The following is a 54,670-nucleotide window of genomic DNA, read 5'->3' as shown; positions in this document are numbered from 1 at the left end:
ATCCACACATGCAGCATCTGGCCTTGCGGTGCGATGCGCTGGATGGTCCAGTCCGTGCGGCTTTCGATGTCGGCCGCGGTGGCGGCCCAGCCCGGCGAGGCGGCCGGCGGGTCCGGCGAGAAGCTCGGCGCCGGCGGGTCTGCCGCCTTGGGCATCTGCAGGGTGGCCAGGTTGGTCTGCAGCGTGAGGCCCAGCATCACCTTGTTGCCGCGTTCGAAGCCGGCCGAGAAAATCACGCCGGGGGAGTAGCGGTACTCCAGGCCGATGTTGAACGGGGAGCGCTGCCGCTGGGGGTTGTTGAGCGGCTCGTTCTTGTAGTCGTTGCCGTCGTATTCGAGCTTGAGCGTCAGCGGGTCCCAGGGCGTGCGCCATTGCACGCCGCCAAAGAGCGCGGCAGGTCCGCGAAAGAGCCGGCCGAAGTTGGCGCCGCCCCAGGTCGTCTCGCTCACGCGGGTCTTGAAGCGGCTGCTCAGCAAGCCGAAGGGGTTGCTGATGTTTCCGCTGCTCCCCAGGTAGCCCCAGCCGATGCCGAGGCTGAAATCCAGGTCGCCGTGGCGCTTGCTGGCCACCAGGTACTCGGAGGAGAAGAGGCCGGTGCCGCCGATGTCGCGAAAGCCCAGCGCCACCTCGGGCAGGTAGGCCGACTCCTTCCACAGCCGCGCCTTCAGGTCGATGCTCTTGTCCTTGTAGCCCTGGTTGCTGAGGCCGACGCCGTAGATCCGGTTGCTGATGGAGGTGTAGCGAAAGCCCGCTTCCAGCCAATCCAGCGGCTGGAACATGACGTTCAGCCGCGTGTAGGGCGAGACGTGCGTGAGCGAGGTCCGCATGTCGCCCGCCTGGCCCATGCGCGCGGTGGGCGTCTGCAGCAGGCCGGTCTCGCCCCAGTCGTTGCCGCTCGTCTGGAGCGCGCGGTATTGCGGTGCTGCTTCGGGACGCACGGAAATGGCCGTCGATGGCGCCGGCGCGGCAGGTGCCGGCGGCACGTCGGGCAAGGCAGGCAGGGCGGGCGGTGCAGCGGGTGCGGCGATGGCGGCGGCCGGTACGGCCGCACCCGCCGAAGGCTGCAGGACCGCGCCGCCTTGCGGCGACGGCCCTTGCGTGGCCAGAAACTTGATGATGCCCTCGGAGATCGCCTCCAGGTCGTCCATGCCGCGCGGCGCGGCCCAGACCCATGCGCCCGGCGCCGGCTCGTTCGAGGGATGCGCATTCCAGGGCGCTACGCCCACGCGGGCGGTGCGCCCGTCGGGCTGGGCGACCCAGGCCCAGTCGTGCTTGCCCTCGGGGCTGCAGGCGGCGACATAGTCCCACGCCGTGCGGCCGGGTTCATGGGCCACCTGGCAAAGCTGCCCATCGGGCTGCAGGACCGAGATGGTCTTCAGCGCTGGCGGCGGCGCCACCAGCTGCTGGCCGGCCGTCAGCACCGGATCTTCTTCCGGGTGCGCCTGCAGCCAGCGCGGATCGACGATGCCGAGCGCGACGCGGCCGGTCACCGGCAGGCCCTGCAGCCAAGCCATCAACTGCTTGCGCCGGCCCTGCTCTTCCGGCGGCACGCGCCGGCTGGCGGCATCGAGCCGCAGCAGCAGGGTGTTCTTCAGGAACTGCTGCGCCAAGCGCTCTTGCGGGATGCGCCATGACAGTCCCGGGGAGGCCGTTTCGGCCGGCTGGCGCAGCAGCCAGGCGCTCAGCCGCTCGCCGGGACGGATATCGGCGTCGTCGGCGGGTGTTTTGTTGTCGACGGGGCTGTTGCCCAGGGGCTGCGCGCCGGCGGCGCAACTCGCCGCCAATGCGCAGGCCACCGCCGCGCGAAGAGGCCAGGGATGTCTGCCGAAGCCACGCAGGAGCGAACTGCTCATGTACCAGCGCTCGCCGCTGCGACGGGTGCTGGGGGGGAAGGCGTCCACTGCTCGAAGCTCATACACAGGTCATTGGAAATACATTGCTCGGAATAGACGACCCGAGGCGTGCCGCCCGCTTGCGAAACGCCAAAGCGCGCCGGAGGCAGCGAGGCGCTCGCCGGATGCGAAACGCTGCGCTCCTCGTACCAGCGCAGCGACGCGCCAGCCGTGCCGGCCAGCGCGGTCTGCTGCGGTGCAGCAATGGGCGTGCGCACGACCTCGTCGCGAATGCCGAACCGGTAGCCCGGCATCATGTCGCGCTCGCGCTGGTAGGTCTTTGGCGCCGCGCCGTTCGCATCGCCAGTCCACGCGGGCAGGCTGGAAAAGCGCACCTCGCGCCAATCGGTGCGAAGGCCGGTGGTTCCCACGAGGCGCCCGTCGAGCAGCCTCACGACCTCGCCGTTGCCGCTGTACCAGACCTCGACGGCGCCTTCGGGGCGCTGGTCGATGTAGCCGAGCACCATGAAGACCGTCTGCTTGCCGACGGCGACCCGCAAATAGCGGTAATTCGGGTTGAAAGTGGGCTGGGGCGTCGCGGCGCTGCCGCTATAGATATGCCGCGCCGTGGCCAGCATGGCCGAGGATCCGGAAGAACAGCCGCCAACGCCCAAAAGAAATGCCGACAAAAGGCAGCATTCAATAAGTCGCGTGGCCAGACCAACGCGCGGAGCCTTCGGCGAATGCCCTCCCGCGAAGAGGGCCCGCACGTTTAATTCGTGCCGGTCGTGCCTGTACCCGTGCCCGTGCCGCCGGTGCCGCCCGTGCCGCTGCCGCCGCCGCTGTTGCCGCCATTGCCGCTGCCAACGGCAGCCGCCAGGCCAACGGCGGCCGCGACGCCACCGGCTTGCTGCGCGGTGATGCGTCCGAATGCGGAATTGGTTGCGCCGGTCGCGCTGGCCGGCTGGGGACCAGGCGTCTGGACCGGCGGGGGCGTTTGTGTTTGTGCCAAGGCCGAGGAAATGCCCAGCGCAGCAATGAAAGTGGCGGAAATCAGGGGGGCGATTCGCATGGCAAATATCCTCTCAATTAGCAGTTAACAGTTGGGACAAGATTAGCAGTTGGCGAAGTGTGCCGCAACTAATTTAGCCCTTGAGACATCTTTTACGCGTGCAAATCCTTGTGTCGAAATGTCTTGTAAATCAGGATTAATTCATTGTTATTAATTGCCTCTTTCGCATGGCCGGGAATGCGCGTTCGCGCAGCGCCAGGCCGGCCCCATTGAATATGCGCGCAACAGCCCGCTACAATCGCCGGTTGACCCTGCTCCAGCGAAGAAGACTTAGAGGATCCCCATGAGTGACATGACCTCCGGCTCCCCCCGGATCGACACAAGCAAGCGGACGTGGTTAATCGCATCCAGCTGTGCCGGCGTAGCGGGAGGCGTGGCCACCGCGATTCCCTTTGTGAGTACGTTCCAGCCCTCCGAGAAGGCCAAGGCCGCGGGCGCTGCCGTCGAAGTCGACATCGGCGGCCTCAAGGTCGGCGAGAAGATCACCGTCGAGTGGCGCGGCAAGCCCGTCTGGATCCTCAAGCGCTCGCCCGAGCAAGTGGCCGAGCTCCCCAAGCTCGACGGCCAGCTGGCCGATCCGCTCTCCAAGCGGCACCCCGACGAATTCACCCCCAAGTACGCGCAGAACGAGCACCGCTCGATCAAGCCCGACGTGCTGGTGGTGGTGGGCATCTGCACCCACCTGGGCTGCTCGCCGACCGACCGCTTCCAGGCCGGCCCGCAGCCTTCGCTGCCGAGCGACTGGGAAGGCGGCTTCCTCTGCCCTTGCCACGGTTCCACGTTCGACCTGGCCGGCCGCGTCTTCAAGAACAAGCCCGCGCCCGACAACCTGCCTGTGCCGCCGCACATGTACCTGTCGGACACCAAGCTCCTGATCGGTGAAGACTCCAAGAAGGCCTGAGGCAGAAGAACAACATGGCTGAATTCCACGAAATTTCCCCCAACGCGCCCGCCGGCGAGAAGCTGCTCAACTGGGTCGACAACCGCTTCCCGCTGAGCAAGCTCTGGAACGACCAGTGGGGCAAGTACTACGCACCGAAGAACTTCAACTTCTGGTACATCTTCGGCTCGCTCGCGATGCTGGTCCTCGTGATCCAGATCGTGACCGGCATCTTCCTCGTGATGCACTACAAGCCCGACGCGAACCAGGCGTTCGCATCGGTCGAGTACATCATGCGCGACGTGCCCTGGGGCTGGCTCATCCGCTACATCCACTCGACGGGCGCCTCGGCGTTCTTCATCGTGGTGTACCTGCACATGTTCCGCGGCCTCATGTACGGCAGCTACCGCAAGCCGCGCGAGCTGATCTGGGTCTTCGGCTGCGCGATCTTCCTGTGCCTGATGGCCGAGGCCTTCATGGGCTACCTGCTGCCATGGGGCCAGATGAGCTACTGGGGCGCCCAGGTGATCGTGAACCTGTTCGCGGCCATCCCGTTCATCGGCCCTGACCTCGCGCTGCTGATCCGCGGCGACTACGTGGTGAGCGACGCCACGCTGAACCGCTTCTTCAGCTTCCATGTGATCGCCGTGCCGCTGGTGCTGCTCGGCCTGGTGGTGGCCCACCTGATCGCGCTGCACGAAGTGGGCTCCAACAACCCCGACGGCATCGAGATCAAGGCCAAGCGCGGCCCCGATGGCCATCCGCTGGACGGCATTCCGTCGCATCCGTACTACACGGTGCACGACATCTTCGGCGTGGTGGTGTTCCTCACGATCTTCTCGGCCGTGATCTTCTTCGCGCCGGAAGCGGGCGGGTACTTCCTCGAGTACAACAACTTCATTCCGGCCGATTCGCTCAAGACGCCGAACCACATTGCGCCGGTCTGGTACTTCACGCCGTTCTATTCGATGCTGCGTGCAACCACCGACGACATGGTCAACGTGTTCGCGCTGATCATCGCCGCGGCCGCCGTCCTGAACTTCATCAAGGGCAAGTCGAGCATGGCCCTGAAGATCGCGCTGGTCGTCGTGGCGGCCGTGGTCATCTTCCTGCTCAAGGCCTTCGACGCCAAGTTCTGGGGCGTGCTCGTGATGGGCGGCTCCGTCATCATCCTGTTCTTCCTGCCATGGCTCGACAAGAGCGAAGTCAAGTCGATCCGCTACCGTCCGGGCTGGCACAAGTATGTCTACGGCGTCTTCGTGTTCTTCTTCCTGATCCTGGGCTACCTGGGCATCCAGGCGCCCGGCGTCTGGGGCAGCCTGGTCATCGGTTCGTTCGCGCTGGACATCGCGCAGACCATTTCCCAGATCGGCACGCTTTTCTACTTCGGTTTCTTCCTGCTCATGCCCTGGTGGAGCAGCAAGGGCGAGTTCAAGCCCGTGCCTGAGCGCGTGACCTTCGCCGCCCATTGAGAAGCCCAAGAGAGCTCGAGAGAAACACGATGAAGAAAAGCATTTCTGGCTGGCTCGCGGTTGTTGGCCTGGCCTTGGGCCTGACCTTTTCCGCAGCCGCATCGGCCGAGTCCGGCGGCATGGCCTGGGACAAGGCGCCCAACAAGACCACCGACGTCGCCTCGCTGCAGAACGGCGCCAAGCTGTTCGTCAACTACTGCCTGAACTGCCACTCCGCGGCGTTCATGCGCTACAACCGGCTGCAGGACATCGGCATTACCGAGCAGCAGATCAAGGACAACCTCCTGTTCGCCACCGACAAGGTCGGCGAGACCATGAAGGCCAACATCGACGCGCGCCAGGCCAAGGAATGGTTCGGCACGACGCCGCCCGACCTGACCCTGGTGGCCCGCTCGCGCGCCGGCCATGGCGGCACGGGTGCGGACTACCTGTACACCTACCTGCGCACCTACTACCGCGACGACACCAAGGCCACCGGCTGGAACAACCTGCTGTTCCCGAGCGTTGCCATGCCCAACCCGCTGTGGGAGCTGCAGGGCGAACGCCGTCCCGTCTACACCAAGATCTCGCAGCATGGCCACGAGACCGAAGTGTTCAAGGGCTGGGAGCAGGTGACCCCCGGCACCATGACGCCGCTGCAGTTCGACACTGCGGTCGGCGACCTGGTGAGCTACCTGCAATGGATGGCCGAGCCGGCACAGAACACGCGCATCCGCATCGGTGTGTGGGTGCTGCTGTTCCTCGTCATGTCGTTGGTCTTCGTGTGGCGACTGAACGCCTCGTACTGGAAAGACGTCAAGTAGTTCCGTCCACGCCGACCGCGCGCCTGGTGCGTGCGGTTCCACAGAGTGGGTTGCCAACGCGACCCACTCTTTTTGATTTTTAGGAGTCTCTCGCCATGATGGTCTTGTATTCAGGAACGACCTGCCCCTTTTCCCACCGCTGCCGCTTCGTGTTGTTCGAAAAGGGCATGGACTTCGAGATCCGCGACGTCGATCTCTACAACAAGCCTGAAGACATCAGCGTGATGAACCCGTACGGCCAGGTGCCCATCCTGGTCGAGCGCGACCTCATCCTGTATGAGTCGAACATCATCAACGAGTACATCGACGAGCGCTTCCCGCATCCGCAGCTGATGCCCGGCGACCCGGTCGACCGCGCGCGCGTGCGCCTGTTCCTGCTCAACTTCGAGAAGGAGCTGTTCGTGCACGTGGCCGCTCTCGAGAACCGCACCGCCAAGGGCAACGAGAAGGCGCTCGAAAAGGCACGCTCGCACATCCGCGACCGCCTCACGCAGCTGGCCCCCGTGTTCCTCAAGAACAAGTACATGCTGGGCGACAATTTCTCGATGCTCGACGTGGCGATTGCGCCGCTGCTCTGGCGCCTGGACTACTACGGCATCGACCTCAGCAAGAACGCGGCGCCGCTCCTGAAGTACGCCGAGCGCATCTTCTCGCGCCCGGCCTACATCGAAGCACTGACCCCGTCCGAAAAGGTCATGCGAAAGTAAGTAAGCTGCGTGCCTGCTTCCATCGTTTTTCGCCGCCCTTCATGATCAACGCGCTCGAGTCGTCCTCCACCCGCCCGTACCTCATCCGGGCGCTGTACGAATGGTGCACCGACAACGGGTTCACGCCCTATGTCGCGGTGCAGGTCGACGACACCGTCCAGGTGCCGCGCGAGTACGTGAAGAACGGCGAGATCGTGCTGAACATCAGCTTCGACGCGACCAGTTCGCTCAAGCTCGGCAACGATTTCATCGAGTTCAAGGCCCGCTTCGCGGGCAGTGCGCGCGAGATCGTCGTGCCCGTGGGCCGCGTGATCGCGATCTATGCGCGCGAGAACGGGCAGGGCATGGCGTTTCCCGCACCGGTACCTGCCGGCAGCGGCGCCGAGGGCGGCGGGCCGTCCCAGGCGGCCGGCGCGCCTTCTTCGCCCCAGGGGCCTGCACGCATGCCGCTGCGCGATGCGTCGCGCGGCACCGAAGGCGATGCCGGCAAGATCGTCCACCTGGTGACGGGTGAAGACGCGGACGAAATGGTCGATGCCGGCGACGACGCCGGCTCGCCCACCGACCCCACCGATGAGCCGCCGCGCCCGCCGGCAGGCGGCGGCAGCCGCCCGTCGCTCAAGCGCGTGAAGTAGCGACAGCAGGCAGCCGACGCACACCGCACCGTTAAAATCCCGCAAGTCAATCCGTGCCGCTTTAGCTCAGTTGGTAGAGCACCCGCCTTGTAAGCGGAAGGTCGTCAGTTCGATTCCGACAAGCGGCACCATATCGAACATACCGGAAAGCCCCCGTGCTGACCGGCAAGAAGGAAGCGGCGACCTGCCCGCTTCTTTCATTCCCGCGGCTGAAGATCAGCAGCGCCCCTTCTTGGCCTGTCCCGGCGGGCAGTGGTATCCGCCACCGCCAGGATGCTCTTCGGCGTGGCGATGGTGCGGCTCCGCGCGGCGCCAGTCGCCTTCCATCCACCGCCATCCGCCATCGGCCTGCACCCAGCGGCCCGGCTCATACGCATAGTCGGGCCGCGCCGCCTGCCAGTAGCCCGAGCGCCAGACGTAGGCGCGCTCGTTCCACTGCCAGTGCCCGGGCACCCACACCTGGCCGGCCCTCGGCCCCGGCATGGGTTCGTAGCGCGGCGCGGGAGGCGCCACCTGGATCAGGCCGGGCACGTTGATCTGGACCGAAACCTGCGCCGCGGCGGGCAAGGCCGAAGCCACGAGTGCGGCCGCGGCCAGGAGAGTTGAGACTTTCATTGAAACCCTTGGATGTGTGTACAGGCCTGCACAACGCAAGCCGGCGGGAAAGTGTAATCAGCACATTCCCTTGGGGGCGGCGGCCGGCGGCGTAGAACGCGGTCGATGGGCGTTCGTCCGGGTGCTAGAGTCCAAGCGCAAGTTGCACGCCGATGCGCAGACTACGCTTCCTTACCCACCGCCACCGCGCACCCTCCACCAACCGGGTGCTCGGCCTGCTGCTGGCCTTCAATGCCGGCGCCGTGAATGCGGGCGGGTTCCTGGTGCTGCACATGTACACCTCGCACATGACGGGCTTCGCATCGCAGTTTGCGGACGGGCTGGTGCTGGGCAACACCAAGCTGCTGCTCAATGCGCTGGGCGCCATCCTCGCCTTCCTGGCGGGTGCGGCGGTCTGCGCCATCCTGGTGAACTGGGGCCGCCAGCACCGGCTGCGCAGCGTCTATGCGGTGCCGCTGCTGCTGGAAGCCGCGCTCATGTTCCCGTTCGGATTGATGGGCGCTATCACGCTGACCTGGCCGACCCCGTTTGCGGTTCCGCTCACGGTGCTGCTGCTGTCCTTCATCATGGGGCTGCAGAACGCCGTCGGCTCCAAGACCTCCGGCGGCAGCGTCCGCACCACCCACATGACGGGCAACATCACCGACGTGGGCATGGAGCTGGGCAAGCTGCTCTACTGGAACCGGCATGCCACGCCGGCGCATGCGATGGTGCGCCACAACCGCCGCCGGATGCAGATGGCGGGCGGGCTTGTCGGCATGTTCGTGCTGGGCGGCATCGTCGGCGCGCTGGGCTTCAACTACATCGGCTTCGTCTGCGTGGTGCCGCTGGCGGCGCTGCTGCTGGCCATCTCCATCCCGCCGCTCATGGAGGACGCGCCGCGCTCCAGGCCGCTGCAGAAGCTCTTGGCCGCCTTCAGACGGCGCCCACGCTGCCCGTGACCGGCAGCACGATGCCGGTGATGTAGCTGGCGCAGCTCGGCGCGGCCAGGAACACGTAGGCAGGCGAGAGCTCTTCCGGCTGCGCCGGCCGTTGCAGGTCGGTGTTCTTGCCGAAATCCTTGATCTTCCCGGACGGGCTGTCGGCGGGATTCAAAGGCGTCCACACCGGCCCGGGCGCCACCGCATTCACGCGGATACCCTTGGGCAGCAAGTTGCTGGCCAGCGACTTGGTGAACGCGTGGATCGCGCCCTTGGTGGTCGAATAGTCGAGCAGGTGCGCGCTGCCCTCCAGGCCCGTGACCGAGCCGGTATTGATGATCGAGGCGCCCTGGCCCAGGTGCGGAACCGCGGCGCGCGCCATCTGGAAATAGCCGAAGACGTTGGTCCGAAGCGTGAGTTCGAAGCGCTCGTCGGTGATGTCCTCGATGGACGCCGCATGCAGCTGGAAGGCCGCGTTGTTCACCAGGATGTCGAGCTTGCCGAAGGCCCCGATGGTCTGGTCGACCGCGTCGCGGCAGAACGCCGGATCGCAGACGTCGCCCTTGACGAGGATGCAGCGTGCGCCTTCCGCCTCCACGTGGCGCCGGGTTTCCTCGGCGTCCTCGTCTTCGTCGAGGTAGGCGATGGCGACGTCGGCGCCTTCACGGGCATAGAGCAGCGCCACGGCGCGCCCGATGCCGGAATCGCCGCCGGTCACCAGGGCCGCCATGCCCTCGAGCTTGCCGCTGCCCTTGTAGTCCGGCGCTTCGAAGCGCGGGCGCAGCGCCATCTCGGCCTCGAGCCCGGGCTTGCTCAGGTGCTGCGCCGGCAGGGGATTGACCGGCTGCGAGCGCGGCCCGGCCTGCGCGGGCTGGCTGGACTTCTTGGCGGCGGGCTTGGCGCTGTCCTTTGCGTCCTGCGTGCGCTGGACGGTCCGCTGCTTGGCGGCGGTGTGCGCGCTTGCGCCGGACCGGGTGGATTTTGCGGGGGATGCGGTGGTCGATTTCATGTGCGTGGGCTCCTGCATGTGAAAGGCAACCGTAGAACGCCGCCGCGCGGCCCGCGTAGGAATCCGTCCCGAATGCACGCCCACCGAAGCTGACCCGGGGATTTCCGAGCCGAGCTGTGGCGAGCTAGATCTCAGCGCCTTCGACAAGGAAGCGCACCCGGCGCACACCCTGCCATTCGTCGGCATCGAGCCTGAAGGCGAGCTTCACGCGCGCGGGCAGCGGCTCGGTGTGGCCGAACCAGATGCCGTCGACCGGCTGTCCCTGGTGCCGCAGCTTGAGCGCCAGGTGCTTCTCGCCCACGAGGCGCTGCGACACCACTTCGACTTCCTCGCTGAAGGTGGGCGGCGCGAAGCCCTGGCCCCACACCTCGCGGTGCAGCGTGTCGACCAGGTCGATGCGCATGTACTCGCGCGCGATCGGCCCATCCGTTTCGATCTGGCGCGTGAGCGCGGAGGCGGCCAGCCATTCATGTGCGACCTCGGCCAGCGCGCGCTCGAACACCTCGAACTTCTCGCGCGCCACGGTGCAGCCGGCAGCCATGGCATGGCCGCCGAAGCGCAGCAGCACGCCCGGATGGCGCTTGGCCACAAGGTCGAGCGCATCGCGCAGATGGAAGCCCGGGATCGACCGGCCCGAGCCCTTGAGCTCGTGCTCCTTGCCGGGCGCGCCGCTGGCGGCAAAGACGAAGGTCGGGCGGTGGAAGCGGTCCTTGATGCGCGAGGCCACGATGCCGACCACGCCTTCGTGGAAGTCGGCATCGAACACGCTGATGGCTGCGGGCGGCGCCTCGCTGCCGTCGGCGGTGGCACCGAACAGCGATTCGGCCAGCAGCAGCGCCTGGTCGCGCATGCCGCCCTCGATGTCGCGCCGCTCGCGGTTGATGCCGTCGAGCATGCGCGCGAGTTCGTCGGCGCGGCCGGCATCGTCGGTCAGCAGGCATTCGATGCCCAGCGTCATGTCGGCGAGCCGGCCGGCCGCGTTGATGCGCGGGCCGAGCGCAAAGCCGAAGTCGAAGGTGGTGGCCACCGCGGCGTTGCGCCCCGCGGCCTTGAACAGCGCCGCGATGCCCGCGGGCAGCGCGCCGGCGCGGATGCGCCGCAGGCCCTGTGCCACCAGGCGGCGGTTGTTGGCGTCGAGCTTCACCACGTCGGCCACGGTGCCGAGCGCCACCAGCGGGAGCAGCACGTCGAGCTTGGGCTGCGCGGCCGCGCTGAAGACGCCGCGCGCGCGCAGCTCGGAGCGCAGCGCCAGCAGCACGTAGAACATCACGCCGACACCGGCGATGCTCTTGCTCTCGAAGCTGCAGCCGGGCTGGTTGGGATTCACCAGCACGTCGGCGGCCGGCAGCTCGGGGCCGGGCAGGTGGTGGTCGGTCACCAGCACCTGCAGGCCGCGCGCCTTGGCGGCGGCCACACCCTCGACGCTGGCGATGCCGTTGTCGACGGTGATCAGCATGTCGGCGCCACTGTCGGCCACGCGCTCGGCAATCGGCGGCGTGAGGCCGTAGCCGTCGACCACGCGGTCGGGCACCAGGTAGCTCACGTTCTTCGCGCCGAGCAGGCGCAGGCCGCGCACCGCGACGGCGCAGGCGGTGGCGCCGTCGCAGTCGTAGTCGGCCACGATGCACAGGCGCTTGTCCTGCGCCATCGCGTCGGCCAGCAGCACCGCGGCCTCGCGCGTGCCGTGCAGCGTGTCGGGCGGCAGCAGGCGCGCCAGGCCGTCGTCGAGCTCGTCCTTGGCCAGCACGCCGCGCGCGGCGAACAGGCGGGCCAGCAGCGGATGCACGCCGGCCTGCTCGAGCGCCCAGACCGTGCGGGGCGGAATTTCGCGGGCAATGATCTTCACAGGGCCTCCAGCACGCTGGCGGCGCGCGGCCGGTCGAACAGGCTTCGGGCCCAGCCCACCAGCCCGCGCGGCTGCACCGCATGGCGCTGCGCGGTGCGGTCGCCGCACAGCGTGAGCGTGACGTCGGCACCGGCGGTGTAGGCGGCCAGCAGGCCGGCGACGGGGCCTGCGTCCAGCGCCTGCCAGGCTTCGGCCCAGCCCAGGCCGTCGTCGCGCAGGGCGGCCACGCGCAGCGTGTCGCTCACCGTGGGCGCGGCGGTGCCGGCCGGGGGAACGCCGGGCTCCAGGGCGCCGGTGCCGCTGAGCCAGAAGGAATTGATCGGCGGCACGCCGCGCGCGGCGCGGTCGTCGTTCACGCGCTGGGTGTAGAGCAGCATCTGCATTTCGTTCTGGAGGCGGCGCAGCGGCCGTGCGGCTTCGGCCAGCGGCGACCACTGCGAGATCGGGTGGCCCACCGCGCGGTCGATGGAGGCCGTGGCCAGTCCCGCGAAGATGTGCGCGCGCGCGAGCCAGCGGCCGGGTGTGGGGGAGGGGTGCAGCGCGATGCCGTCTTCCTCGAAGAAGGGATGGGCGGCGGCCAGCAGCGCGGCCGATTCGGCAGCATCGATCTCGATCGCGGCCGGGTCGCCCAGCACCACGTCGTCGATGCCCACCTGCCAGTTGCACAGCGAGACCAGGCCCCAGCCTTCGCGGTCGCCGGGTTCGGCAATGCCGGCCTGCCGGGCTTCCAGCGCGGCCCAGGGAATGCAGCCGTCGGCTGCGGAAATGCCCAGCGCCCGGGCCAGCGCGCGTTCATGGGGCGGCGAGCGCGTGCTTTCGTCCTGCGTGTCGGCCTCCGCGAGCGAGAGCCGCGAGAGCAGCGCTTCGAGATTGGGAAGCCGGAGCGCGGGCAGTGCCGCGCGGCACACCGGGGAACCGCGGCCGGCAAAGGGGATCAACAAGTGACGGGAGGAAGGTTCGGCCATTCCCCCTATTGTCCGGGATGCTAGGATGAAACGCCCCCCGAAGCGCCTTCGGCGCCTCCCCCCACTGGGGGGCGCACCCAGCGGCCCGGCAAAGCCGGTTCCGCGGGTGCACCCGGCTGAGCTCAAACTGAAAATATGCGACTTCCTTATGAACTGAAGCTCGGCTGGCGCTACACGCGCGCAGGCCGGGCGACGCGGCGCAACGGCTTCATCTCGTTCATCTCCGGCGTGTCGATGCTCGGCATTGCATTGGGGGTGGCGGCGCTGATCATCGTGCTCAGTGTGATGAACGGCTTCCAGAAGGAGGTGCGCGACCGCATGCTCGGCGTGGTGTCGCACATCGAAATCTTGTCGCGCGACGGCCAGGCGCTGCCCGACATCGACGCCATCACGGCCGCCGCGCGCAAGAACCCCGAGGTGGTCGGCGCCGCGCCCTTCATTGCCACGCAGGCGCTCATTGCGCGCGGCGAGGACATGAAGGGCACGCTGGTGCGCGGCATCGTGCCCAGGCTCGAACCCGAGGTGACCGACATCGCCACGACGGCGCAGAAGGGCACGCTCGACAAGCTGGTGCCGGGCGAGTTCGGCATCGTGCTTGGCGGCGAACTCGCGCGCTCGCTGTTCGTGCAGCCGGGCGACCAGGTCACGCTGGTGGCGCCGGGCGGTCAGGTCACGCCCGCCGGCGTGGTGCCGCGGCTCAAGCAGTTCACGGTGGTGGGCACCTTCGATTCGGGCCACTACGAATACGACTCGGCGCTGGCCATGATCCATGCGGAAGACGCCCAGCGCGTGTTCCGGCTCGAAGGCCCGACCGGCATCCGCATCAAGCTCAAGGACCTGAACGAGGCGCGCGAAGTGGCCGACCAGATGGCCGTCACGCTGCCGGGCCAGTTCCTCATCCGCGACTGGACGCGCCAGAACAAGACATGGTTTGCGGCCGTGCAGGTCGAGAAACGCATGATGTTCATCATCCTCACGCTCATCGTGGCGGTGGCGGCCTTCAACCTGGTGTCCACGCTGGTCATGACGGTGACCGACAAGCGCGCGGACATCGCCATCCTGCGCACGCTGGGCAGTTCGCCGCGCAGCATCATGGGCATCTTCGTGGTGCAGGGCGCGATGGTCGGCGTGATCGGCACGGTGGCCGGGCTGCTGCTGGGGCTGGGCATTGCCTACAACATCGACGTGATCGTGCCGGCGCTCGAACAGCTCTTCCACGCGAGCTTCCTGCCCAAGGACATCTACCTGATCAGCAAGATGCCGAGCGATCCGCAGCGCGGCGACATCATGCCGATCGCGATCATTTCACTGGTCCTGGCTTTTCTTGCAACGCTGTATCCCAGCTGGCGCGCGAGCCGCGTCAACCCTGCCGAGGCATTGCGCTATGAGTGACGTGGTTCTCAAGGCGCGCGGCCTCACCAAGCGCTTTCACGAGGGGCGCATCGACCTCACGGTGCTGCACGGCGTCGACCTGGACGTGCGCGCCGGGGAGACGCTGGCCATCGTCGGCGCCTCGGGCTCGGGCAAGAGCACGCTGCTGCACCTGATGGGCGGGCTCGATGCGCCCACCGCCGGCAAGGTCGAGCTGCTCGGCAAGGACATCGCGCATGCCGACGCGGCCGAGCAGGGACGGCTGCGCAACCTGCACCTGGGCTTCGTCTACCAGTTCCACCACCTGCTGCCCGAGTTCAGCGCGCTTGACAACGTGGCGATGCCGCTGAAGATCCGGCGCATGGATTCCGCACAGGCGGCGGCCTCGGCCACGAAGATCCTCGAAAGCGTGGGCCTGGGCGAACGCCTGCACCACCGGCCGGCCGAGCTCTCGGGCGGCGAGCGCCAGCGCGTGGCCATTGCGCGCGCGCTGGTCACGCAGCCGGCCTGCGTGCTGGCCGACGAGCCCACGGGGAACCTCGACCGCAGCACGGCGGACACGGTGTTCGCGCTGATGATCGAGCTCGCGCACAAGCACCGCACGGCCTTCGTGATGGTCACGCACGACCAGGAACTCGCAAAGCGCTGCGACCGCGTGCTGCAACTGGTGGCGGGACGTCTGGCGGGTTGAGTCGATGCCGCTTGCCACGCGTGCATGCAATGTCGGCGAAACTGTCTGTCTGTTCGGCAGGATGCCGTTCAATCACAGGAGTGCTTCTTGATCATGGAAACCGACGACGACACCCCACCCGCGGCCACCGCCGAGCCGCGCAATTCGTACCTCGAGGAAAAAGCCTTCAAGTCGCGCACGCTGCTGATCTTCGGCAGCATCACCGATTCGGTGGCTGCCGACGTGACGCGCAGGCTCATCGCGCTCGATGCCGACAGCGGCGACAAACCCATCGACATCCTGGTGAGCTCGCCCGGCGGCCACCTGGAGTCGGGCGATGCCATTCACGACATCGTGCGCTTCATCTCCGCGCCGGTGAACATGATCGGCACCGGCTGGGTGGGCAGCGCCGCCACGCACCTGTACCTGGCGGTACCGCGCGAGCGGCGCGTGTGCCTGCCGAACACGCGCTTCCTGATCCACCAGCCCAGCGGCGGCGCGGGCGGGCAAGCGACCGACATCGCGATCCAGGCGCAGGAAATCATCAAGGCCCGGCACCGCATCGCGCACGAGATCGCGCGGGAAACCGGCAAGCCGATCGACGTGGTGCTGGCCGACATCGAGCGCGACCGCTGGCTCTCGGCCGCGGAGGCGGTCGAGTACGGCCTGGTCTCGCGCATCATCCAGCGCAAGACCGAGCTGCACGCCTGATCAGGCCTTGGGCTTGTAGGCCACCACGTCGATCTCGACCTTGGCGTCGACCATCAGCCGCGCCTCGGTGGTCGAGCGCGCCGGCTTGTTGTCACCGAAGTAGCTCATGTAGATGCGGTTGAAGGCACCAAAGTCGCGCGCGTCCTGCAGCCAGACGGTGCTCTTGCAGACGTCGTCGAGCGTGGCGCCGGCCAGCGCCAGCACCTTCTTCAGGTTTTCCATCACCTGGCGCGTCTGCGCCTCGATGCCGCCCCCCACGATCTCGCCCTCGGCATTGGCCGGCACCTGGCCCGACACGTAGATGAAATCGCCGGCGCGCACGGCCGGGGAGAAGGGGCGGGCCTGGCGGTCCGAGGCGATGGGCGGGGCGCCGAGGTATTCGAGCGGCATGGGAGGACTCCTGAAAGGATTGAAAGAAAAGCAGATCGCAAGTATCGATCCAATCTGAAAATTTGTTTCAGAAAAACCCACAAACAAGGGTTAACACGGATGATTTGGCATGGATAGTGCTTCAAAGTGCGGGCCGAAAAGAAAATTTCTTTCACAATTTGCCTGCCCCACGAAGGAGTTCCCCATGTCTCACGCCGGTCTTGTCCAGTGCCTGCCGAAGCTGTCGAAACGCAGCCTGCTGGCTGCCTCCCTGCTCGCCATGCTGTGTGCCGCGCTGCCTTCCCAGCCTGCGCATGCCCAGGGGCCGCGCAACTTTGCCACGCTGGCCATGGTGGCCGAACCGCAGACGCTCGACCCGATGGCGTCCACGGCCGACCTGGTCGGAACCATCATGCAGCACGTGTACGAGACGCTCTACACCTTCGACGCCAAGTGGAACGTGGTGCCGATGCTGGCCGAGAGCAGCCCCAGGATCTCGGCCGACGGCAAGACCTACGCGATCACGCTGCGCAAGGGCGTGATGCTGCACAACGGCCGCGAACTCAACGCCGACGACGTGGTGGCCAGCCTGCAGCGCTGGATGGACCAGTCGCCGCGCGGCAAGGCCGTGGGCAAGGAAGTCGAGAGCCTCAAGGCCAAGGGCCCGCTGGGCGTGGAGATCGTGCTGAAGGCGCCGTATGCGCCACTGCTCTCGCAGCTCGCGCTGCCCAGCGGCATGGCCGCCATCATGGCGAAGGATTCCATCGCTTCGCCGCTCAAGGATTTCGTCGGCACCGGCCCCTACAAGTTCAAGGAGCGCCGCCCCGACCAGTTCGTGCTGCTCACGCGCTTCGACAAGTACGCGGCGCGCAAGGAACCCGCGAGCGGCTACGGCGGCAAGCGCGAGGCGGCCATCGAGGAGCTGCGCTTCGTGCCGGTGCCCAATGCCAGCACGCGCGTGGAAGGCGCACTGGCCGGCCAGTACGACTTTGCCGACCTGCTGCCGGTCGAAGCGCTGCCGCGCCTGGAGAAGTCGGGCGGCAAGACCGTGCCGATCATGACGCCGTCGTTCGGCTTTCCGTACCTGGTGCTCAACACCAAGGAAGGCGTGGCTTCCAACCAGGCCGTGCGCCAGGCGATCCAGTCGGCGCTCGGCGAGGGCGAGATGCTCGCCGCGGGCTTTGGCGACACGCGCTTTTTCGTGGCCGAAGGCAACCACTTTCCCAAGGGCTCGCCGTTCTATTCGACCGCGGGCACCACGCTCTACAACGAGCGCAACGCCGCCAAGGCCAAGGAGGCCGCGGCCAAGGCCGGCTACAAGGGCGAGCCGATCCGCGTGCTCACCAGCCGCCAGTACGACTTCCACTACAACATGTCGCTCCTGATGGCCGAGCAGCTCAAGCGCGCCGGCTTCAAGGTCGACCTCAACGTGGTCGACTGGGCCACGCTGGTGCAGCGCCGCAACGACCCGAAGCTGTGGGACATCTACGTGACCCATTCGGGCCAGTTCCCCGAGCCGATGCTCTCGCCGCCGCAGCTGGGCGACGGCGCGCCGGGCTGGTGGGACTCGCCCGCCAAGAAGTCGGCGCTGCAGGCCTTCAACGTCGAGAGCGATCCGGCCAAGCGCGGCGCGCTGTGGGGCAAGGTGCAGCAGGTGGTCTATGAAGAAGTGCCGTACATCAACGTCGGCAAGTTCAACGGCCTCTCGGCCAAGAGTCCGGCGCTGGACAACTACCAGCCCGCGACCTGGCCGTTCTTCTGGAACGCAAGGATCAAGTAAACCCCCGCCCCGCCACGGAACCGCCCCCCATGTTTCGCTATCTTGCTTCCCGCGCCGCCGGCATGCTCGTCGTGCTCGCGATCGTGGCGGTGCTCGTCTTCGTGCTCACGCGCGCGGCCTCGGGCGATCCGGTCTCGGTGCTGCTGGGCGACCAGGCGACGGCCGCCGACATCGCGCGCGTGCAGAAGGAATACGGCCTCGACAAGCCGCTGCCCGTGCAGTTCGGCTACTGGCTGCGCGAAGTGCTGCAGGGCAACCTCGGCACCTCGATCTTCCTGCAGCGGCCGGTCACGCAGGCGCTGTGGGAGCGGGCCGAACCGACCACGCTGCTCGCGCTGATGGCCGTGGCCATCGCGGCGCTGATCGGCGTGCCCTGCGGCATCGTCTCGGCGGTGTTCCGCGGGCGCGTGGTCGACCAGCTCTTCACCGGCATTGCGATGCTGGGCGCCAGCATTCCGAGCTTCTGGCTCGGCATCGTGCTGATCCAGATCTTTGCGGTGTCCTTCGGCTGGTTTCCTGTCTCGGGCTACGGCGCGCCCGATGCGCCGTTCGCCGAACGCTTGCATGCGCTGGTGCTGCCGGCCACGGTGCTGGGCCTCTTGAACTCGGCGCTCATCATCCGCTTCACGCGCGCTTCGATGCTCGACGTGCTCGGCGAAGACTATGTGCGCACCGCGCGTTCCAAGGGCCTGAGCGAAAGCACCGTCGTGCTCAAGCATGCGCTGCGCAATGCGCTGGTGCCCATCGTCACGGTGATCGGCCTCACGGTCGCGCTGATGATCGGCGGCGCCGTCATCACCGAGACCGTGTTCGGGCTGCCGGGTGTCGGCAACCTGGTGGTGAGCGCGGTGCTGCGGCGCGACTATCCGGTGATCCAGGGCGCGCTGCTCGTGATTGCGGCGATCTACGTGCTGATCAATTTCTCCATCGACCTGCTCTACGCCGTCGTCGATCCGCGCGTGAAAGTCTGAGGGAACAAGAATGCAAATGCCACGAATGCTCCGCCAGCTGATGCACCGCCGCATCGTGATGGTCTCCGCGCTGGTGCTGCTGGTCATTGCGGTGCTCGCCATCGGCGCGCCGCTGTTCGCCTCCATCGATCCCAATGACACCGCCGTGCTGCAGCGCCTGAAGGGCCCGAGCGCCGAGCACCTGCTGGGCACCGACGAGCTCGGCCGCGACATGTATTCGCGCATCGTCCACGGCGCGCGCTACTCGCTGGCCATCGCGGCGCTCACTGCGCTGGGCGCGGTGGTTGCGGGCACGGTGCTGGGCCTCTTGGCCGGTTTCTTCCGACGGCTCGATACGCCGCTGATGCGCGTGGTCGACGCGATGATGTCCTTCCCCGACATCCTGCTGGCGATTGCGCTGGTGGCGATCCTCGGGCCTTCGCTCATCAACACCGTGCTCGCGCTGGTGCTGGTCTACACGCCGCGCGTGGCACGGGTGGTGCGTGCCTCGACGCTGGTGGTGCGCGAGCTGCTGTTCGTCGAGGCGGTGCGCGCGCTGGGTGTGCGCACCTCGCGCATCCTGTGGCGGCACATATTGCCGAACCTGATGTCGCCGATCCTCGTGCAGGTGTCGTTCATCTTCGCCTACGCGATCCTGGCCGAGGCGGGGCTCTCGTTCCTGGGCGTGGGCGTGCCGCCCGAGATTCCGACCTGGGGCACCATGGTCGCTGGCAGCCAGCAGTACGCGCACCAGGCCTTCTGGGTGGTGCTGTTCCCGGGGCTCGCGATCATCTTCACCGCGCTCTCGCTGCAGCTGCTGGGCGACGGCGTGCGCGACCTGCTCGACCCCAAGCTCAAGAAGACCCTGTGATGACGAACGCCACGAACACCCCGCGTCTCACGGTCAGCAACCTGAGCACCAGCTTTCCCACCGAGGACGGCCTGATCCGTTCGGTGGCCGATGTGAGCTTCTCGATCCAGCCCGGCAAGACCACGGCGCTGGTCGGCGAATCGGGCTCGGGCAAGTCGGTGACCAGCCTCACGCTGATGCGCCTGTTGCCCAAGACCGCGAACGCGCAGGTCAGCGGCTCGGCTTCTTTCGTGACCCGCGAGGGCAAGACGCTCGACCTGCTGCAGATCGGCGAACGCGAGATGCGCAGCCTGCGCGGCAACCAGCTGTCGATGATCTTCCAGGAGCCGATGACCAGCCTGAACCCGGTCTTCACCATCGGCGAGCAGATTGCCGAAAGCGTGCGGCTGCACAAGGGCCTGGACCGCAAGGCGGCCATGGCCCATGCGCTGCGCATGCTGGAGCTGGTGGAAATTCCCGCGGCCGCGCAGCGCATCCACGAGTACCCGCACCAGCTCTCGGGCGGCATGCGCCAGCGCGTGATGATCGCGCTGGCCATGGCCTGCGATCCGACGCTGCTGATTGCCGACGAGCCCACCACCGCGCTCGACGTCACCATCCAGGCGCAGATCCTCGAGCTCATGCGCCGGCTGCAGGCCGAGACCGGCATGAGCATTCTCTTCATCACCCACAACCTCGGCGTGGTCGCGCACCATGCGGACGACGTGGTGGTGCTCTATGCGGGCCGCGTGGTCGAGAGCGCGCCCGTGCGGCCGCTGTTCGCGCAGCCCGAGCATCCGTACACGCAGGGCCTTTTGGCCTGCCTGCCGGGCAAGGCGCGGCTGCCGGGGCAGCCCAAGCCCAAGCGGCTGTTCGCGATCCGCGGCCAGGTGTCGAGCCCGCTGGCACCGCCGCCGGGCTGCGCCTTCGAGCCGCGCTGCGACCATGCGCTGGCGGGCTGCAGGGAAGCGATTCCGCCGCTGATCGATATCCGACCGGGCCGGCAGGCGCGCTGCATTCGCGTGCAGCCGGATGCTCAACTTGCGAGGGTGGCATGACGAGCGCGCTGCTCCTTTCTTGCTCCCTCCCCTCCCGGGGGAGGGCCGGGGTGGGGGCACGCGGCCGTTCCATCGTTGCGACGCTCTCCACCGCCCAGAGCCCCCACCCCAACCCTCCCCCGGAAGGGGAGGGAGAAAGCCTACGATGACCACCGCCGCTCCCCTCATCGAAGTCCGCGGACTCAAGAAATACTTCGGCGCCAGCGACCGCCCGGTGCGCGCGGTCGACGACGTGTCTTTCGCGATCCAGCCCGGCGAAACGCTGGGCCTGGTCGGCGAATCGGGCTCGGGCAAGAGCACCATCGGCCGCACCGTGCTGCGCCTGGTCGAGCGCACCGAGGGCCAGGTGCTCTACCGCGGCGACGACATCGGCGCGCTGTCGGGCGAACGCATGCGCCGGCTGCGCAGCAAGCTGCAGATCATCTTCCAGGACCCCTATGCGAGCCTGAATCCGAAGATGCGCATCAGCGCGATCCTCGGCGAGGCGCTGTCCACGCACGGCCTGCACAAGGGCGCGGCGGCGCGCGACAAGCGCATTGCCGAGCTGCTCGAAACCGTGGGCCTGCGCGCCGAGCATGCCAGCCGCTTCCCGCACGAGTTCTCGGGCGGGCAGCGCCAGCGCATCGGCGTGGCGCGCGCGCTGGCCGTGGAGCCCGAGTTCATCGTGGCCGACGAGCCGCTGTCGGCGCTCGACGTGTCGATCCAGTCGCAGGTCATCAACCTGCTGGCCGACCTGCGCGAGCGGCTCGGCCTCACCATGCTCTTCATCTCGCACGACCTCGACGTGGTCGAGTACCTGTGCGACCGCGTGGTGGTGCTGTACCTCGGCAAGGTGATGGAAGTGGCGACCACCGACGAGCTGTTCGCGCGGCCTTCGCATCCCTACACGCAGGCGCTGCTGGCCGCGAGCCCGAAGCCCGACCCGACGCTTGCCACCGAGCGCATCGCGCTCAAGGGCGATATCCCGAGCCCGATCTCGCCGCCCTCGGGCTGCGTGTTCCGCACCCGCTGCCCGCACGCCATCGAGGCCTGTGCGCAGACGGTGCCGCCGCTCGACGAGATTTCCGCCGGACACTACAGCGCCTGCATCCGAAAAGAGCTGCTCTCCAACATTGCCGCATGAACACCATGACCGACACCACCGCCGACCCGGAATTCAACGACCCGCTGCTGGGCAGCAACTTCAAGGGCTACCCGCGCACCCAGCCGCCGCGCCGCCGCAGCGAAGTCGGCGCCGCGGGATGGAACGTGCTCGCGGGCGACCTGCCGCTGCCGCTGGCCGTACTCAAGCGCGAGGCGCTCGAGCACAACCTGGCCTGGATGCAGTCGCGCGTACGCGCCTGGGGCATCGACCTGGCGCCGCACGGCAAGACCACCATGTCGCCGCAGCTCTTCCGGCGCCAGCTCGACGCCGGCGCCTGGGGCCTGACCTTCGCCACCGTCACGCAGCTGGCGGTGGGCGTGGCCGCCGGCGCGCGCCGCACGCTCATCGCCAACCAGGTGGTGAGCGACGAAGACCTGGCCGGCATCCAGCTGCTGCTGCACGCGCACGCCGACTTGCGCGTGGTGTTCCTGGTCGATTCGCTCGCGCAGCTCGCATTGATCGAGGACTGGTCCAAGCGCCATCCCGAGAGCGTGCCTTTCGAGGTGATGCTGGAGATCGGTGTGGAGGGCGCACGCACCGGCTGCCGCACGCATGAGGAAGCCGTGGCGCTTGCCACGCGGCTGCGTGCCAGCGATGCGGCCAAGCTCGTGGGCATCGAAACCTACGAAGGGCAGGGCGCCACGGGTTCCAGCGAAGCCGACGCGGCCTACGCCAGCGCGCTGATGGACCGCGTGGAAGCCATCGCGCGCCATTGCGACACGCAGCAATTGTTCGAGACCGACGAGGTGCTGGTCTCGGCCGGCGGCTCGGCCATCTTCGACCTGGTGGCGGGGCGCCTGAAGCCCGCGCTGGGTTCGCCGGTGCGCGGCCTGCTGCGCTCGGGCTGCTATGTGACGCACGACCACGGCTTCTACAAGCGCATGGTGAGCGCGGTGGACGAGCGCCTGGGCTGCGATTGCGGCGAGAGCCTGCGCCCCGCGATGGAGGTGTGGGCCACGGTGCAGTCGCGGCCCGAGCCCGGCCTGGCGATCCTGGCCGTGGGCAAGCGCGACATTTCCTTCGACCTGTCGATGCCGGTGCCCATCGCACGCGCCGCACGCGGCATGCTCGAAGCGCAGGCGGTGCCCGCCGGCTGGAAGATCACCGCGCTCAACGACCAGCACGCCTACCTGCGCTGGGACGCCGCCGAAGAGGCGCAGGCCCCCGTGGTCGGCGACCGCGTGGGCCTGGGCATCTCGCACCCCTGCACCACCTTCGACAAATGGCACTGGATGCCGGTGGTCGAAGAGAACTACCGCGTGAGCGACGCCGTCGCCATGCATTTCTGAACCCGCCGCGATGACTCCTTCCCTGCTTCAGAAGATCGCGCAGGCCCGCAGCAGCGCGCCGGCCACGCGGCGCGCGATTCTCGACCTGATCCTCGAAGACCCCGACCGCGCGCTCGAAGAGAGTTTCGAGCAGCTGGCCGAGCGCTCGCGCAGCTCGGTGCCCACCATCATGCGCACCTGCCGCGACCTGGGCTTTGCGGGGCTGCGCGAATTCAAGCTCGCGCTCGCGCAGGAGCTGGCGCTCGGCGGCTCGCCGCTGCACCGGCGCGTGAACATCGAGGACGCGGCCGACGAGGTCGTCGGCAAGATCGCGCGCAGCGCGGCGGCCTCGGTGTCCGGCGTGCGCGGGCAGCTCGACATGCAGGTGCTCGAAGGCGCGGTGGCCGCCATCGCGGCCGCACCGCACGTCGACCTGTACGGCGCGGGCGCCACCTCGTGGTTCATGGCCAACGACCTGCAGGCGCGGCTCTTCAGGCTCGGCCTCTCGGCCAATGCCTGGGCCGACTACCACCTGCAGCAGGTGGCGGGTGCGGCGCAGCGTCCGGGCGGCGTGGTCATCGCCATCTCGCACGTGGGCGGCATGCCTTCGCTGCTCGATGCGGTGGACATCGCGCGCGGGCAGGGTGCCAAGGTGGTCGCGCTCACGCGGCCCGGCACGGCCCTGGCGGCCAAGGCCGACTTCCTGCTGGGCCTCTCGGTGCCCGACGACGCCGTGATGCACGTGGGCATCGATGCCTACCTGACGCACCTCACGGCGATCGAGATCCTCACGGTGCTGGTGGCCCAGCGACGCGGCGAACCCGCGGTGCAGCGCCTGCAGCGCGCGCGCGAAGCCTTCCAGCGCCACGGCATCGACGCCACCACGCATCCGCTGCAAAGCTGGGATGGCGGCGGCATCAACACGGGAGGGCCCGCATCGTGAGCGATCGATCGAAAGCCATCCTGCTCGAGGCCGGACTCGTGGTCGACGGCTCGGGCGGGCCTTCGTGGCCCGGCGACGTGCTGCTGCAGGGCGACCGCATTCTTGCGCTCGGCGAGGGCCTGCGCGGGCGGCTGCCCGAAGGCCTCGCGCCCGAAGACGTCGAGATCGTCGACTGCCGCACGAAGGTGATCGCACCCGGCTTCATCGATGCGCACACGCACGACGACGCCATCGTGCTGCGCGACCCGCTGTGCCTGCCGAAGGTGTCGCAGGGCATCACCACCGTGGTGACGGGCAACTGCGGCATCTCGCTCGCACCGTACCGCACGCCGCAGTCCAAGCCGCCGCTCACGCTGCTGGGCGCGGAATCGTTCAAGCATGCGACCATGGCCGAGTACCGCGCGGCCGTCGATGCCGTGCAGCCCGCGCTCAACGTGGCGGCGCTGGTGGGGCACACCACCTTGCGCTTCGCTGCGATGGAAGCGCTTGATCGTCCGGCCAGCGGCGACGAGCTCGCGCGCATGGCGGCGCTGCTCGAGGGCTGCATGGCCGAGGGCGCGCATGGCTTGTCGTCGGGGCTGTTCTATGAAGAAGCATTTGCTGCGCCGGCCGAAGAAGTGACCGCGCTCGCACGCGTCGTGGCAAGGCACGGCGGCGTCTACGCCACGCACCTGCGCAGCGAGATGCAGCAGATCATCGAGGCGCTGCATGAAGCGGGCGACACCGCTTTCAGCGCCGGCGTGCCACTGGTCATTTCGCACCACAAGTGCGCGGGCCCCGCCAACTGGGGCCGCACGAAGGAAACGCTGCCCTTGATCGAAGCGCTCGCGCAGCGGCAGAAAATATCGATGGACGTGTACCCCTACGTGGCCGGTTCCACCGTGCTGCGCGAAGACCTGGTCGACGGCGTCATCGACGTGCTGCTGACCTGGTCCGACCCGTACCCCGAGATGACCGGCCGCCTGATCTCCGACATCGCGCGCGAGTGGGGCACCACCGAGCAGGAGGCGTGCTTGCGCCTCAAGCCTGGTGGCGCCTGCTACTTCCAGATGCAGGAAGAAGACGTGGAGCGCGTCATTGCGCATCCGCTCACCATGATCGGCAGCGACGGCCTGCCGCACGACCGCCATCCGCATCCGCGGCTGTGGGGTGCGTTCCCGCGCGTGTTCGCGCGCTACTGGCGCGAGCGCCGCCTGTTCACGCTCGAGCAGGCCGTGCACAAGATGACCGGCATGACCGCGCGCAACCTGCGCATCGCAGACCGCGGGTTGCTGCGTGTGGGTGCAATGGCCGACGTGGTGGTGTTCGACCCCGAGACCATCGCCGACACCGCCACCTACGACAAGCCGCACGGCGTGAGCCTGGGGGTGGAGCGGGTGTTCGTGAATGGGGTGCTCGCGTATAGGGGCGGTGATGCTGAAGCGAAGGTGCTTGCGCGGGCGGGGCGGATGCTGACTCGCGGGAGCTGAGGCGCACGTTGCGCTGGGGTCTTGTGTTCGGGGCGCGTGCACAGGCCACCGGGTACTCCCCTCCGCGAATGTCCCCCGGCCTGCGGCCTCCTCCTTGATTTCGCTGCGGGGAGCACCCGATGCTCTGTGCACGAGGGCACGCTCGTTGTGCATCGCTGATCAACCACCGCTCCGCATAACGCTCCCGCTGATGGGGTGCCTTGCGCAGCGAAATCAAGGGGGAGGCCGCAGGCCGGAGGACATTCGCGGAGCAAGGTACCCCGTCGGCGGGAGCGCGCCCCGAACAACAGCGCCAAGCCGAACAACGCCAAGCCGAACAGCAGCGCCAAGCGAGCGCGCAAAAGGCGTGGCATGCTGGCGCATGGCCCATTCCACACCGCTTTCCGACTCCCCGGCCCAGCCTTCGTCTTTCCACCGCCGCCCGGTCCCCCTCGCCAAGGCCTACCGCCTGCTCAACCACGGCCCCACCGTCCTCGTGAGTGCCGCGCATGGCGGCCAGCGCAACATCATGGCTGCGGCGTGGGCAATGCCGCTGGATTTCGATCCGCCCAAGGTGGCGGTGGTGCTCGACAAGAGCACCTGGACGCGCGTGCTGCTCGAAGGTGCGGGCAGCTTCGCGCTGCAGGTGCCTACGCGGGCGCAGCTCGATCTCACCGATGCGCTGGGCAACAGCTCGGGCCGCGAGATCGTGGAGCGCGACGGGCACGACAAATTTGCGGCCTATGGCTTGCGGACCTTTGCGGGCGTTGCAACCGAGGCGCCGCTGCTGGAAGGCTGCGCGGCCTGGCTCGAATGCCGCCTGCTGCCCGAGCCGCCGATCCAGCAGCGCTACGACCTATTCCTGGGCGAGGTGATCGCGGCGCAGGCCGATGCGCGCGTGTTCGCCGACGGCCGATGGAACTTCACCGGGCATGACGAGCTGCGCACGCTGCATCACGTGGCGGGCGGGCATTTCATCGTCGATGGCGAGGCCGTCGATGCGCGGCCGCTGGCGCCCGTGCGCCGCTAGCCTTGCCGCGCGTGGCCGGCTCCGGTTTCAGGGAACGGGGTTGCGCGCGACCGGCACCACCAGCATGCGGCGCAATGCGAGCACGCCGCACAGTCCCGCGATAAAGACGAGCAGCAAGGCCCACGCCGTGTCCGCCGTCGAGCTGCCATCCGGCCAGTCGCCGATGAAGATCGTGCCGCTGTTGTAGGCCGCATGCAGCGCAATGCACGGGATGAGCGAGCGGCTGCGCTCATAGAGCCATCCGAGCACGGTGCCCATCACCAGGCCCACGACGAACTGGTAGATGTTCAGGTGCGCGGCGCCGAAGAGCAGCGCCGAGCCCACGATGGCCTGCCAGCGCGAATAGCGCAGCAAAAACCCGCGCAGCACGATGCCGCGGAACAGCATTTCCTCGAGCAGCGGCGCCATCAGGCACACGGCCAGCGTGGCCGCGACGCTGCCGTCGGCCATGCGGCTGAACATCGACTCCTCCCAGGCGGAAAGCGGCGCGATGAGAATCAGCAGGTTGAGCACGGCGCTCATCACCACCATCAGCCCCGGCACGAGCAGCAGCACGGGCGGCACGACCAGCATCAGGGTGGCGCGGGCGGAAGCCGGCGACTGGTGGAAGAGTTCGCGGTAGCTGAGCTTCTGCTGGTGCATCACCACGGCGAACACGCAGCCGTTGCCCAGCACCGCCGACAGCACGCCGAGCTGCATGCCGTTCAGCCCAAGCCAGCGATTGGCATCGCGCAGCGCTGCGCCGATCGCGAATTCGCAGAGAAACACCGCAAGGAACAGCAGCGCGGCCTGCGTGGCAGAGGGAAAGGCCGTGCTTTTAGGAGAAGGCATGGGCTGTTACAGCACGAACGGAATGAAGCGCCGCGTGCAGCGCATGTATTCGCGGTAGTCGTCGCCGAAGTGCGCAATGCATTCCTTCTCGTCGCTCAGGGCCGTGAGGAACAGCAGCACCGTGGCCGCCATCACCAGCGCCAGCGTGAGCCAGGTGAACTGCTTGAGGAAGGCGCCCCAGGCCAGCAGCATGAGCGCCGTGTACATCGGGTGGCGGATGTAGCGGAAGGCGCCGGTCGAAACAATGGAAGAGGTCTTCTCGAAACCGTAGAGCGCCGGATCGTCGCTGCGCGCCTCGGTCGGCTTGCTGTGGGCCTTGAGCAGTTTCACCGCATGGATCGGCAGCCAGATCGACAGCGCGAGGAATACGCAGGACAGCAGCTGGGTGAACGACAGCGGGTCCACATGCCACACCGGCAGGTTCACGATGATCAGCGCCAGCATGCATTCCCACGCGAAGAAGCGGTAGAAGCCATGCGAGCCGGGCTGGCGCAGCGGGCCGCGCGAAACATACAGCAGCGCGGCCGTACCGGCGACGAAGAGAAAGATCTGGAACCAGGCAAGCATGGCGGCCGAATTTACACGGGCCGCCCGGCTTCAGCCAGAAATGGAGAATCCGCCGTCGACCGGGATCGCGGTGCCGGTCACGTAGTCGGAGGCGGCGCTCGCAAGGAACACCGCGGTGCCGGCGATGTCGGCCGGCTGGCCCCAGCGCCCGGCAGCGGCGCGGGCCACCACGCGGTCGTAGAGGCCCGGGATCTGGCTGCGGGCGCCGTCGGTCAGCTCGGTCTCGAACCAGCCCGGCAAGATGGCATTGACCTGGATGTTGTCGGCCGCCCACGAAAGCGCGGTCGACTTGGTGAGCTGCACGATGCCCGCCTTGCTCGCGGCATAAGCGGGTGCGTAGGGTGCGCCGAAGATCGACATCATCGAGCCGATGTTGATGATCTTGCCGCCGCCGGCCGCCTTCAGGTGCGGATGCGCAGCGCGGCTGCAGAGAAAGGCGCTGGTCAGGTTGGTGTCCAGCACCAGGCGCCATTCGTCCAGCGCGAGCTGGTCGACGGGCTTGCGCACGGTGGTGCCGGCGTTGTTGACGAGGATGTCGAGGCGGCCGCAGCGCGCGGCTGCTTCGTCGACCGCCTTCTGCACCGAGGCTTCGTCGGCCACGTCGACTTCGAGCGCGAAGCTGTCGCTGCCCAGGGCCCGGAGCGCCTCGACCGCGGCGGCCGACTTCTGCATGTTGCGCGCGGCAATGACGACGCGGGCGCCGGCCTTGGCCAGCCCCTGGGCCATGCCCAGGCCGATGCCGCCGTTGCCGCCGGTGACGAGCGCTGCTTTTCCTGTGAGATCGAACATCAGGTGGTTTCTGGTTTCTTGGAGACGAGGGTCAGGATATCGTAGCTCGCGACCAGCTCGCCGTCCTGGTTCGTCACCTCCACGTCCCAGGCCACCACGCCCTGTCCCTGGCCGCTCGCGTCCTTCCTGTTGCGGTCGATCTTGCGCTTGCAAGTGAGGCGTGCGCGGATGGTGTCGCCGATGCCCACGGGCTTCACGAAGCGCAGCGTGTCGAGGCCGTAGTTGGCAAGCACCGGGCCCGGCGCGGGCGACACGAACAGGCCCGCCGCGGCCGACAGCACGAAGTAGCCGTGCGCGATGCGCTTGCCGAACGGCGACTCCCTGGCCGCCACCTCGTCGAAATGCATGTAGAAATAGTCGCCCGAGATGCCGCCGAAGGCCACGATGTCGGCCTCGCCGACGGTGCGGCGGTGCGTGAGCAGCGAGTCGCCGATGCGCAGGTCCTCGAAGTGGCGGCGGAACGGGTGCACCTCGCTCTCGCGCACGGCCGCGCCGCGCACGTGTTCGCCGGTGATCGCGGCCAGCATGGTGGGCGAGCCCTGCACCGCGGCGCGCTGCAGGTAGTGCTTCACCGCGCGCAGGCCGCCGAGCTCTTCGCCGCCGCCCGCGCGGCCCGGGCCGCCATGCTTGAGCTGCGGCAGCGGCGAGCCGTGGCCGGTTGATTCGGCCGCGGCCTCGCGGTCGAGCACCAGCAGGCGGCCATGCCATGCGGCGGCCACCGGAATGGCCCTGGCCGCGATGGCCGGGTCGCGCGTGACCAGCGTGCCGACCAGGCTGCCGCGCCCGCGCGCGGCCAGCGCCAGGGCTTCGTCGATGCCGTCAGCACTGTCATAAGGCATCAGCGTGCTGACGGGGCCGAAGGCTTCGACATCGTGCGCGGCATCGTGTTCGAGGGGCCTCCGGCTCAGGAGCAGCGTCGGCGCGAAGAAGGCGCCATCGGCCACGCCGTCACCCACCGGCGAGAAGCCGTCGCGCTCGCCGTACACCAGCTCGGCGCCCTGCAGCAGCGTGGCGACGCGCTCGGCCACGTCGGCCTGCTGCGCGTGCGAGGCAAGAGCGCCCATGCGCACCTCTTCGCGCGAGGGATCGCCGATGACGGTCTTGGCCAGCCGCGCGCGAAGGCGTTCGGCCACCGCATCGAGGTGCTGGCGCGGCACGATCGCGCGGCGGATCGCGGTGCACTTCTGGCCGGCCTTGACGGTCATTTCGCGCGCCACTTCCTTCACGAACAGGTCGAACTCCTCGTCGCCCGGCGTCACGTCGGGCGCGAGGATCGCGCAGTTGAGCGAGTCGGCCTCGGCGTTGAACGGGATCGAGTGGCGCACCAGGTTCGGATGCACGCGCAGCCTGGCGGCGGTGTCGGCCGAGCCGGTGAAGGTGACCACGTCGGCCCCTTCGAGCCGGTCGAGCAGGTCGCCCGTGCCGCCGATCACGAGTTGCAGGCTGCCTTCGGGCAGGATGCCCGACTGCACGATGAGCCGCACCAGCGCCTCGGTGAGGTAGCTGGTGGCCGTGGCCGGCTTGCCGATGCAGGGCATGCCCGCGAGAAAGCTGGGCGCGAATTTCTCGAGCAGCCCCCACACCGGAAAGTTGAAGGCGTTGATGTGCACCGCCACGCCGCCGCGCGGCACCAGGATGTGCGTGCCCGCAAAGCCGCCCTTCTTGCCGAGCGCAAAGGCCGGGCCTTCATGCACCAGGTTGCCCGAGGGCAGCTCGTTGCTGCCGATGCCGGCATAGGCAGCGAGCGTGCCGGCGCCGCCTTCGATGTCGATCCAGCTGTCGGTGCGCGTGGCGCCCGTGTGGGCCGAGATCGCGTAGAGCGTTTCCTTGTGGGCGGCCAGGTGCTTGGCCAGTGCCTTCAGCCGCTCGGAGCGCTGCTGGAAGTCGAGCGCCATCAGCGCGGGCAGGCCGACGCGGCGCGCGTGGGCGAGCGCTTCGGCAAAGTCGATGGCCTCGGCATGCGTGCTGGCCACGGGCTGGCCGTTGACGGCGCTGCGCAGCTGCTGCGCGCCCTGCTGGCCGATCCAGCGGCCGGCGATGTAGCTTTGAAGGGTGGTCATGCGGATGTCCTTTCGCTGTCTTGGTATTGCTCCTTCCCCTTCCGGGGGAAGGTAGGGATGGGGGCAAGTGGCGTTCGTTCGGCGCAGTGCTCTGTCAGGCGCCGCTTGCCCCCACCCCAACCCTCCCCCGGAAGGGGAGGGAGAAAATCCGGAGTCATTCCTTCTTTCCGATGCCCAGGTAGGTGTCGATGATTCTCTGGTCGTGCATCAATTCGCGTGCATGGCCTTCGAGCGCGACGGCGCCCATCTCGAGCACATAGGCCCGGTCGGCCACCTGCAGGGCGGCGCGTGCGTTCTGCTCCACCAGCAGCACCGAGACGCCATGGCTTCGCAGTTGCGAGACCACGCGCAGCACTTCGCGCACCACCAGCGGCGCCAGGCCCAGCGAGGGTTCGTCGAGCATCAGCAGCCGCGGGCGCGCCATCAGCGCGCGGCCGATGGCCAGCATCTGGCGCTCGCCGCCCGAGAGCGTCGAAGCCAGCTGCGGCTTGCGTTCGCGCAGCCGCGGGAAGATCTCGAACACTTCATCCATGCGCGCACGCTGGTCGCGCTTGCCCTTGCGCCACTGGTAGAAGCCGCCGAGCAGCAGGTTGTCCTCGACCGACATCTCGCCGAACAGCTCGCGCCGCTCGGGCACCAGCGCCACGCCGCGCGCCACCATGGTCTCGACGCTCGGGCGCGCGATGCGCTCGCCGTGCAGCATGAGCGCGCCGGTGGAAGGCAGGAGCCCCATCGCCGCGCACAGCAGCGTGGTCTTGCCCGCGCCGTTGGGGCCGATCACGGTGACGATCTCGCCTTCGTTCACATGCAGGCGCACGCTGTGCACCGCCTCGACGCTGCGGTAGGCGACGCAGAAGCCGTCGAGTTGAAGGATGGGCGTGCTCATCGTGCGTCCTCCAGCAGTTCGTCGTCGGCACCGCCCAGGTAGGCTTCGAGCACGCGCGGATTGGCCTGCACTTCGGCCGGCGTTCCGGTGGCGATCACGGTGCCGAATTCGAGCACCGTGATGCGGTCGGCCAGGTTCATCACGAATTCCATGTCGTGCTCCACCACGAGGATGCCCAGGCCTTCGGCGCGCAGCTGGTCCAGCAACACCGAAAGCGCGCGCTTCTCCAGGTGGCGCAGGCCCGCTGCGGGCTCGTCGAGCAGCAGCACCGAAGGCTGGCCGGCCAGCGCGCGTGCAATCTCGACCACGCGCTGCTGGCCCAGCGAGAGCGATGCGGCCGGCGTGTCGGCATGCGCGCCGAGGCCACAGCGTTCGATCTGGCGGCGCGCCTCGGCCATCAGCGCGGCTTCCTCGGCGCGATCCAGCCGCAGCATCGCGGCGAGCCATCCGCGCCTGGCGCGCAGGTGGGCGCCGAGCGCCACGTTCTCGGCCACGCTGCGCGCACCGAGCAGGCGCACATGCTGGAAGGTGCGGCCCAGGCCCAGCGCGGCGAACACGCGCGAGGGCCTGGCCGTCATCGCCTGGCCCGCGAGCCGCACTTCGCCGGCGCTCGGATCGTCCACGCCCGAGACCATGTTGAAGAAGGTGCTCTTGCCCGCGCCGTTCGGTCCGATCAGCGCATGGATCTCGCCGGCCTTCAGCGTCATCGAGATGTCGTTATTGGCCACCAGGCCGCCGAAGCGCTTGCTGACCTTGGTGGCCTGCAGCAGCACCTCGCCCCGGGCGGGCAGGTTGCGGTGCGCGAGCTGCACGGCCGGCGCGGTAGGGCTCGCGGCCGGGGCATGTGGGCGCACCCAGCGGCTGGCGATGCGCGCGAGCGTGGGCCACAGGCCGTCCGCGAAGCGCTGCAGCACGAACAGCATGAGCAGGCCGAACACGATCACTTCGAAGTTTCCGCTGCTGCCCAGCAGCGATGGCAGCACGTCCTGCAGCTTTTCCTTCAGCAGCGTGATGAGCGCGGCGCCCAGCACCGCACCCCACAGGTGGCCCGCGCCGCCCACCACCGCCATGAACAGCAGCTCGATGCCGATGTTCAGGTTGAAGGGCGTCGGATTCACGAAGCGCTGCAGGTGCGCATAGAGCCAGCCCGAGACGGCCGCCAGCAGCGCAGCCAGCACGAACAGCTTCACGCGGTGGCGGGCGGTGTCCACACCCATCGACTCGGCCATCAGCCGGCCGCCCTTGAGCGCGCGGATGGCCCGGCCTTCGCGCGAGTCGAGCAGGTTGTGCATGGCCCACAGCGCGAGCAGCAGCACGGCCCAGATCACCACGCCCAGCGCGCGCGGCGTGGCCAGCGAGTAGCCGGCAATCACCAATGGCGGCACGCCGGTGATGCCCGTCTGCCCGCCGAGGAAGTCCATGTTGCCGAGCAGGTAGTACAGGCTCAGGCCCCAGGCGATGGTGCACAGCGGCAGGTAGTGGCCCTGCAGCTTGAGCGTGACCGCGCCCAGCGCCCAGGCCAGCGCAAAGGTGAAGGCGAGGCCGAGCATCAGCCCGGCCCACGGCAGCAGCGCGGGGCCCACGGCGCCGCCCAGCCATGCGGCGGCCATGGGCGAGGTGCAGATCCACGCGGTGGCGTAGGCACCCATGCCGACGAATGCGGCTTGGCCGAAGGAGGTCATGCCGCCCACGCCGGTGAGCATCACCAGCCCGGCCGCGACCAGCGCATAGAGCCCGATGTTGCTGAGGACCGAGACCGTGAACTCCGGCAGGAAGCCCCAGGCGAGGGCCAGCGCCGCCACGCAGGCGAGCGTCAGCTGCCGGGGCGTGACCAGCGCGCGGCCGGCCGGTGCGGCGGCGGTTGCAGTGGTGCTGGACGGGGTGTTGTTCATTCCTCGTCCTCCACATGGTGGCTGTGCAGCGAACGCCACCACAGCACCGGAATGATCAGCGTGAAGACCAGCACCTCCTTGAACGGACTGGCCCAGAACGAGGCAAAGGCCTCGAGCTGCCCGACCAGCAGCGCGCCCGCGAGCGCCAGCGGATAGCTCGCCAGCCCGCCCACGATGGCGGCGACGAAGCCTTTCAGCCCGATCAGGAAGCCGGTGTCGTAGTACACCGTGGTGAGCGGCGCAATCAGCAGGCCCGAAACCGCGCCGATGAGCGCCGCAAGCGCAAAGCTCAGGTCGCCCGAGAGCTCCGTCGGAATGCCCGACAGCCGCGCGCCCACGCGGTTGATGGCGGTGGCGCGCAGCGCCTTGCCGATCATCGAGCGGCCGAAGAACAGGAACATCGCAAGCACCAGCAGCAGCGTGACGCCGACCACCACCAGCGACTGCCCGCCGACCGGGATGCCGCCGATGTCGAAGCGCTCCTCGGAGAACGCCGTGGTGCGATAGCCCTCGGCACCGAAGAACAGGAGGCCCAGGCCCACCAGCACGCCATGCAGCGCGACGGAAACGATCAGCAGCATCAGCACGTTGGCGCTGGCCAGTGGCCGGTAGGCCAGGCGATAGAGCAGCGGCCCGAGCGGCATGATGAGCAGCAGCGTGGCGAGCGCCTGGCCCGCCATCGACGTGGGCTTGAGCAGCAGCACCAGCGCGGCCGCGGCCAGCGGCAGCACCACGCACCATGCGAGCGCGGAGGCCCAGTCGACCACCGCGCCGCGCTTCCAGCGCCAGAACTCGACCACCAGCACCATCGCCGCCAGCGCGAGCAGCAGCCACAGCGTGGCCGGCACGCGGCCGGCCTGCAGCACCGCCATCGAGAGCGCCCCGAAGGCGACGAACTCGCCCTGGGGAATGAAGATGACGCGCGTGACCGAGAACACCAGCACCAGCGCGAGCGCCATCAATCCGTAGACGGCGCCGTTCACGATGCCGTCCTGCCCCAGAAGCAGGGCGATCTGCAGATCCATAGAAAAACCTTCGGGCCTTGCCCGTGTGTCGAATCAGTGTCCGGCGCGAGCCCCCACCCCGACCCTCCCCCGGGAGGGGAGGGAGCAAGACCTGCGATCAGGGTTGGTATTTCCAGGCGCCGTTCTCGATCTTGACCATGACCCGGGCACGCTGGTCGAGACCCAGATGATCGTTGGCGGTCATGTTGAACACGCCGTGCGCGCCCGACACTTCCTTGACCTGCTCGAGCGCATCGCGCAGCGCGGCGCGGAATTCGGGCGTGCCGGGCTGCGCCTTCTTGAGCGCCACCGGCACGGCCGAGGTCATCAAGAGGCCCGCGTCCCAGGCGTGCGCGCCGAAGGTCGACACCGAGTTCTTGCCGTTCGCGGCCTCGTAGGCGGTGACGTAGGCCATGGCCGATTTCTTCACCGGATGGCTCGCGGGCAGCTGCTCGGCCACCAGCACCGGGCCGGCAGGCAGGAAGGTGCCTTCCACGTCCTTGCCGCCGACGCGCAGGAAGTCGGCATTGGCCACGCCGTGCGTCTGGTACATCTTGCCGGTGTAGCCGCGCTCCTTGAGCGTCTTCTGCGGCAGCGCGGCCGGCGTGCCCGAGCCCGCGACCAGCACCGCGTCGGCCTTGGCGGCCATGATCTTCAGCGCCTGGCCGGTCACCGAGGTGTCGGTGCGCGCATAGCGCTCGTTGGCCACGATCTTGAGCTTCTTCAGCTCCGCCGCTTTGGCGAATTCCTGCGACCAGCCCTCGCCGTACGCATCGGAAAAGCCGATGAAGGCCACCGTCTTCACGCCGCTCGCGGCCATGTGCTCGGCAATGGCGAGCGACATCATGATGTCGTTCTGCGGCGTCTTGAAGACCCACTGCTTCTTGGCATCCATGGGCTCGACGATGCGGGCCGACGCGGCAATCGAGATCATCGGCGTCTTGGCTTCGCTCACCACGTCGATCATCGCGAGCGAGTTGGGCGTGGTGGTCGAGCCCAGCACGATGTCGACCTTGTTCTCGGCGATGAGCTTGCGCGTGTTGGCCACCGCGGCCGTGGTGTCGGAGGCGTCGTCCAGCACGATGTAGTTGATCTTCTGGCCGCCGATGGTCTTGGGCATCAGCGCAATGGTGTTCTTCTCGGGAATGCCGAGCGAGGCGGCCGGGCCGGTGGCCGACAGCGTCACGCCCACATTGACGTCGGCCCAGGCCGCGGCGGCGGTGGCGCACAGCGCGGCGATCAGCAGGGGCTTGAAGAAGAATTTCATTTTGGACTTGTCTCCGGGTTGAAAAATCGTTGTGGCGTCAACGCTCGTCGAAGGACAAGGTGACGCGTTCTGTGAGAGGGTGGGCCTGGCAGGTCAGCACGAATCCCGCGGCTACTTCATTCTTGTCGAGCGCAAAGTTTCTTTCCATGCGGACTTCCCCCTCCACCAGCTTCGCGCGGCAGGTGCCGCACACGCCGGAGGTGCAGGAGAACGGCACTTCGAGCCCGGCGGCCGACGCCGCATCGAGGATGCTCGGCTGCCCTTCGGTGAAAGTGATCTCGCGCTGCAGCCCGTCGCGCACGATGGTGATGCGCGCCTGCTTGGCATCGCCGGGCAGCGCTTCGTGCACCACCGCACCCACCTGGCCCGCTGACGCGGCCGAAGGCAGCGCGACGCCGAAGCGCTCGATGTGGATGCGCTCCTCGGGCACGCCCGCGGCCAGCAGCGCGGCCTCGGCCTCGTCGTTCATCTGGAACGGGCCGCAGATGTAGGCGTGGTCGATGCCGGCCGCCGGCACCAGCGTGTTCAGGAATTCGCCGATCTTCTCGCGGTTCATCACGCCGCGGCCGAGCGGCGAATCGGTCTGCTCGTCGGAGAACACCAGCTGCAGCGCGAGCCGCGTCATGTAGCGGTTCTTCAGGTCCTCGATCTCTTCCTTGAACATCGTGGACTGCAGCTGCCGGTTGCCGTAGATCAGCGTGAAGCGGCTCAGCGGCTCGCGCGCCAGCACGGTCTTCATGATCGAGAGAATGGGCGTGATGCCGCTGCCGCCCGCAATGCCGACGTGGTGCCGTGCGGAGCCCGGCTCGATCGGCACGAAGAAGCGGCCCTGCGGCGCCATCACCTGCACCGTGTCGCCGGGCTGCAGGTGCGCGTTGATCCAGTTGGAGAACACGCCGCCTTGCACCTTGCGCACGCCCACGCGCAGCTCGCCGTCGTCCAGGCCGGCGCAGATCGAATACGAGCGGCGAAGGTCCTGCCCGTCGATGTCGCGCCGCAGCGTGAGGTACTGGCCCTGCGTGAAGCCGAAGACTTGCTGCAGCTCGGGCGGCACTTCGAAGGAGACGATGACGGCCTCCGAGGTGTCGGGTTCGACGGCCTTCACGCGCAGGGGGTGGAAGAGGGTGCTCATCGCTCAGATCGGCTTGAAGTGTTCGAAGGGTTCGCGGCAGGCGAGGCAGCGGTAGAGCGCCTTGCATGCGGTGGAGCCGAAGGCGGAGAGGCGTTCGGTGCGCTCGCTCGCGCAGCGCGGGCAGGCAATGCGTTCGCCGCCGGCGATGCGGCCGAAGAGGCGGATGGGCATGGCGGTGCCGGCTGCAGCTTCGGGCGTGAGGTGGGCCGGCGGCGCGATGCCGTAGGCCTTGAGCCTGGCGCGGCCTTCTTCGCTGATCCAGTCGCTGCTCCAGGCGGGCGCGCGGCGCAGCGTGGCGCGTGCGCGGCCGAGGCCCGCCTTTTCGATGGCGGCCAGCACGTCGTGCTCGATGGCCTCGGTCGCAGGGCAGCCCGAGTAGGTCGGCGTGAGCACGATCTCCAGCCCGTCCTCATGTTCGATCACCTCGCGCACGATGCCCAGGTCGCAGACCGACACGGCCGGCACCTCGGGGTCGAGCACGGTGTGCAGCACGGCCCAGGCCGCGTCGATGCGCGATGCAATGGCGGTGCTCACCACACGCCTCCGGGATAGCTGCGCTGCAGGTGCTGCATCTCGGCCAGGATGTAGCCCATGTGCTCGCTGTGCACGCCCTGCTTGCCGGTGCTGCGGAAGGCAGTCTCCTGCGGCATGGCGAGCCCGGCGGCGTCGAGCACCTGCTGCATCTCGGCAAGCCACGGCTCGTGCAGTTCGCTCCATGCGGGGCCGAGGCCGCTTGCGCTGGCTTGCGCATCGACCGCATCGCTCTCGAACAGCTCGGGCATGTAGAGCCAGAGCTGCTTCAGCGCCTTTTCCGTGCGGCGGCGCGATTCGTCGGTGCCGTCGCCGAGCCGCACGACCCAGTCGCCGGAATGCTGCTGGTGGTAGCGCGCTTCCTTCACGGCCTTGCCGGCGATGGCGGCCACTTCGGCATCGCTCGATGCGGCAAGGCGTTGCCACAGCAGCTTGAGCAGCGTGGCGACCATGGTGTTACGCACCACGGCAAAGGCAAAGTCGCCGCGCGGCAGCTCGACCAGCGTGAGGTTGAAGTAGTCGCGCTCGTCGCGCAGGTAGGCGAGCTGGTCTTCGTCATGTTCGCGGCCTTCGCCTTCGAGCTTGCCGGCGTGCGTGAGCAGTGCGCGGGCCTGGCCGACGAGGTCGAGCGCGATGTTGGCCATCGCGATGTCTTCTTCCAGCACGGGCGCATGGCCGCACCATTCGCCGAGGCGCTGCGCGAGCACGAGGCAGGTGTCGCCTATGCGCAGCAGGTATTGCACGGCGGGGGTGCGGTTCAGTTCTATGGATGCTTGCATGGCGCCGCTCACATGTGGTCCACGGACTTGGGCAACTTGTAGAAGGTCGGATGCCGGTACACCTTGTCCTCCGCCGGATCGAAGAACATGTCCTTGTCCCCCGGGTCGCTCGCCACGATCTGGTCCGAGCGCACCACCCAGATGCTGCTGCCTTCCTGGCGGCGCGTGTAGACGTCGCGCGCCATCTGGATCGCCATCTTCGGATCGGCCGCGTGCAGGCTGCCGCAATGCTTGTGGTCGAGACCGGCCTTGCTGCGCACGAACACTTCCCACAAGGGCCACTCTTGCTGGATATCGGCGCTCATGCGGCCTCCTTCATCGGTTGCTTGTTGGCGTAGGCCATCGCGGCTTCGCGCACCCACGCGCCTTCTTCCCAGGCATCGACGCGGGCCTGCAGGCGTTCGCGGTTGCAGGGACCGTCGCCGCCGATCACGCGCCAGAACTCGCTCCAGTCGATGGCGCCGAAGTCGTGCGCCTGGCGCTCTTCGTTCCACTTGAGGTCGGGGTCGGGCAGGGTCACGCCGAGGATGCGCGCCTGCTCGACGGCGGCGTCGATGAACTTCTGGCGCAGCTCGTCATTGCTGAAGCGCTTGATGCCCCAGCGCATCGACTGCGCGCTGTTGGGCGACTGGTCGTCCGGCGGGCCGAACATCATGACCGAGGGCCACCACCAGCGGTTGACCGCGTCCTGCACCATCGCCTTCTGCGCCGCGGTGCCGTGCGTCATCATCGTCAGCAGGGCTTCGTAGCCCTGGCGCTGGTGGAAGCTCTCCTCGCGGCAGATGCGGATCATGGCGCGCGCATACGGTGCGTAGGAGCAGCGGCAGATCGGCACCTGGTTCATGATGGCCGCGCCATCGACCAGCCAGCCGATGGTGCCCATGTCGGCCCAGGTGAGCGTGGGGTAGTTGAAGATCGAGCTGTACTTGGCCTTACCGCTGTGCAGCGCGTCGAACATCTGGTCGCGCGAGGTGCCCAGCGTTTCGGCGGCCGCGTACAGGTACAGCCCGTGGCCGCCTTCGTCCTGCACCTTGGCCAGCAGGATGGCCTTGCGCTTGAGCGTGGGCGCGCGGCCGATCCAGTTGCCTTCGGGCAGCATGCCGACGATCTCCGAATGCGCATGCTGGCTGATCTGGCGCACCAGCGTCTTGCGGTAGTGCTCGGGCATCCAGTCCTTCGCCTCGATGAAGTCGCCGGCATCGATGTGCGCGTCGAAGCGCTCCTCGAGCCGCATTTCCTCGGCGGAGCGCACGGCTTTCTTCTGCTTGCCGTCGCCTGCGTCCTTGCCCATGGTGTCCATTGCCTGGGTGTACATGTGCGTGTCCTTTCTGTGCGGTGTGTGGGCGCGCGGGCGGCTCAGCGCGGGCGCGTGTCGATCACGCGGCGGGCCTTGCCGGTCTGCGTGCGTTCCATTTCGTCGGGGCCGTGCACGACCACGCGGGTGGAGATGCCGATGAGCGTCTTCACGCGGTGCTGCACCCAGTCGGAGATGGCGTTGCGGTCGGCCGCGGCGGCCTCGTGCGGTGTGAGTTCGCAGTGCACCTCGACCTGGTCGAGCAGGCCTTCGCGGCTCACGCGCACCTGGTACAGGCCGGTGAGCGCGCTGTGCGCGAGCACGATCTCTTCGACCTGCGTGGGAAAGACGTTGACGCCGCGGATGATCATCATGTCGTCGCTGCGCCCGACGATCTTGCCCATGCGGCGGAACGAACGCGAGGTGGGCGGCAACAGGCGCGTGAGGTCGCGCGTGCGGTAGCGCACGATCGGCATGGCCTCCTTGCTGAGCGAGGTGAAGACCAGCTCGCCTTCCTCGCCGTCGGCCTTGAGCTCGCCGGTGTCGGGGTCGATGATCTCGGGATAGAAGTGGTCTTCCCAGATCACGGGGCCATCCTTGCTCTCGACGCATTCGCTGGCCACGCCCGGGCCCATCACTTCGGACAGGCCGTAGATGTCGACCGCATCGAGGCCGGCCTTGGCTTCGATGTCGCGGCGCATGGCCTCGGTCCACGGCTCGGCGCCGAAGATGCCGATCCGGAGCGAGCTGTCCTTGGCATCGAGGCCCTGGCGCTCGAACTGCTCGATGATCACCTGCATGTAGCTGGGCGTGACCATGATGATGTCGGGCTTGAAGTCCTGAATGAGTTGCACCTGCTTCTCGGTCTGGCCGCCCGACATCGGGATGACGGTGCAGCCCGCGCGCTCGGCGCCGTAGTGCGCGCCAAGGCCGCCGGTGAAGAGGCCGTAGCCGTACGACACGTGCACCATGTCGCCGGCACGGCCACCCGCGGCGCGGATGGAGCGCGCGACCAGGTCGGCCCAGGTGTCGATGTCCTTCAGCGTGTAGCCGACCACGGTCGGCTTGCCGGTGGTGCCCGACGAGGCATGGATGCGCGCCACCTGCGCGCGCGGCACGGCGAACATGCCGAAGGGGTAGTTGTCGCGCAGGTCGGTCTTCACCGTGAACGGAAACTTCGAGAGGTCGGCGAGCGACTTCAGGTCATGAGGGTGCACGCCCTTGGCATCGAAGGCCCGGCGGTAGTGCGGCACGTGGTCGTAGGCGCGCTGCAGCGTGGCGCGCAGGCGCTGGATCTGCAGCGCGGTGATCTCGTCGCGGCTCGCGGTTTCGATGGGCTCGAGCTCGCCGGGGGCAGGGTGTCTGGCTGTCATGGGCTTGTGTCTCCTCAGGCGGCAACGGCGGGGCGGCCCTTGGCGGTGTAGGAACGGCCGCGGAACATGGCGACGCGCTCGCCGCGCTGGTTGGTGATCTCGGTGTCGTACACGCCGGTGCGGCCGGCCTTCGACACTTCGAAGCAGCGTGCGGTGAGCACGTCGCCTTCGCGTGCCGGTGCGATGAAGTCGATCGAGAAGCCCGAGGCCACCGTGAGCTCGTTGTACGAGTTGCAGGCGAAGGCAAAGGTGGAATCAGCCAGCGTGGCCATGAAGCCGCCGTGGCAGATGGCGTGGCCATTGAGCATGTCGGTGCGCACGCGCATCTCGAGGGTGGCCTGGCCAGGGCCGACCTCGACGATGCGCATGCCGAGGCCCTTGGAGGCGTTGTCGTTCGCGAACATGCCGTCGCGGACGTACTCGGCGGTTTGCTGGGGGGTGCGGGTGGTGTCGGTCATTCTTGGGTTCCGCTTGTGCCGGGCTTTGTCTCCGGGGCTTCGGGGCGCTGTTGTTCGGGGCGCGTGCACAGGCCACCGGGTACTCCCCTCCGCGAATGTCCCCCGGCTTCGCCTCCTCCTTTATTTCGCTGCGGGGAGCACCCGATGCCCTGTGCACGATGGGCGCTGCCGTGGTGCTGGCCGATCAACGACTGCTCCGCATAACGCTTCCGCTGATGGGGTGCCTTGCGCAGCGAAATCAAGGGGGAGGCCGCAGGCCGGAGGACATTCGCGGAGCAAGGTACCCCGTCGGCGGGAGCGCGCCCCGAACGGCAGCGCCCTGAATGACCCTCGCCGCGATGAATAGAAAAACAAGGCTTCATCTCAGCGGTCCTTGAACACTGGCGCGCGCTTGGCGCGGAAGGCCTCGACGCCCTCGCGGTAGTCGCCACCATTGCCCATCTCGCGTTGGATGCGCGCTTCTTCGGCCAGCGCTGCATCGAGGTCCAGGCCCTGTGCCGCCGCCATGGCCTGGCGCGTGGCGACCAGGGCGCGGGTCGGCATGGTGGCCAGCTTCGAGGCGAGCGCGGCGGCCGTTTCGGGCAGTGCCGCGTCGTCCACGCACTGCCAGATCAGGCCGATGCGCGCGGCCTCCTCGGCCGGCAGCTTGTCGCCCAGCATCGCCATGCCCAGCGCGCGCGCCGAGCCCACGAGCCGCGGCAGCAGCCAGGTGCCGCCGGTGTCGGGCACGAGGCCGATCCTGGTGAAGGCCTGGATGAAGCTGGCCGAGCGGCCGGCCACGACAAGGTCGCAGCACAGCGCGATGTTGGCGCCCGCGCCGGCGGCCACGCCGTTGACGGCGGCGACCACGGGCACCGGCATCGAGCGCAGGCGCGCGACGAGCGGGGCGTAGTAAGCGGAGATGACGTGGCCCAGGTCCTTGGGCGCGGCACCGGGCGCGGGGTCGGGCGCGACCGAGGGATCGGCCAGGTCCTGCCCGGCGCAGAAGGCGCGGCCCGCACCCGTGAGCAGCAGGCAGCGCACCTGCGGATCGCCGGCCGCAAGGTCCAGCGCCGCCATCAGTTCGCCATGCATTTCGGTCGTGAAGCTGTTGAGCGCCGCGGGGCGATTGAGGCTCAGCGTGCGAACGGCACCGGCATCGCTGGTGAGAACTAAAGGTTCTGGCATGGGCTTGTCTCTGATCCTTAAACACTATTGACCGACCGTCCGGTAGATTTTAAGATCGAGCTCGATGCCAGCACAAGCGGGTGGCTTCAGGGCAAACCCTGAGCCCGCAACAAAGGAGACCGATCGAATGCCCAGCTACTCCATCGACGGCGTGATTCCCGTCGTCGACCCGACGGCTTATGTGCACCCCAGCGCCGTGCTGATCGGCGACGTGATCGTCGGGCCCGGCTGCTATGTCGGCCCCTGCGCCAGCCTGCGCGGCGATTTCGGCCGCATCGTGCTGCAGGAGGGCTCCAACGTGCAGGACCACTGCTGCATCCACGGTTTTCCGGACCAGGACACGGTGGTCGAGGTCAACGGCCACATCGGCCACGGCGCGATCCTGCACAGCTGCATCGTGCGGCGCGATGCGCTGGTGGGCATGAATGCGGTGGTGATGGACGAGGCCGAGATCGGCGAGCAGGCCATCGTGGCGGCCTGCGCCTTCGTGCCGGCCGGCATGAAGGTGCCGGCGCGCTCGCTGGTGGCGGGCATTCCGGCCAAGGTGAAGAAGATGCTGAGCGAGGAAGAAATCGCCTGGAAGCTCGAAGGCACGCAGACCTACCAGGCGCTCACCGTGCGCAGCCTGGCCAGCCTGCGCGAGGTCGCGCCGCTGCAGCAGACGGAACCCGGCCGCCCGCGCCTGCCCGCCACCGAGGTGCGCTCGCTGATCGCGACGCGGCGCGGCTAGCTTCGTGCAAGATCGCGGGTTGCCCGCAACAACTGCCAATCAATCAAGGAAGAAAGAAGACCCGATGCCGCGTGGAAGATCCGCCACCTATGACGACCAGCGCGAGTTCATCCTTGCGCAGGCCGCCCAGCTGTTCGCGCGCCGCGGCTATCCCGCCACCTCGATGAACCAGGTGGCCGAGGCCTGCAATCTCTCGAAGGCCACGCTCTACCACTACTACAAGGACAAGAGCAGCCTCCTGATCAGCATCGCCGAGACGCATGTGTCCAAGCTCGCCGCGCTGGTGGCCGAGGAAGAGGCCTCGACTCACACTGACGAGGAGCGCCTGCGCCGCTTCATCTACCGCATCGTCGAGGAATACGCCGGCGCACAGGACGCCCACCGCGTGCTGACCGACGACGTGCGCTTTCTGGAAGAAGAAGACCGCGAGCGCGTGCTGAACCAGGAGCGCGAAGTGGTGGCGGGGTTTGCGCGTGCCGTGTCGGCCTTGCGGCCGGGCGCGCCGAGCGACGACCTCGCCAAGCCGCTGACCATGCTGCTGTTCGGCATGATCAACTGGATGTTCACCTGGATGAAGCCCGGCGGCCGGCTCGACCATGCGTCCATTGCGCCGATCGTGGCCGACCTGTTCCTGGGCGGCATCGGCGCGGTGAAGTCGCCGCCAGCACCCCAGCTGGATTCCGTCAAAGAATCCGGTTGAACCAGAGCAGTGAGAGCCCCGCCGACGCCAGCGTGAGGATGGCTGCGCCCAGCGCAAAGAGCGCCGAGATCTCGGTTTCCTTCTTCTCGACCGTGAGCCGCGAGCTCAGCGTTTCGTAGACCTTCTTCAGGTCGGCGGCGGTGCCGGCGTAGAAGTATTCGGCCTGCGTCTTGTTGGCCACGGCCTTGAGCGTTTCCTCGTCGAGCCGCACGCGCATCGACCAGCCCTCGAAGCCGATGGTCTCGCCATCGACCGTGCCCACGCCCACCGTGTAGATGCGCACGCCGCGGTCGGCTGCGGCCTTGGCGGCATCGAGCGGATCGACGCCGGTGGTGCGCTGGCCGTCGGTCAGCATGATGACGGCGGCCGAGGTGTAGGAGCCCGGCGCCACCGGTGTGAACTCCTTGGCCTGCTTTTCCGCCTGGTCGATCGGCGTGCCGCGCTGGCGGCTGGGCGCGCTGAATTGCGAGACGTCGATGCCTGCATCGGGGAACAAGGTGGCGAGCGACACCACGATCGCATTGCCCGTGGCGGTGGCGCGCTGCAGCTGGAAGCTGTCGATCGCGGTGATCAGGTCGTCGTGGTTGGTGGTGGGCAGCTGCGCCACCTGCGCGCTGCCCGCGAAGGCCACGATGCCCACCTTGACATGGCGCGGCAGGTCCTTGATGAAGCTCTTGGCCGCCTCTTGCGCCGCGACCAGCCGGTTGGGCAGCACGTCGGCCGCGCGCATGCTGCCCGACACGTCCATCGCCAGGATGATGGTCTGCTGGTTCGACGGCAGCATCACCACCGCCATCGGGCGCGCGGCGGCCACCAGCATCGCGGCCATGGCCAGCAGGAACAGGAACGGCGGAATGTGCCGGCGCACGCTCTGGCCGGCGCCCATGGCCTCGCGCACGATCGACAGGCTCGCATAGCGCATCGCGAGCTTCTTCTTGCGGCGGATCAGCCAGATGTAGAGCAACACCAGCAGCGGCAGGGCCGCCAGCAACCAGAGGAATTGAGGCCAGAGAAATGTCATGCTGCCACCGCCTTCATGCTGCCCGGGCCGATGCGCATGCGGCGCTTGCGCAGGTCGGCGAAACGAACGATGGCTTCCACCAGGTCGTCGCTGGTCGAAAGCTCCAGTGCGTCGACACCCGCTTTCGATAGCGAGGCGCGCAGCGTGGCCTCGCGCTCGGCGGCCAGCCGCGCGAAGCGCTTGCGGAAGCCGGCGTCGTGCGTGTCGACCCAGAGCTGCTCGCCGGTTTCCGCGTCGCGCAGCGGCACCAGGCCGAGGTCGGGCAGCTCGAGTTCGAGCGGGTCGAACAGGCGCACGGCAATGACTTCATGCCGCTGCACCAGCTGGCCGAGCGGGCGTTCCCAGCCGGGCTCGCTCAGGAAGTCGGACACCACGAACACGGTGGAGCGGCGCGGCATCAGCGTGGCGGCCGATTTCAGCAGGTCGGCCAGGCGCGTCATGCCTTTTTGCGCGGGCGCGGCCTCGGCCTTGCCGGCGCGGCGCTCCATCGCATGCAGCAGGTGCAGCACGTGGCGGCGGCCGCTGCGCGGCGGAATCACCGCCTCGAGGTCGGTGCCGTAGACCAGTGCGCCCACCCGGTTGCCGTGGCGCGTGAGCAGGCGCGCGAGCACGCCGACGAAGCCGGCGGAGATTTCGCGCTTGGCCTTGAGGCCGGAGCCGAAGTCGACCGAGCGGCTCAGGTCGAGCACGAACCAGGCCGCCATCTCGCGGTCTTCGGTGAAGACGCGCACATGCGGCGTCTGCAGGCGGGCGGTGACGTTCCAGTCGATGTGGCGCACGTCGTCGTGGTGCTGGTATTCGCGCAGGTCGGCCAGGTCGAGCCCGGTGCCGCGCATCAGCGTGCGGTAGTCGCCCTGCAGCAGGCCATCGAGGCGGCGGATCACGGTCCATTCGAGCCGGCGCAGCGCGCGTTCCGTTCCACCGGCCTCGGCGATGAGCCGTTCGTCGTTCGCGGCCGCAGGGGCCTTACGCCACCAGCTTTTCATAGGAAGCCGGGGAACACCGCGGAACCGGCTTTGCCGGGCCGCCGGTGTTGCCCCCTTGAGGGGGGAGTCGAGCTACACGAAGTGAGCGAGGGACGGGGGTGGGTCATTTCAGGCCACCAGCTTTTCATGTTCGAGCGGTTTGGGAGGAGCGGGAACGGCCTTCATGATCTTCTCGACCAGGCCGTCGGGTGTGAGGCCTTCGGACAAGCCTTCGTAGGAAAGCGTCACGCGGTGGCGCAGCACGTCGGGCACCAGCGCGGTCATGTCCTCGGGCAGGGCGTAGCTGCGGCCGCGCAGCAGCGCGAGTGCGCGTGCGCCTTCGGTCAGGCTGATGCTCGCGCGCGGGCTCGCGCCGAAGGTGATGAAGCGGCGCATGTCCTTCAGGCCGTGCTTGTCGGGCGTGCGCGTGGCCGACACCAGCTTGACCGCGTACTGGATGAGCGAGGGATCGACGTACACGCGCCGCGCCTCGGCCTGCAGGGTGGCGAGCTGCTCGGTGGTCGCCACCGGATTGACCTCGACCAGCGAGCCGATCACGCGCTGGACGATGACGAACTCTTCCTCGTCGCTCGGGTAGTCGACCAGCACCTTCATCATGAAGCGGTCGACCTGCGCCTCGGGCAGCGGATAGGTACCCTCGGTTTCGATGGGGTTCTGCGTGGCCATCACCAGGAAGGGGCGCGGCACCTTGTGCGTCTCGCCGGCAATGGTGACCTGGCGCTCCTGCATCACTTCGAGCAGCGCGCTCTGCACCTTGGCCGGCGCGCGGTTGATTTCGTCGGCCAGAAGCAGGTTGGCGAACACCGGGCCCAGCGAGGTGCTGAACTCGCCGGTCTTCTGGTTGTAGATGCGCGTGCCCACCAGGTCGGCCGGCACGAGGTCGGGCGTGAACTGGATGCGCTTGAACTGTCCGCGCACGGTGTCGGCCAGCGTCTTGATGGTGAGCGTCTTCGCAAGGCCCGGCACGCCCTCGACCAGCAGGTGCCCGCCCGCGAGCATGGCCACCATCACGCGCTCCAGGAAGCGGTCCTGGCCCACCACCACGCGCTTGACCTCGTAGAGGATCTGCTCCATCAGCTCGGCCGTGGCGGGAGAGGTGGAAAAGGGGTTCTCTGTGCTCATGCGGGGCCTCTCGGTAAACAACAATCGAAAGCGTCGGGGGATGTTCCTGGCTAGAACGGCGGCGAGCCCGCAGCCGAGGCCGCGTTCTCTATGGGCACCGCAAAGCCGATGCCGATGAAGGTGCGCTGCTGCGTGGGGTTGAGGATGGCGGTGACGATGCCCAGCACCTCGCCGTCCATGTTGATCAGCGGGCCGCCCGAGTTGCCGGGGTTGGCTGCGGCGTCGAACTGGATCAGGTTGCCCAGTTCCTGCTTGCCTTCGGGCGAGCGGAACGAGCGCTTCAGGCCCGACACCACGCCGGCCGACACCGAGGGGCCGATGCCGAACGGAAAGCCGACCGCGGCCACCTGGTCGCCGGGCTGCAGGTCTGCGGTCGAGCGCATGACGGCGGGAATCAGGTCGTCGGGGATCTTCTGGGCCTGCAGCACCGCGAGGTCGTTCTCGGGCTGCACGCCGGTGATGGTGGCCACGGCCTCGAGTCCGTCGGAGAAGGTGACCTTGATGGTCTCGGCGCCGGCCACGACGTGCAGGTTGGTGAGGATCACGCCCTTGTCGACGATGACCACCCCGGTGCCCACGCCGCGCTCGACCTCGCCCGGAGGCGCATCGGCTTCGGGCGGCTTGCCCTTGGCCATGTTGCGGCCGCGCTTCTGGGTCTTGGCCTCGGGCGTGGCCTTCTCGGGGCCGTAGCCGACCACCCGCACCACCGAGGGCCGCACGATCTCGGCGGCCTTTGCGGCGGGCGAGGGCAGCGTGTGGGTCTGCAGCGTGCGCAGCACGGCCGAATCGATGTCTTTCTGCGTCAGCGCCTTGCCCTGCCGGGGCCACCAGGTGGCGCCGCCTGCAACCAGCGCGGCGCACAGCACGAGCAGGAATGCGAAGCTGCGCCGGCCCGGCTGCCAGCCGGCCTTCGCGTGCGGCGGGGGTGGCGCGCCATTGCCTGCTGCGCCCTCGGGCGACGGCACGGCAGCCTCTTGGGCCGCGGAATCGGCCGCTTGAGGCAGCGTGCGGGGCGAACGGCTGTAGAAAGCGGGCCTGCGCATCGGGGCACCTCCGGCAAGGGATGACGGGTCAGTAGGGAGTCACAGTAGCACGCTTTCTTCTGCCTTGCATCCCTTCGGGCATCATCTGGCCATGGCTGTTTTTGTCGATACCCACTGCCACCTCGATGCGCCCGAATTCGGTGCGGAAATGCCGCTCGTGCGTGCACGGGCCGCCGAAAGGGGCGTGGTGCTGTGCGTCATTCCCGCGGTGGCGGTCTTCAACTTTGCGACCGTGCGCGAGCTCGCGCGGGTGCAGGGCGACGCCTATGCGCTGGGCATCCACCCGCTGTGCACCGGCAATGCAGAGGAGGCCGACCTGGAGGCACTCGATGCCGAGCTTGCCGCGCACCGCGGCGATCCGCGGCTGGTTGCGGTCGGCGAGATCGGCCTCGACTACTTCGTGGAAGGGCTGGACAGCGACAAGCAACAGCACTTCTTTCACACTCAGTTGCAACTCGCGCGCAAATACGATCTGCCGGTGCTCATCCACGTGCGCCGCTCGGTCGACAAGGTGCTCAAGCACCTGCGGCAGACCGCGGCCGGCCGGCCGTGGCAGGGCATTGCCCATGCGTTCAACGGCAGCGAGCAGCAGGCCGCGTCCTGCATCGGGATCGGCCTGAAGCTGGGCTTCGGCGGCGCCGTGACCTTCGACCGCGCATTGCAGCTGCGGCGGCTGGCGGCCACGCTGCCGCTCGAATCGATGGTGATGGAAACCGATGCACCCGACATCCAGCCGCATTGGCTCTACCGCACCCAGGCGCAGCGCGCGGCCGGCGAAGCGCAGGGCCGCAACGAGCCAGGCGAGCTGCCGCGCATCGCCGAAGTGGTGGCGCGGCTGCGCGGCATCGGCATCAATGAACTGGCCGAAGCCACCACCCGCAATGCGCTCGCGGCGCTGCCGCGGCTCGAAGGCCTCCTGTCCTTGTCGGAAGGCCGGCCGCACACCGCGTAGGCCGACATCCCGTCTTGCGATGGCGCAACGAAGCCTGCGGGTTTGCTGTCATCCTCGGTGCTCGAAGCGGCGTTTCTTGTCCAGTGGCAAGTTCGTCACTCCAGCATCTCATCCCAAAAGGAGCTTTCGCATGAACACATCTTTCATCCGCACCGTGCCTGTCGTGCTCGCCCTCGCGCTGGCCTCCATCGGCGTGTCCGCCGTGGCCCAGACCACCGCCGCTCCGGCCACCGCAGCGCCGGCGCCAGCCACCGCGGAGCCCAGCACCACCGAGAAGGTGAAGGAAGCCGGCAAGGACGCGGTCGATGCCACCAAGCGCACGACCAAGAAGGCCGTGAACGCCACCGAGCGCGGCACCAAGAAGGCCTGGAACGCGACCAAGCGCACCACCAAGAAGGCCACCAATGCCACCAAGAGCGTGGCTGCCAAGACCGGCGACGCCGTTGAAACCGCCGGCCACAAGACGGCCGACGGCATGCGCAGCGCCGGCAAGGCGATCGGCGAGAAGGTGCCCGGCACCGCCGAGAACGAAGCCGCCAAGAAGTAATCGGAATTCGCCTTTAGAAAAACCCGCTTCGGCGGGTTTTTTCATGGGCGGGCGACAGTGCCAAGATAGAGCCTGTCCATGAACCCACCCAACGCATCCGACACCGGCAGCCCCGTGCTCACGGGCCTGGCCCCCATCGTCTCTCCCGCCACCGTCGTACTGATCCTGGGCAGCTTCCCGGGCGTGCGCTCGCTCGAACTGCAGCAGTACTATGCGCATCCGCAAAATCAGTTCTGGAAAATCTTGCAAGCCGTTTGGCCCCACCATCCGCTCCCCATGGGCGCAGACAGCTATCCCGAGAAGAAAAAGTGGCTGCTCGAGCGCGGCCTGGGCGTGTGGGACGTGTACGCGGCCTGCGAGCGCGAGGGCAGCCTCGACTCCGCCATCCGCGCGCCCGTGGCCAACGACATCGCGGGCCTGCACCTGCCCCGGCTCGCGGCCATTGCGCACAACGGCGGCGAGAGCTTCAAGCATGCGCGCCACACGCGCACCCTCGGGGTGCCGGTCTACCAGCTGCCTTCCACCAGCCCCGCCAACGCGTCGTGGAGCTTCGAGCGCAAGCTCGAAGCCTGGCGCAAGGTCTTCGACGCCCACCACCTTCTTTGATGGCCACGAGCAAAACTCCCGTTCTCCCCGAAGTCAACTTTTCCGATTGGGGCGACATCCGCTACCTGCACCTGGGCACCGAATGGGTCCAGGGCTCGATGAAGCTCGACGCGCCGTTCGAGATCGAGCTCGAATACGTGCAGCGCATGATGGCCTGGCTGCTGTTCGCCGACCCCAAGAGCGTGGCCAGCCGCCATGCCATGCAGCTGGGCCTCGGCGCGGCCACGCTCACCAAGTTCTGCCGCAAGACGCTGCGCATGCGCACCACCGCGGTGGAACTGAATCCGCAGGTGGTGTCGGCCTGCCGCGGCTGGTTCAAGCTGCCGGCCGACGACCCGAAGCTGCGCGTGGTCATTGCCGATGCCGCGCAGGAGATCCGCAAGCCCGAATGGCAGGGCACGGTCGATGCGCTGCAGGTCGACCTCTACGACCATGAAGCCGCCGCGCCGGTGCTCGACAGCGAAGACTTCTACGCCGACTGCCGCGCGCTGCTCACCGAGGACGGCTGCATGACGGTCAATCTCTTCGGCCGCTCGTCGAGCTACGAGCGCAGCCTCGAGAAAATCGCCGGTGCATTCGGCGCCGATGCGGTCTGGGCCTTCAAGCCGACGCGCGAAGGCAACACGGTGGTGCTGGCGCAGCGCGCACCCAGCCGGCCCAAGCGCGAAGCCCTTGCCGAGCGCGCCCAAACGATCCAGACTCGATGGGCCCTGCCCGCGCCCAAATGGCTGCGCGTGTTCAAACCGCTGAATCCCACCCTCACCCGACCGTCCGGCCCATGAGCGCTGTTTCCGCCCCCGCATCCCTGGCCGCCCGCCACGAAGGCCCGCTCGACCTGCGCCGCCTGATCGAATGGCTCGCCGCCGACGGCGTGATTTCTCCGGTGGAAGCCAAGCGCACCATCGCGCGCTGCGCCCAGGCCGAGAGCCGGCAGGCGCCGCTGGTGCGGCTGGCCAACGTGGCCATGACGCGCGAGAGCGACGGCAAGCCGCTCGACCTCGAAATGCTCACGCAGTGGCTCTCCGGCCGCGCCGGGCTTGCCTACCTGCGCATCGATCCGCTCAAGGTCGACGTGGGCAAGGTCGCCGACACCATGAGCGCGGCCTACGCCGAGCGCCACAAGGTGCTGCCGGTGCAGGTGCTGCCCAACGAGGTGGTGGTGGCCACGGCCGAACCCTTCCTGACCGACTGGATCGCCGAGGTGGAACGCCAGTCGCGCCGCACCGTGCGCCGCGTGGTGGCCAACCCCACCGACATCCAGCGCTACACGGCCGAGTTCTTTGCGCTCGCCAAGTCGGTGCGCGCCGCGCAGAAGGCCGGCGGCAACACCGGCGGCGCGAGCTTCGAGCAGCTGGTGGAGCTGGGCAAGAGCACCAAGCAGCTCGACGCCAACGACCAGAGCGTGGTGCAGGTGGTCGACTGGCTCTGGCAATACGCCTTCGACCAGCGCGCGAGCGACATCCACCTGGAGCCGCGGCGCGAGCAGGGCGTGATCCGCTTTCGCATCGACGGCATCCTGCACCCGGCCTACCAGATGCCCATGGGCGTGATGAACGCGATGGTGTCGCGCATCAAGCTGCTGGGCCGCATGGACGTGGTCGAGAAGCGCCGCCCGCTCGATGGCCGCATCAAGACGCGCAACATGCGCGGCGACGAAGTCGAAATGCGCCTTTCCACCCTGCCGACCGCCTTCGGCGAGAAGATGGTGATGCGCATCTTCGACCCCGACACCGCGGTGAAGGACCTCGACGCGCTCGGCTTCGCGCAGCACGACGCGCAGCGCTGGGAACAGCTCGTCACGCGGCCCAATGGCATCATCCTGGTGACCGGGCCCACGGGCTCGGGCAAGACCACCACGCTGTACTCCACGCTCAAGCGCGTGGCCACCGAAGAGGTCAACGTGAGCACGGTGGAAGACCCGATCGAGATGATCGAGCCTTCGTTCAACCAGACGCAGGTGCAGCCGCAGCTCGATTTCGGTTTTACCGAAGGCCTGCGCGCGCTGATGCGGCAGGACCCGGACATCATCATGGTCGGCGAGATCCGCGACCTTGCCACGGCCGAGATGGCGGTGCAGGCCGCGCTCACCGGCCACCTGGTGTTCAGCACGCTGCACACCAACGACGCGCCAAGCGCCATCACGCGGCTGATGGAACTCGGCGTGCCTTCCTACCTCATCAACGCCGTGATGCTCGGCGTGCTGGCCCAGCGGCTGGTGCGCACGCTGTGCCCCAACTGCAAGCAGCCCGACGACACGGTCACGCGCGAGAAGCTCGAGACCATCGTCAAGCCCTGGCAGATCACCGGTTCGGTGCGCGCCTACAAGCCCGTGGGCTGCGTCGACTGCCGCATGACCGGCTACATGGGCCGCATGGGCCTGTACGAGCTGCTGAGCATCAGCGAGGACTTCAAGGCCCAGGTCACCAAGGAGCCCAACCTGGCCGGGCTGCGCCGCCAGGCCGTGATCGACGGCATGCGCCCGCTGCGCCTGGCCGGGGCGCTGCGCATCGCCGAAGGCGTCACCACCATCGAGGAAGTGCTGAGCGCGACGCCGCCGCTGGAGTGAAGCAGCGGCCGGGCCCCCGGGGTTATCCCTAGGCTTTCGGTTAGTGGAATCCACATCGAGCTGACCACCAGCTGACCAGACAATCTCGCATCGAAATTTGTTCGAGGAGACTGTTCGTGAAAATCAAGAGTCAGAAAGACTTTTTCTCGGGTCTGATGTTTACGGTCGTGGGCGTGGCGTTCGCATGGGGCGCCACCACCTACAGCGTAGGCAGCGGCGCCCGCATGGGGCCGGGTTATTTCCCGTTGATGCTGGGCATCCTGATGGCCGTCATCGGCCTGGGGATCATGTTCAGCGGCCTGACCGTCGAAACCACCGACGGCGAAAAGATCGGCAAGTGGGCCTGGAAGCAGGTCGTGTTCATCCTGGGCGCCAATCTCGCGTTCGGCATCCTGCTGGGCGGCCTGCCGAGCCTCGGCGTGCCGGCCATGGGAATGATCATCGCCATCTACGCGCTCGTGATCATCTCGAGCCTGGCGGGCCATGAGTTCAAGCTTCCCAGCGTGCTGATCCTGGCCACCGTGCTGGCCGTCGGCAGCTATGTCGCCTTCATCTGGGCGCTGAAGCTGCAGATCCAGGTCTGGCCGACCTTCATCACCGGTTGAGAAGAAAGCGCGCAAATGGAATTGTTTGAACACCTCTCGATGGGTTTTGGCGTTGCCTTTACCTTCACCAACCTGCTGTACTGCCTGGTCGGCTGCATCCTGGGCACCCTGATCGGCGTGCTGCCGGGCATCGGCCCGGTCGCGACCATCGCGATGCTGCTGCCCGCCACCTACGCGCTGCCGCCCGTGTCGGCGCTGATCATGCTGGCCGGCATCTACTACGGCGCGCAGTACGGCGGCTCGACCACCGCCATCCTCGTGAACCTGCCGGGCGAATCTTCGTCGGTGGTGACCGTGATCGACGGCTACCAGATGGCGCGCAAGGGCCGTGCGGGTCCGGCGCTGGCCGCGGCGGGCCTGGGCTCGTTCTTCGCGGGCTGCGTCGGCACGCTGATCCTGGCGGCCTTTGCGCCGCCGCTGACCGAGCTGGCCTTCAAGTTCGGCCCGGCCGAGTACTTCTCGCTGATGATCCTGGGCCTGATCGGCGCCGTGGTGCTGGCTTCGGGCTCGCTGCTCAAGGCCATCGCGATGATCGTTCTGGGCCTCTTGCTGGGCCTGGTCGGCACCGACGTGAATTCGGGCGTGGCGCGCTACAGCTTCGACGTTCCGGAACTGACCGACGGCATCGGCTTCGTGGCCATTGCCATGGGTGTGTTCGGCTACGGCGAAATCATTGCCAACCTTTCGCGCCCCGACGACGAGCGCGAAGTGTTCACCGCCAAGGTCTCGGGCCTGTTCCCGACCAAGGAAGACTTCAAGCGGATGATTCCCGCGGTGCTGCGCGGCACGGCGCTGGGCTCTTCGCTCGGCATCCTGCCCGGCGGCGGTGCGCTGCTGTCGGCTTTCGCGGCCTACACCATCGAGAAGAAGACCAAGCTGCATCCCGGCGAAGTGCCGTTCGGCAAGGGCAACATCCGCGGCGTGGCAGCTCCCGAGGCGGCCAACAACGCCGGTGCGCAGACCTCCTTCATCCCGCTGCTCACGCTGGGCATTCCGCCCAACGCGGTGATGGCGCTGATGGTGGGCGCAATGACGATCCACAACATCCAGCCCGGCCCGCAGGTGATGACCAGCAACCCCGAGCTGTTCTGGGGCCTGATCGCCTCGATGTGGCTGGGCAACGCGATGCTGATCATCCTGAACCTGCCGCTGATCGGCATGTGGATCAAGCTGCTGTCGGTGCCCTACAAGTTCCTGTTCCCGGCGATCGTGCTGTTCTGCGCCATCGGCGTGTACTCCACGAACAACAACACCTGGGACATCTGGATGGTCGGCATCTTCGGCTTCGTGGGCTACACCTTCTTCAAGCTGGGTTGCGAGCCTGCGCCGCTGCTGCTGGGCTTCATCCTCGGACCGATGATGGAAGAAAACCTGCGCCGCTCGCTGCTGCTGTCGCGCGGCGACTGGAGCGTGT

At 67.9% G+C, this 54,670-nt stretch carries 55 protein-coding genes and 1 tRNA gene (2 of these 56 only partly in view); 28 read left to right on the top strand and 28 right to left on the bottom strand.

Annotated elements, in window-relative coordinates; genetic code table 11:
• From VPA02S_RS06885 to VPA02S_RS06875, 3 genes are all read right to left on the bottom strand, one after another.
• Positions 1-1,853 carry the 5' portion of a YjbH domain-containing protein gene (locus VPA02S_RS06885; protein ID WP_062363015.1) on the bottom strand. 1,243 nt of this gene lie to the left of the window's left edge, so the window shows 1,853 of its 3,096 coding nt (coding positions 1-1,853); the start codon lies at positions 1,851-1,853; its stop codon lies off the left edge, out of view.
• Entirely contained in the window at positions 1,850-2,470 is a 621-nt protein-coding gene (locus VPA02S_RS06880; RefSeq protein WP_062363012.1) for a YjbF family lipoprotein, read from the bottom strand. The genes VPA02S_RS06885 and VPA02S_RS06880 overlap by 4 nt, the downstream gene beginning before the upstream one ends.
• 134 nt (positions 2,471-2,604) lie before the next feature.
• Positions 2,605-2,904, bottom strand: coding sequence for a hypothetical protein (locus tag VPA02S_RS06875; RefSeq protein ID WP_018906501.1), 300 nt, complete (start codon positions 2,902-2,904; stop codon positions 2,605-2,607).
• 283 nt (positions 2,905-3,187) lie between these two features.
• Here VPA02S_RS06875 and petA point away from each other — a divergent pair, with 283 nt between their 5' ends.
• From petA to VPA02S_RS06845, 6 genes are all read left to right on the top strand, one after another.
• Complete coding sequence (petA, locus tag VPA02S_RS06870; RefSeq protein WP_012746349.1) at positions 3,188-3,805, top strand: ubiquinol-cytochrome c reductase iron-sulfur subunit; 618 nt, start codon at positions 3,188-3,190, stop codon at positions 3,803-3,805.
• A 14-nt stretch (positions 3,806-3,819) separates the two neighbouring features.
• On the top strand, positions 3,820-5,256 hold the full coding sequence (locus VPA02S_RS06865) for a cytochrome b (RefSeq protein WP_012746350.1): 1,437 nt from the start codon (positions 3,820-3,822) through the stop codon (positions 5,254-5,256).
• 29 nt (positions 5,257-5,285) lie between these two features.
• Positions 5,286-6,059: a cytochrome c1 gene (locus VPA02S_RS06860; RefSeq protein ID WP_012746351.1), complete on the top strand. Its 774-nt coding sequence runs from the start codon at positions 5,286-5,288 to the stop codon at positions 6,057-6,059.
• A gap of 95 nt (positions 6,060-6,154) precedes the next feature.
• Positions 6,155-6,766 (top strand): glutathione S-transferase N-terminal domain-containing protein, encoded by a 612-nt coding sequence (locus VPA02S_RS06855; RefSeq protein WP_012746352.1) that lies wholly within the window; start codon positions 6,155-6,157, stop codon positions 6,764-6,766.
• 41 nt (positions 6,767-6,807) lie between these two features.
• Positions 6,808-7,401, top strand: a complete 594-nt coding sequence (locus VPA02S_RS06850) for a ClpXP protease specificity-enhancing factor (RefSeq protein ID WP_012746353.1) — start codon at positions 6,808-6,810, stop codon at positions 7,399-7,401.
• A 55-nt stretch (positions 7,402-7,456) separates the two neighbouring features.
• Positions 7,457-7,532 (top strand) — tRNA-Thr (locus VPA02S_RS06845).
• 85 nt (positions 7,533-7,617) lie between these two features.
• Here VPA02S_RS06845 and VPA02S_RS06840 read toward each other — a convergent pair.
• Positions 7,618-8,016 carry a YXWGXW repeat-containing protein gene (locus VPA02S_RS06840; RefSeq protein WP_062363009.1) on the bottom strand — a complete coding sequence of 133 codons (399 nt, stop codon included), beginning with the start codon at positions 8,014-8,016 and terminating at the stop codon, positions 7,618-7,620.
• A 152-nt stretch (positions 8,017-8,168) separates the two neighbouring features.
• Between VPA02S_RS06840 and VPA02S_RS06835 the strand changes: the two genes are divergently transcribed.
• On the top strand, positions 8,169-8,957 hold the full coding sequence (locus VPA02S_RS06835) for a YoaK family protein (protein WP_012746355.1): 789 nt from the start codon (positions 8,169-8,171) through the stop codon (positions 8,955-8,957).
• Here VPA02S_RS06835 and VPA02S_RS06830 read toward each other — a convergent pair.
• From VPA02S_RS06830 to VPA02S_RS06820, 3 genes are all read right to left on the bottom strand, one after another.
• On the bottom strand, positions 8,932-9,945 hold the full coding sequence (locus tag VPA02S_RS06830) for an SDR family oxidoreductase (RefSeq protein WP_062363007.1): 1,014 nt from the start codon (positions 9,943-9,945) through the stop codon (positions 8,932-8,934). The two genes, VPA02S_RS06835 and VPA02S_RS06830, sit on opposite strands and share 26 nt — an antisense overlap.
• A 124-nt stretch (positions 9,946-10,069) precedes the next feature.
• Positions 10,070-11,791, bottom strand: coding sequence for a single-stranded-DNA-specific exonuclease RecJ (gene recJ, locus VPA02S_RS06825; protein ID WP_012746357.1), 1,722 nt, complete (start codon positions 11,789-11,791; stop codon positions 10,070-10,072).
• Positions 11,788-12,756 (bottom strand): hypothetical protein, encoded by a 969-nt coding sequence (locus VPA02S_RS06820; RefSeq protein ID WP_012746358.1) that lies wholly within the window; start codon positions 12,754-12,756, stop codon positions 11,788-11,790. The genes recJ and VPA02S_RS06820 overlap by 4 nt, the downstream gene beginning before the upstream one ends.
• 135 nt (positions 12,757-12,891) lie before the next feature.
• Between VPA02S_RS06820 and VPA02S_RS06815 the strand changes: the two genes are divergently transcribed.
• From VPA02S_RS06815 to VPA02S_RS06805, 3 genes are all read left to right on the top strand, one after another.
• Complete coding sequence (locus tag VPA02S_RS06815) at positions 12,892-14,148, top strand: lipoprotein-releasing ABC transporter permease subunit (RefSeq protein WP_012746359.1); 1,257 nt, start codon at positions 12,892-12,894, stop codon at positions 14,146-14,148.
• On the top strand, positions 14,141-14,818 hold the full coding sequence (lolD, locus tag VPA02S_RS06810) for a lipoprotein-releasing ABC transporter ATP-binding protein LolD (protein ID WP_012746360.1): 678 nt from the start codon (positions 14,141-14,143) through the stop codon (positions 14,816-14,818). The genes VPA02S_RS06815 and lolD overlap by 8 nt, the downstream gene beginning before the upstream one ends.
• A gap of 93 nt (positions 14,819-14,911) precedes the next feature.
• Positions 14,912-15,508 (top strand): ATP-dependent Clp protease proteolytic subunit, encoded by a 597-nt coding sequence (locus VPA02S_RS06805; protein WP_012746361.1) that lies wholly within the window; start codon positions 14,912-14,914, stop codon positions 15,506-15,508.
• Here the strand turns inward: VPA02S_RS06805 and VPA02S_RS06800 are convergent, their stop codons facing one another.
• Positions 15,509-15,898 (bottom strand): RidA family protein, encoded by a 390-nt coding sequence (locus tag VPA02S_RS06800; protein WP_012746362.1) that lies wholly within the window; start codon positions 15,896-15,898, stop codon positions 15,509-15,511. It lies immediately after the preceding gene.
• A 184-nt stretch (positions 15,899-16,082) separates the two neighbouring features.
• Here VPA02S_RS06800 and VPA02S_RS06795 point away from each other — a divergent pair, with 184 nt between their 5' ends.
• The 9 genes from VPA02S_RS06795 to VPA02S_RS06755 all read left to right on the top strand — a co-directional run bounded on the left by VPA02S_RS06795 (position 16,083) and on the right by VPA02S_RS06755 (position 26,348).
• Positions 16,083-17,657, top strand: coding sequence for an ABC transporter substrate-binding protein (locus VPA02S_RS06795; protein ID WP_012746363.1), 1,575 nt, complete (start codon positions 16,083-16,085; stop codon positions 17,655-17,657).
• Between the two features lie 29 nt (positions 17,658-17,686).
• Positions 17,687-18,628 (top strand): ABC transporter permease, encoded by a 942-nt coding sequence (locus VPA02S_RS06790; protein ID WP_012746364.1) that lies wholly within the window; start codon positions 17,687-17,689, stop codon positions 18,626-18,628.
• 10 nt (positions 18,629-18,638) lie between these two features.
• A complete protein-coding gene (locus VPA02S_RS06785) occupies positions 18,639-19,478 on the top strand; it encodes an ABC transporter permease (protein ID WP_012746365.1) in 840 nt (279 codons plus the stop codon).
• Positions 19,478-20,515: an ABC transporter ATP-binding protein gene (locus VPA02S_RS06780; RefSeq protein WP_012746366.1), complete on the top strand. Its 1,038-nt coding sequence runs from the start codon at positions 19,478-19,480 to the stop codon at positions 20,513-20,515. The genes VPA02S_RS06785 and VPA02S_RS06780 overlap by 1 nt, the downstream gene beginning before the upstream one ends.
• Positions 20,516-20,660: 145 nt before the next feature.
• Positions 20,661-21,638 (top strand): ABC transporter ATP-binding protein, encoded by a 978-nt coding sequence (locus tag VPA02S_RS06775; RefSeq protein ID WP_012746367.1) that lies wholly within the window; start codon positions 20,661-20,663, stop codon positions 21,636-21,638.
• Positions 21,635-22,948 carry an amino acid deaminase gene (locus tag VPA02S_RS06770; protein ID WP_012746368.1) on the top strand — a complete coding sequence of 438 codons (1,314 nt, stop codon included), beginning with the start codon at positions 21,635-21,637 and terminating at the stop codon, positions 22,946-22,948. The genes VPA02S_RS06775 and VPA02S_RS06770 overlap by 4 nt, the downstream gene beginning before the upstream one ends.
• 10 nt (positions 22,949-22,958) lie before the next feature.
• A complete protein-coding gene (locus VPA02S_RS06765; protein WP_012746369.1) occupies positions 22,959-23,870 on the top strand; it encodes a MurR/RpiR family transcriptional regulator in 912 nt (303 codons plus the stop codon).
• On the top strand, positions 23,867-25,339 hold the full coding sequence (locus VPA02S_RS06760; protein ID WP_012746370.1) for an N-acyl-D-amino-acid deacylase family protein: 1,473 nt from the start codon (positions 23,867-23,869) through the stop codon (positions 25,337-25,339). Before VPA02S_RS06765 ends, VPA02S_RS06760 begins: the two co-directional genes overlap by 4 nt.
• A 361-nt stretch (positions 25,340-25,700) precedes the next feature.
• Complete coding sequence (locus VPA02S_RS06755) at positions 25,701-26,348, top strand: flavin reductase family protein (RefSeq protein WP_012746371.1); 648 nt, start codon at positions 25,701-25,703, stop codon at positions 26,346-26,348.
• Between the two features lie 27 nt (positions 26,349-26,375).
• Here the strand turns inward: VPA02S_RS06755 and VPA02S_RS06750 are convergent, their stop codons facing one another.
• From VPA02S_RS06750 to VPA02S_RS06675, 16 genes are all read right to left on the bottom strand, one after another.
• Positions 26,376-27,179, bottom strand: a complete 804-nt coding sequence (locus VPA02S_RS06750; RefSeq protein ID WP_062363004.1) for a CPBP family intramembrane glutamic endopeptidase — start codon at positions 27,177-27,179, stop codon at positions 26,376-26,378.
• Positions 27,180-27,185: 6 nt separating this feature from the next.
• Entirely contained in the window at positions 27,186-27,746 is a 561-nt protein-coding gene (locus VPA02S_RS06745; RefSeq protein ID WP_062363001.1) for a methyltransferase family protein, read from the bottom strand.
• A 30-nt stretch (positions 27,747-27,776) separates the two neighbouring features.
• Positions 27,777-28,535 carry an SDR family NAD(P)-dependent oxidoreductase gene (locus VPA02S_RS06740; protein ID WP_018906485.1) on the bottom strand — a complete coding sequence of 253 codons (759 nt, stop codon included), beginning with the start codon at positions 28,533-28,535 and terminating at the stop codon, positions 27,777-27,779.
• On the bottom strand, positions 28,535-30,595 hold the full coding sequence (gene paaZ, locus VPA02S_RS06735; protein WP_062362999.1) for a phenylacetic acid degradation bifunctional protein PaaZ: 2,061 nt from the start codon (positions 30,593-30,595) through the stop codon (positions 28,535-28,537). The genes VPA02S_RS06740 and paaZ overlap by 1 nt, the downstream gene beginning before the upstream one ends.
• 154 nt (positions 30,596-30,749) lie before the next feature.
• Complete coding sequence (locus tag VPA02S_RS06730; protein ID WP_062362996.1) at positions 30,750-31,481, bottom strand: ABC transporter ATP-binding protein; 732 nt, start codon at positions 31,479-31,481, stop codon at positions 30,750-30,752.
• The gene (locus tag VPA02S_RS06725; RefSeq protein ID WP_012746377.1) at positions 31,478-33,373 is read right to left on the bottom strand and encodes a branched-chain amino acid ABC transporter ATP-binding protein/permease; all 1,896 of its coding nucleotides are present in this window, start codon (positions 33,371-33,373) and stop codon (positions 31,478-31,480) included. The genes VPA02S_RS06730 and VPA02S_RS06725 overlap by 4 nt, the downstream gene beginning before the upstream one ends.
• Positions 33,370-34,398, bottom strand: a complete 1,029-nt coding sequence (locus VPA02S_RS06720; RefSeq protein ID WP_012746378.1) for a branched-chain amino acid ABC transporter permease — start codon at positions 34,396-34,398, stop codon at positions 33,370-33,372. The genes VPA02S_RS06725 and VPA02S_RS06720 overlap by 4 nt, the downstream gene beginning before the upstream one ends.
• Before the next feature lie 97 nt (positions 34,399-34,495).
• Positions 34,496-35,644: an ABC transporter substrate-binding protein gene (locus VPA02S_RS06715; protein WP_012746379.1), complete on the bottom strand. Its 1,149-nt coding sequence runs from the start codon at positions 35,642-35,644 to the stop codon at positions 34,496-34,498.
• A gap of 37 nt (positions 35,645-35,681) precedes the next feature.
• Positions 35,682-36,776: a 1,2-phenylacetyl-CoA epoxidase subunit PaaE gene (gene paaE, locus VPA02S_RS06710; RefSeq protein ID WP_012746380.1), complete on the bottom strand. Its 1,095-nt coding sequence runs from the start codon at positions 36,774-36,776 to the stop codon at positions 35,682-35,684.
• A gap of 3 nt (positions 36,777-36,779) precedes the next feature.
• The gene (paaD, locus tag VPA02S_RS06705; protein ID WP_012746381.1) at positions 36,780-37,310 is read right to left on the bottom strand and encodes a 1,2-phenylacetyl-CoA epoxidase subunit PaaD; all 531 of its coding nucleotides are present in this window, start codon (positions 37,308-37,310) and stop codon (positions 36,780-36,782) included.
• Positions 37,307-38,086: a 1,2-phenylacetyl-CoA epoxidase subunit PaaC gene (gene paaC / locus VPA02S_RS06700; RefSeq protein WP_012746382.1), complete on the bottom strand. Its 780-nt coding sequence runs from the start codon at positions 38,084-38,086 to the stop codon at positions 37,307-37,309. Before paaC ends, paaD begins: the two co-directional genes overlap by 4 nt.
• An 8-nt stretch (positions 38,087-38,094) precedes the next feature.
• Entirely contained in the window at positions 38,095-38,391 is a 297-nt protein-coding gene (gene paaB / locus VPA02S_RS06695; protein ID WP_012746383.1) for a 1,2-phenylacetyl-CoA epoxidase subunit PaaB, read from the bottom strand.
• A complete protein-coding gene (gene paaA / locus VPA02S_RS06690; protein ID WP_012746384.1) occupies positions 38,388-39,401 on the bottom strand; it encodes a 1,2-phenylacetyl-CoA epoxidase subunit PaaA in 1,014 nt (337 codons plus the stop codon). Before paaA ends, paaB begins: the two co-directional genes overlap by 4 nt.
• 41 nt (positions 39,402-39,442) lie before the next feature.
• Positions 39,443-40,753, bottom strand: coding sequence for a phenylacetate--CoA ligase PaaK (gene paaK, locus VPA02S_RS06685; protein WP_012746385.1), 1,311 nt, complete (start codon positions 40,751-40,753; stop codon positions 39,443-39,445).
• Between the two features lie 14 nt (positions 40,754-40,767).
• Complete coding sequence (paaI, locus tag VPA02S_RS06680; RefSeq protein ID WP_012746386.1) at positions 40,768-41,211, bottom strand: hydroxyphenylacetyl-CoA thioesterase PaaI; 444 nt, start codon at positions 41,209-41,211, stop codon at positions 40,768-40,770.
• A gap of 363 nt (positions 41,212-41,574) precedes the next feature.
• Positions 41,575-42,378 (bottom strand): enoyl-CoA hydratase-related protein, encoded by an 804-nt coding sequence (locus VPA02S_RS06675; RefSeq protein WP_012746387.1) that lies wholly within the window; start codon positions 42,376-42,378, stop codon positions 41,575-41,577.
• A gap of 127 nt (positions 42,379-42,505) precedes the next feature.
• Between VPA02S_RS06675 and VPA02S_RS06670 the strand changes: the two genes are divergently transcribed.
• Positions 42,506-43,108 (top strand): phenylacetic acid degradation protein PaaY, encoded by a 603-nt coding sequence (locus VPA02S_RS06670; RefSeq protein ID WP_012746388.1) that lies wholly within the window; start codon positions 42,506-42,508, stop codon positions 43,106-43,108.
• Positions 43,109-43,172: 64 nt separating this feature from the next.
• Positions 43,173-43,808: a TetR/AcrR family transcriptional regulator gene (locus VPA02S_RS06665; protein ID WP_012746389.1), complete on the top strand. Its 636-nt coding sequence runs from the start codon at positions 43,173-43,175 to the stop codon at positions 43,806-43,808.
• Here the strand turns inward: VPA02S_RS06665 and VPA02S_RS06660 are convergent.
• The 4 genes from VPA02S_RS06660 to VPA02S_RS06645 all read right to left on the bottom strand — a co-directional run bounded on the left by VPA02S_RS06660 (position 43,792) and on the right by VPA02S_RS06645 (position 47,980).
• Positions 43,792-44,829, bottom strand: a complete 1,038-nt coding sequence (locus VPA02S_RS06660) for a VWA domain-containing protein (protein ID WP_012746390.1) — start codon at positions 44,827-44,829, stop codon at positions 43,792-43,794. The two genes, VPA02S_RS06665 and VPA02S_RS06660, sit on opposite strands and share 17 nt — an antisense overlap.
• Complete coding sequence (locus tag VPA02S_RS06655; RefSeq protein ID WP_012746391.1) at positions 44,826-45,815, bottom strand: DUF58 domain-containing protein; 990 nt, start codon at positions 45,813-45,815, stop codon at positions 44,826-44,828. The genes VPA02S_RS06660 and VPA02S_RS06655 overlap by 4 nt, the downstream gene beginning before the upstream one ends.
• A 108-nt stretch (positions 45,816-45,923) precedes the next feature.
• A complete protein-coding gene (locus tag VPA02S_RS06650; protein WP_012746392.1) occupies positions 45,924-46,937 on the bottom strand; it encodes an AAA family ATPase in 1,014 nt (337 codons plus the stop codon).
• A 50-nt stretch (positions 46,938-46,987) separates the two neighbouring features.
• A complete protein-coding gene (locus VPA02S_RS06645) occupies positions 46,988-47,980 on the bottom strand; it encodes a S1C family serine protease (RefSeq protein ID WP_012746393.1) in 993 nt (330 codons plus the stop codon).
• A gap of 91 nt (positions 47,981-48,071) precedes the next feature.
• Here VPA02S_RS06645 and VPA02S_RS06640 point away from each other — a divergent pair, with 91 nt between their 5' ends.
• The 7 genes from VPA02S_RS06640 to VPA02S_RS06610 form a co-directional block, all read left to right on the top strand.
• Positions 48,072-48,932, top strand: a complete 861-nt coding sequence (locus VPA02S_RS06640) for a TatD family hydrolase (protein ID WP_062362993.1) — start codon at positions 48,072-48,074, stop codon at positions 48,930-48,932.
• 130 nt (positions 48,933-49,062) lie between these two features.
• Positions 49,063-49,479 carry a hypothetical protein gene (locus VPA02S_RS06635; protein ID WP_018906470.1) on the top strand — a complete coding sequence of 139 codons (417 nt, stop codon included), beginning with the start codon at positions 49,063-49,065 and terminating at the stop codon, positions 49,477-49,479.
• Between the two features lie 78 nt (positions 49,480-49,557).
• On the top strand, positions 49,558-50,085 hold the full coding sequence (locus VPA02S_RS06630) for a DNA-deoxyinosine glycosylase (protein WP_012746396.1): 528 nt from the start codon (positions 49,558-49,560) through the stop codon (positions 50,083-50,085).
• Positions 50,085-50,867, top strand: coding sequence for a spermine/spermidine synthase domain-containing protein (locus tag VPA02S_RS06625; protein WP_012746397.1), 783 nt, complete (start codon positions 50,085-50,087; stop codon positions 50,865-50,867). Before VPA02S_RS06630 ends, VPA02S_RS06625 begins: the two co-directional genes overlap by 1 nt.
• Complete coding sequence (gene tfpB, locus VPA02S_RS06620; protein WP_012746398.1) at positions 50,864-52,651, top strand: type IV pilus assembly ATPase TfpB; 1,788 nt, start codon at positions 50,864-50,866, stop codon at positions 52,649-52,651. The genes VPA02S_RS06625 and tfpB overlap by 4 nt, the downstream gene beginning before the upstream one ends.
• Positions 52,652-52,767: 116 nt before the next feature.
• Positions 52,768-53,256: a tripartite tricarboxylate transporter TctB family protein gene (locus VPA02S_RS06615; protein ID WP_012746399.1), complete on the top strand. Its 489-nt coding sequence runs from the start codon at positions 52,768-52,770 to the stop codon at positions 53,254-53,256.
• A gap of 15 nt (positions 53,257-53,271) precedes the next feature.
• Positions 53,272-54,670, top strand: the 5' portion of a protein-coding gene (locus VPA02S_RS06610) for a tripartite tricarboxylate transporter permease (RefSeq protein ID WP_012746400.1). 113 nt of this gene lie beyond the right edge of the window; 1,399 of the gene's 1,512 nt are visible here — the first part of the coding sequence; the start codon lies at positions 53,272-53,274; its stop codon lies beyond the right edge, outside the window.

The organism is Variovorax paradoxus NBRC 15149, from assembly GCF_001591365.1.
In the GTDB taxonomy this organism is placed as follows: Bacteria; Pseudomonadota; Gammaproteobacteria; order Burkholderiales; family Burkholderiaceae_C; genus Variovorax; species Variovorax paradoxus.
Note: the sequence above shows the minus strand (reverse complement) of the source record. Positions and strands in the feature narration are given on the sequence as shown.

Bases quoted from the DNA above. Each gene is read 5' to 3' on its own strand.
- VPA02S_RS06755 (WP_012746371.1), top strand. From the start codon at position 25,701: ATGGCCCATTCCACACCGCTTTCCGACTCCCCGGCCCAGCCTTCGTCT.
- VPA02S_RS06635 (WP_018906470.1), top strand. From the start codon at position 49,063: ATGAACACATCTTTCATCCGCACCGTGCCTGTCGTGCTCGCCCTCGCG.
- VPA02S_RS06780 (WP_012746366.1), top strand. From the start codon at position 19,478: ATGACGAACGCCACGAACACCCCGCGTCTCACGGTCAGCAACCTGAGC.
- VPA02S_RS06875 (WP_018906501.1), bottom strand. From the start codon at position 2,904: ATGCGAATCGCCCCCCTGATTTCCGCCACTTTCATTGCTGCGCTGGGC.
- VPA02S_RS06645 (WP_012746393.1), bottom strand. From the start codon at position 47,980: ATGCGCAGGCCCGCTTTCTACAGCCGTTCGCCCCGCACGCTGCCTCAA.
- paaK (WP_012746385.1), bottom strand. From the start codon at position 40,753: ATGACAGCCAGACACCCTGCCCCCGGCGAGCTCGAGCCCATCGAAACC.
- VPA02S_RS06840 (WP_062363009.1), bottom strand. From the start codon at position 8,016: ATGAAAGTCTCAACTCTCCTGGCCGCGGCCGCACTCGTGGCTTCGGCC.
- tfpB (WP_012746398.1), top strand. From the start codon at position 50,864: ATGAGCGCTGTTTCCGCCCCCGCATCCCTGGCCGCCCGCCACGAAGGC.
- VPA02S_RS06865 (WP_012746350.1), top strand. From the start codon at position 3,820: ATGGCTGAATTCCACGAAATTTCCCCCAACGCGCCCGCCGGCGAGAAG.
- VPA02S_RS06715 (WP_012746379.1), bottom strand. From the start codon at position 35,644: ATGAAATTCTTCTTCAAGCCCCTGCTGATCGCCGCGCTGTGCGCCACC.
- VPA02S_RS06650 (WP_012746392.1), bottom strand. From the start codon at position 46,937: ATGAGCACAGAGAACCCCTTTTCCACCTCTCCCGCCACGGCCGAGCTG.
- VPA02S_RS06785 (WP_012746365.1), top strand. From the start codon at position 18,639: ATGCAAATGCCACGAATGCTCCGCCAGCTGATGCACCGCCGCATCGTG.
- paaZ (WP_062362999.1), bottom strand. From the start codon at position 30,595: ATGACCACCCTTCAAAGCTACATCGCCGGCCGCTGGATCGGCCAGCAG.
- VPA02S_RS06640 (WP_062362993.1), top strand. From the start codon at position 48,072: ATGGCTGTTTTTGTCGATACCCACTGCCACCTCGATGCGCCCGAATTC.
- VPA02S_RS06765 (WP_012746369.1), top strand. From the start codon at position 22,959: ATGACTCCTTCCCTGCTTCAGAAGATCGCGCAGGCCCGCAGCAGCGCG.
- paaI (WP_012746386.1), bottom strand. From the start codon at position 41,211: ATGACCGACACCACCCGCACCCCCCAGCAAACCGCCGAGTACGTCCGC.
- VPA02S_RS06805 (WP_012746361.1), top strand. From the start codon at position 14,912: ATGGAAACCGACGACGACACCCCACCCGCGGCCACCGCCGAGCCGCGC.
- VPA02S_RS06800 (WP_012746362.1), bottom strand. From the start codon at position 15,898: ATGCCGCTCGAATACCTCGGCGCCCCGCCCATCGCCTCGGACCGCCAG.
- petA (WP_012746349.1), top strand. From the start codon at position 3,188: ATGAGTGACATGACCTCCGGCTCCCCCCGGATCGACACAAGCAAGCGG.
- VPA02S_RS06655 (WP_012746391.1), bottom strand. From the start codon at position 45,815: ATGAAAAGCTGGTGGCGTAAGGCCCCTGCGGCCGCGAACGACGAACGG.
- VPA02S_RS06795 (WP_012746363.1), top strand. From the start codon at position 16,083: ATGTCTCACGCCGGTCTTGTCCAGTGCCTGCCGAAGCTGTCGAAACGC.
- VPA02S_RS06860 (WP_012746351.1), top strand. From the start codon at position 5,286: ATGAAGAAAAGCATTTCTGGCTGGCTCGCGGTTGTTGGCCTGGCCTTG.
- VPA02S_RS06815 (WP_012746359.1), top strand. From the start codon at position 12,892: ATGCGACTTCCTTATGAACTGAAGCTCGGCTGGCGCTACACGCGCGCA.
- VPA02S_RS06790 (WP_012746364.1), top strand. From the start codon at position 17,687: ATGTTTCGCTATCTTGCTTCCCGCGCCGCCGGCATGCTCGTCGTGCTC.
- VPA02S_RS06660 (WP_012746390.1), bottom strand. From the start codon at position 44,829: ATGACATTTCTCTGGCCTCAATTCCTCTGGTTGCTGGCGGCCCTGCCG.
- paaC (WP_012746382.1), bottom strand. From the start codon at position 38,086: ATGCAAGCATCCATAGAACTGAACCGCACCCCCGCCGTGCAATACCTG.
- VPA02S_RS06775 (WP_012746367.1), top strand. From the start codon at position 20,661: ATGACCACCGCCGCTCCCCTCATCGAAGTCCGCGGACTCAAGAAATAC.
- VPA02S_RS06730 (WP_062362996.1), bottom strand. From the start codon at position 31,481: ATGAGCACGCCCATCCTTCAACTCGACGGCTTCTGCGTCGCCTACCGC.
- VPA02S_RS06630 (WP_012746396.1), top strand. From the start codon at position 49,558: ATGAACCCACCCAACGCATCCGACACCGGCAGCCCCGTGCTCACGGGC.
- lolD (WP_012746360.1), top strand. From the start codon at position 14,141: ATGAGTGACGTGGTTCTCAAGGCGCGCGGCCTCACCAAGCGCTTTCAC.
- VPA02S_RS06740 (WP_018906485.1), bottom strand. From the start codon at position 28,535: ATGTTCGATCTCACAGGAAAAGCAGCGCTCGTCACCGGCGGCAACGGC.
- VPA02S_RS06830 (WP_062363007.1), bottom strand. From the start codon at position 9,945: ATGAAATCGACCACCGCATCCCCCGCAAAATCCACCCGGTCCGGCGCA.
- VPA02S_RS06820 (WP_012746358.1), bottom strand. From the start codon at position 12,756: ATGGCCGAACCTTCCTCCCGTCACTTGTTGATCCCCTTTGCCGGCCGC.
- VPA02S_RS06750 (WP_062363004.1), bottom strand. From the start codon at position 27,179: ATGCCTTCTCCTAAAAGCACGGCCTTTCCCTCTGCCACGCAGGCCGCG.
- paaB (WP_012746383.1), bottom strand. From the start codon at position 38,391: ATGAGCGCCGATATCCAGCAAGAGTGGCCCTTGTGGGAAGTGTTCGTG.
- VPA02S_RS06670 (WP_012746388.1), top strand. From the start codon at position 42,506: ATGCCCAGCTACTCCATCGACGGCGTGATTCCCGTCGTCGACCCGACG.
- VPA02S_RS06675 (WP_012746387.1), bottom strand. From the start codon at position 42,378: ATGCCAGAACCTTTAGTTCTCACCAGCGATGCCGGTGCCGTTCGCACG.
- VPA02S_RS06720 (WP_012746378.1), bottom strand. From the start codon at position 34,398: ATGGATCTGCAGATCGCCCTGCTTCTGGGGCAGGACGGCATCGTGAAC.
- VPA02S_RS06770 (WP_012746368.1), top strand. From the start codon at position 21,635: ATGAACACCATGACCGACACCACCGCCGACCCGGAATTCAACGACCCG.
- VPA02S_RS06850 (WP_012746353.1), top strand. From the start codon at position 6,808: ATGATCAACGCGCTCGAGTCGTCCTCCACCCGCCCGTACCTCATCCGG.
- VPA02S_RS06725 (WP_012746377.1), bottom strand. From the start codon at position 33,373: ATGAACAACACCCCGTCCAGCACCACTGCAACCGCCGCCGCACCGGCC.
- VPA02S_RS06625 (WP_012746397.1), top strand. From the start codon at position 50,085: ATGGCCACGAGCAAAACTCCCGTTCTCCCCGAAGTCAACTTTTCCGAT.
- paaE (WP_012746380.1), bottom strand. From the start codon at position 36,776: ATGAGCACCCTCTTCCACCCCCTGCGCGTGAAGGCCGTCGAACCCGAC.
- paaA (WP_012746384.1), bottom strand. From the start codon at position 39,401: ATGTACACCCAGGCAATGGACACCATGGGCAAGGACGCAGGCGACGGC.
- VPA02S_RS06745 (WP_062363001.1), bottom strand. From the start codon at position 27,746: ATGCTTGCCTGGTTCCAGATCTTTCTCTTCGTCGCCGGTACGGCCGCG.
- VPA02S_RS06855 (WP_012746352.1), top strand. From the start codon at position 6,155: ATGATGGTCTTGTATTCAGGAACGACCTGCCCCTTTTCCCACCGCTGC.
- VPA02S_RS06665 (WP_012746389.1), top strand. From the start codon at position 43,173: ATGCCGCGTGGAAGATCCGCCACCTATGACGACCAGCGCGAGTTCATC.
- VPA02S_RS06880 (WP_062363012.1), bottom strand. From the start codon at position 2,470: ATGCTGGCCACGGCGCGGCATATCTATAGCGGCAGCGCCGCGACGCCC.
- VPA02S_RS06835 (WP_012746355.1), top strand. From the start codon at position 8,169: ATGCGCAGACTACGCTTCCTTACCCACCGCCACCGCGCACCCTCCACC.